Origin of the sequence: Marinomonas spartinae, from assembly GCF_016461715.1 — a bacterium.
GTDB classification, from domain to species: domain Bacteria; phylum Pseudomonadota; class Gammaproteobacteria; order Pseudomonadales; family Marinomonadaceae; genus Marinomonas; species Marinomonas spartinae_A.
The window spans coordinates 1-57,671 of record NZ_JAEMUI010000023.1 but is presented as its reverse complement, the minus strand read 5'-3'; the positions used below and the strand labels follow the sequence as shown (position 1 = coordinate 57,671).

The window sequence follows — 57,671 nt, the reverse complement described above, 5'->3', positions numbered from 1 at the left end:
ACTCTGGGAAAGTGAATGAGATTTCACACATCTGTGAGTATCGTGTTGAAATGCTGCTGCAAGAAGATGTCAAGCAGAGCGCAATTAATGCCTTGCTGTCCTCACACCCTTATGAGGAAGTGGCTTATCATATTATTCCGATACAACGTTAAATAGAATGGTATCTTCATGAAAACCATAATGGCCTTTTTTATGGTCTTCAATAAAGAAATTGAGTGTTTTGCTGACGCTGCTAAAGGCTAATTCATCCCATGGGATGTTATCTAGATCAAATAAGGCGACTTCCGAGCTTTCTTCTGTGGCATGAAAGTCGTCTTGTTCAAGTTCTGCAAGGTAAAACAAATGAATTTGGTTAATGTGCGGAATGCTAATCATGCTAAATGCTTGCTTGCAGGTCGCATTGGAGCCGCTCTCTTCAAGTGTTTCGCGCAGAGCGCCTTCTCTTGTGGTTTCCTGGTTTTCCATAAAGCCTGCGGGTAACGTCCAGTAGCCAAAACGAGGTTCTATATTGCGTTTGCACAAGAGTACTTTGCCCTTATAGAGGGGGAGAGTACCTGTGATAAGTCTTGGGTTATCATAGTCGATAAAGTCACACTGAGGACATACGGCGCGTTCTCGATTATCGCCTTCTGGTATCGTCATATTCACGGCATGACCGCAGTTTGGACAAAATCTCATGGGTACATCCTTAACGTTTTCACTTGAGCTTAGCGTTTGAGCTTGAGCTTGGCGAATTTAACAACCTTATCTTCTATTTCTTGAATTTCAATCTGGTAGTGACCTACCCATAAACTAATAGGGTGTTCAGGAATAAATTCTAGGGTCTCAATAATCAGGCCATTCAGTGTTTTTGGACCATCGGTCGGTAAATGCCATTCTAGGGTTTTATTGATGTCTCGAATGTGTGTCGAGCCCTCAATTCTAAAGGAGCCGTCTTCAAGAGGTTGGATCTCTTCTTCTTCGTCTTGTGTAGGAGGGGTGAATTCCCCGACAATTTCTTCTAACACATCTTCTAATGCGGCGATACCTTGAACATCACCGTATTCGTCCACCACGATACCCATTTGTTGGTGATCTTTTTGAAAGTTCAATAAGACTGTATTAAGAGAAGTGCTCTCTGGAATAAAGTAGGGCTCAACGGTGGCTTTTAATAACGCCGCTTTCGACGGATTTGGGTCTTGTAGGAAAGTAGCTGCACGACGGGAATGAAGAATACCGATGACTTTATTAAGCTCGCCATTATAAACAGGCATGCGGGTATGGCGGCTGTTACAGACTTGCTCAATGATTTCTTCAATGCTGTCTTCAATGTCAATGCCTACCACGTCATTGCGAGGAATCATGATGTCTTCTACGGAGACTTTTTCAAGGTCTAAAATCGACAACAGCATTTCTTGGTGAGCGGCTGGAATCAAACCGCTTGCTTCGTTAACTACTGTGCGAAGCTCTTCAGAGTCTAACTTGTTTTGGTCATTCTGGATGGTATGTACACCAAAAATCCGTAATAAGCCGTTAGATAGGCTGTTAACAAAAACGACAATAGGGTAAAACACTTTCAGCAGTATCGACAGCAGCCAGGATGCAGCAAAAGCAACTTTTTCGGGGTGAAGTGCCGCCATGGTTTTGGGGGTCACTTCGGCGAAGATAAGGACAATCAATGTGAGCGCGGCTGTGGCAATGGCGACACCAGCATCGCCCCAAATGCGCACAGCAATAATGGTTGCGATCGCAGACGCTAAAATATTAACAAAGTTATTGCCGATCAGAATAAGGCCAAGTAGGCGATCTGGGCGCTCGAGTAATTTGCTGACTCGCATTGCCGTGCGGTTTTTGTTTTTCACCAGATGCTTCAGACGGTACTTGTTCAAGGTCAGCATGCCTGTTTCTGAGCTAGAGAAAAAGGCGGAAATTAAGATTAGACTAAAAAGTATGCCACCGAGAATACTTAAGGGAACATCGTTCAAGAAGGGACTGCCTCAATTGTTAAGATAAAAGGGATTATTAGTGCTTAAAAAGTTGCTGTCAAATGACTTTATGGTATTAGACGTTAATGCATAATAATTTGTAACGCAATTTGACTGCCAAAATAGCCTAACATAAGCAAGAAAAAGCCACTGAGTGTGAGCTTGACGGCCAACTGGCCGCGCCATCCAGCATAACGTCTGCCAATCAGCAATCCTGCAAAGACAAACCAAGAAGCGATGGTGAAGAAGGTTTTGTGAACCATATGCTGGGCAAAAATATCCTCAATGAAGTAGAAACCGGTAGCGATGGCTGCCGTTAAGAAAATAAAAGCCGCCCAGATGAATTCAAACATTAAGCGTTCCAGCACCTGCAGTGGCGGTACTCTAAGAAGTTGTTTTAACTTATGATTTTTGAGTTGGTATTCTTGGATGGATAATAAAATTCCCACACCACAGGCGGCGGTAAATAAACTGTAGGCGACACACGCAATTAATATATGGATGCTGGTGCCCCAAGAATTACTATGCAATTCATGTAGGTTCCAAGGCTGAATCGCATTCAAGGCAATAATAATGGCCGTCAGCGGAAACGAAATTGCCATAAGAAGAGATAAATCTTTATCTCGGCTACTAAACCACAATAGCGCATTGCCAATCACGGCAATTAACAATCCGATGGTTAAAAAAGTAAAACCATTTCTATCAAGCAGTGTGAGGGATAACGCATAGGCATGTAGCGCGATGGCAAGTGCACCAATAAGCTGTGTAGGGCGCGCTTTAGGGCAAAAGTAGTAGGTGATGCCAGAGGTAAAACATGCAATACAGGCAAGCCAAAGCGATAATTGAGTCATGAAACTGATAGATCCATTAGTAAAGGTATAGGGTGACAATCATTTATCCGTTATAATAGGGTGAATTTCACCTTGGTTAAACCGTGAATGAAGGTTTTTTCCATAATAGAGCAAATTTTGAGGGCAACATGTTCGACAATTTATCGAATCGCTTAACCTCCTCGCTTGATCGTATTCGAGGTCGTGCCAAATTAACAGAAGACAATATCAAAGACGTACTGCGTGAAGTGCGTATGGCGCTTCTTGAAGCCGATGTTGCTCTGCCTGTTGTTAAAGATTTTATTGCGGCGGTCAAAGAGCGCGCCGTGGGTACCGAAGTCACAAAAAGTTTAAGTCCAGGCCAAGTCTTTCTTAAGATTGTTAAGCAAGAGTTGGAAAACGTCATGGGCCAAGCCAATGACGAACTGAATCTCCGAGCTGCCCGTCCTGCAGTGATCTTGATGGCAGGTTTGCAAGGGGCGGGTAAAACCACCTCGGTTGCAAAATTGGCTAAGTATCTAAAGGAGCGTCACAAAAAATCGGTATCAGTGGTCAGTGCTGACGTTTATCGCCCTGCTGCAATCAAACAGCTTGAAACCCTTGCCAGTGAGGTTGGGGCGGATTTTATTCCCAGTGATTTGACACAAAAACCGATTGATATTGCGAACAATGCCATCGATTACGCCAAAAAAGCCCATAAAGATGTATTGATTGTCGATACTGCAGGTCGTTTGGCTATTGATGACGATATGATGGCGGAGATTAAAGCGTTACACGATGCCATTAATCCAATTGAGACGCTTTTTGTTGTCGATGCCATGACGGGGCAGGATGCGGCAAATACCGCGAAGGCGTTTGGGGATGTGTTACCCCTGACAGGGGTGATTTTAACCAAGACCGACGGTGATGCCCGTGGTGGTGCAGCGTTGTCGGTTCGCCATATTACTGGTAAACCCATTAAATTCTTAGGTGTAGGGGAGAAAACGAGCGCGTTAGAACCTTTCCACCCTGATCGTTTGGCATCCCGTATTCTGGGGATGGGCGATATGCTTTCCTTAATAGAGGAAGCAGAGCAAAAGATTGATAAAGAAAAAGCAGAAAAGCTTGCTGGGAAACTGAAAAAAGGTAAAGGCTTTGATTTAGAAGACTTTAAAGAGCAGCTTCAGCAAATGAAAAATATGGGGGGCATGAGCTCCATGTTGGATAAGCTCCCAGGTATGGGGCAGCTTGGTAATATTCAAGACAAAGTGAACGATAAAATGTTCGTTCAAATGGAAGCTTTGATTAACTCCATGACCCCTGGAGAACGTCGTAATCCGGATGTTATTAATGGCTCCCGTAAAAAACGTATCTCAACGGGTGCGGGATTGCAGATCCAAGATTTAAATCGTCTTTTAAAACAGCATAAGCAAATGCAAAAGATGATGAAGAAGATGTCCGCAAAAGGTGGTATGAAGAAAATGATGCGTGGCTTGGGTGGAATGATGCCTGGCGGCGGAAATTTCCCTAAATTTTAGATATGTTCCCTAAATTTTTAATGTATCTTCTTGTTTTTATTAACGGCAGTTAAAAAACTGCCGTTTTTACTGTCTGGGCGAGCAATTCGCCCTTTTGTTTTTCTGGTTAATCGACTAGAATATGCCGCCTTCTTGTAGTATGAGTCAAAAATCGACTCGGCAAGGGGTGTTTCGTTAAGCAATAAGGAACCAATCATATGGTAACTATTCGTCTTTCTCGTGGTGGCTCTAAAAAGCGCCCATTCTATCATTTGAACGTGGCTGATAGCCGTCGTGCTCGTGATGGTCGTTATATCGAACGTTTGGGTTTCTTTAACCCTATCGCTCGTGGTCAAGAAGAACGTCTACGCATCGATCTAGATCGCGTAAACCATTGGGTTAGCCAAGGCGCTCAACTTTCTGACCGTGCTGCTCAGCTTGTTAAAGAAGCTGGCAAAAACGCTTAATACTGAGGTAGTGCTATGTCTCAATTAAAGCAAGCGGCCGCTCCTGAGCAAGCCCTTGTGGTTGGACGCATTACATCAGTTTATGGTGTTAAAGGGTGGGTGAAGTTATATTCACACACTGACCCAATGCGAGGAATTTTCGATTACAAGCATTGGTGGTTGAAAACTCCTAGTGGGTGGAAGACCGTTGAACTAAACCAAGGGCGTCTGCAAGGTCGCGGCTTGGTGGCATCGGTAAAAGGTTATAGCGACAGAGATCAAGTAAAAGAACTCTGTGGGTTAGACATCTACATTGATGCCAAAGAGCTCCCAGCATTAGAGGAAGGTGATTATTACTGGAGTCAGCTGGAAGGTCTTAGGGTTACAACCAAAGAGGGTGTCCTCTTAGGGAAGGTTTCTCAACTGATGGAAACCGGTGCAAACGATGTTCTTGTTATCCGTGCGTGTGAAGGCAGTTTTGATCGTGAAGAACGCCTGATTCCTTATGCACCAGGTACTTATGTTTTAGAGATTAATCTAGAACAGCAGGAAATGGTGGTCGATTGGGATCCGGAATTTTAACTGACAAACTGAGGTCGCTACGTGAAGGTTAGCGTGATATCGCTTTTTCCGGAAATGTTTCAAGCCATTACCCAATATGGTGTGACGGGCAGAGCCATTAAGTCTGGTTTAGTCGAGATGGATTTTATAAATCCCCGAGACTTTACCCATGACAGACATAAAACAGTAGATGATCGGCCTTATGGTGGTGGTCCAGGGATGCTGATGAAAGTTCAGCCTCTCAAAGATGCGATTGCAAGTGCTAAATTATTGGTACCCAACGCAAAAGTTATTTATCTGTCCCCTCAAGGGCGTACGCTAACGCAAGAAGGCGTGCAACAGCTTGCTAAACAAGCAGAATTTATTCTGGTAGCAGGCCGTTATGAAGGCGTTGATGAGCGTTTGATTCAATCTGAGATTGATGAAGAATGGTCGATTGGCGACTTTGTCCTAAGTGGCGGTGAATTGCCGGCAATGGTGCTCATGGATGCTGTATTTCGTATGGTACCCGGAGTGCTTGGAAAGCAGGCCTCGGCGGACGAAGATTCGTTTGCTGATGGGTTGTTGGACTGTCCGCATTACACTCGCCCAGAAGTTTTGGATGGTCAACCTGTCCCTTCTGTACTACTTAGTGGCAACCACGAGGAGATCAGACGCTGGCGATTAAAGCAAAAGCTCGGAAGAACTTGGCAACGCCGGCCAGACCTTTTGCAAGACCTTGAGTTGGACAAGGAACAGCAAAAGTTGTTAGAAGAGTTTATTCGCGAAACTGAAGATTCAACCTCGGCAGAGTAGGAATTGCGAGCTTATCAGACAGAAGAACCTTCATGCTGATAAGAAACCATATCATTAGGAGTCACATCCATGAGTAATAAAACTAAACTGATTCAGCAGCTTGAAGCTGAACAGATGACAAAAGATGTCCCAGCCTTCGGCCCTGGTGACACGGTTGTTGTCCAAGTTAAAGTAAAAGAAGGTTCACGCGAGCGTCTACAGGCCTATGAAGGCGTTGTAATTGCTAAGCGTAACCGCGGTCTTAACTCTGCATTTACCGTTCGTAAAATCTCTAGCGGTATCGGTGTAGAGCGTGCTTTCCAAGTTTACAGCCCATTGGTTGAAAGCATCGAAGTGAAACGTCGCGGTGACGTGCGTCAGGCTAAGATCTACTACCTACGCGAGCGTTCTGGTAAATCAGCACGTATTAAAGAAAAATTGGCGAAACGTTAATTTTTCTGCATTAAAAAAAGGCGACGAAAGTCGCCTTTTTTTATGGAACCAATATGCTCTATTGTGGCCTAATAGTCTTTGTATTTTGATTATTTAAGGTGTTCATGATGAATCCTCGTTCGCTTCTATCTAGAGTATCGTTCTTTGTTACTCTTGCTTCTCTTTTTTCTTTTGTATTTTTTTCTAATGCCGCGCAAGCGGGGGCGGATGAAGTCAAAGCGGCGATTAAACGCGCTTTACCGCAATATTCGATTGATAGTATGGCGTTTCATAAGGGGATAAATCTCTATACCGTTGAACTAAAAGATGGTCCAACGTTGCATATGAGTCCTGATGGAAAATATTTCATTGTTGGAGATATGTATAAAATTGACGGCTCGCAAATCGAGAATGAAACTCAGCAAGAGAAACTGGCTAAAATTGAGTCGTTACCGGTTTCCAAAATGATTGTGTTTAAAGCAAAAAATGAAAAAGCTCATATAACCGTTTTTACGGATGTGGATTGTGCTTACTGCCGTATGCTGCACAAAGAGGTGCCGGAATTAAATAAAATGGGGATTACTGTTCGCTACCTTGCCTATCCGCGAGCCGGGATCGGCTCTCCTGCTTACAAAAAAATGGTCAGTGTATGGTGTTCTGATAACCCTCAGGAATGGTTCACGAAAGCGACAGAGGGGGAGGATATCCCTGAAAATACCTGTGCTAACCCCGTTGCTTCTGATTACAATTTAGGTAATGACGTTGGGGTTCGTGGTACACCAACGATGATTTTGAGTAATGGTAAATTTGTGCCTGGTTATTTGCCCGCGAACGTATTAGCAAAAGAACTTGGGTTATAGTGTTATTGCAAAATATTCCACCAAACATGCAGTGTCTTCAGTTGTTTCAGCGTTGGGTTTGCTGGATGGTGGCGGTATAATGATCTTAAATGGCAATTTTTGAACGAGTCTTATAAAAAACAAACTGTCTCTGTGGGGTGTAGTTTTGGAACCGGTAAAAGTCGGGATTTGTGGGCTGGGAACAGTAGGGTCTGGCAGTTTTAATATTCTTCGCAGGAATGCCGAAGAGATTACCAGGCGTGTTGGCCGCAGTATTGTGATCGAGCAAGTGGGTACCCGGCGTGATAATGATGCTTGTGATACCACGGGAATTAAGGTGACTCGTGATATTTTTGATGTTGCCAACAACCCAGATATTGATATTGTGCTGGAGTTGATCGGTGGCACATCCGTGGCGAAAGAGCTGGTATTAACGGCGATTGAGAACGGTAAACACGTTGTGACGGCGAACAAGGCTTTGATTGCGGAGCATGGCAATGAGCTGTTTGCCCGAGCTCGCGAAAAAGGCGTTATGATTGCCTTTGAAGCGGCCGTCGCTGGCGGTATTCCCATTATTAAATCTTTGCGCGAAGGCTTGTCGGCGAACCGTATTGAATGGTTGGCAGGCATCATCAATGGTACTGGTAACTTCATTCTGTCTGAAATGAGTGAAAAAGGTCGTGATTTTGATGACGTGTTGGCTGAAGCCCAAGCATTAGGGTATGCCGAAGCCGATCCGACTTTTGACATTGAAGGCATTGATGCCGCACACAAGTTGACGATTCTGGCGTCCATCGCCTTTGGCATACCGCTGCAGTTTGAGAAAACCTACACCGAAGGTATCAGTCGCATTACGGCGGAAGATGTGGCCTTTGCTGATGATTTAGGCTATGCCGTAAAACACCTAGGTATTGCGCGTCGCTCCAAAACAGGTATTGAATTGCGAGTTCATCCTACGCTGATTTCCCATAAACATTTGTTGGCCAATGTTAATGGCGTGATGAATGCCGTCATGGTCAAAGGGGATGCGGTTGGTCCAACACTGACCTATGGTGCGGGAGCGGGCGGATTACCTACCGGATCCTCTGTGGTGGCCGATGTCATCGATGTTGCCCGTACGTTAACGTCGGATCCCCATAACCGTGTGCCACATTTGGCTTTCCAAGCCGATGCGTTGTCTGATACGGACGTTTTGTCAGTAGAAGAAATTGAGTGTGGCTTCTTCTTGAATATGACCATTAAAGATCGTGCCGGGGTATTGGCAACCATTACCCAAATCTTGTCATCGAATGAGATTAGTATCGAATCCATTATCCAGCGCGAGCGTGAAGGCAGTGAACTGGTGCCTCTGGTGATCATGACGCATGATGTGAAAGAACGAAATATGAATGCCGCGATTGCTTCCATCGAAGCTTTACCGGATGTCGCAGGAACTGTACAGCGCATTCGTGTTGAAAACTTGGCATAAGAGAGAACAAGATATGAAATACATTTCTACTCGTGGTAAAGCGCCTGCCCTGTCTTTTAGTGACGTGCTGTTGGCTGGATTGGCGAACGATGGGGGTTTATACGTACCAGAAACCTTGCCTCAATATAGTAAGGAAGAGATTGCCTCTTGGGCGAACCTGAGTTACCAAGAACTAGCGTTTAACGTTATGTGGCCGTTTGTGGAGGGCGATATCCCAGCGGATGCGTTTAAGTCCATGATTCACGATGCTTATGAGAACTTTAACCATCATGCCATCGCTCCTATGGTGCAAACGGACAACAACGAATGGGTTCTCGAGTTATTCCGTGGCCCAACCCTCGCTTTTAAAGATTTTGCACTGCAATTACTTGGTCGTTTGATGGATTACGTTTTATCTGAACGTAATGAAAAATTAGTCATTATGGGCGCAACCTCGGGTGATACTGGGTCTGCTGCCATTGAAGGTTGTCGTCATTCTGATCACTTAAATATTTTTATTTTGCATCCATATCAACGTGTATCAGAAGTGCAACGTCGCCAGATGACCACAGTCATTGACGATAATGTTTTCAATATCGCGGTAAAAGGCAATTTTGACGACTGCCAAGGTATGGTGAAGGCCAGCTTTGCGGATCAGTCCTTCTTAAATGGCGCTAAATTAGGGGCGGTTAACTCGATCAACTGGGCGCGCATTATGGCGCAGATCGTTTACTACTTTTCGTCCGCTTTGTCCGTTGGAGCCCCACATCGCAAAGTGTCTTTCTCTGTACCAACCGGAAATTTCGGGGATATTTTTGCGGGCTATTTGGCGAAGAAAATGGGCTTGCCGATTGATCAATTGGTGGTTGCGACAAACCAAAACGATATTCTTCATCGTGTTATTGCGCAAAACGATATGAGTCGTCAGTCACTGAACGTGACCCTATCGCCTAGTATGGACATTATGGTGTCCAGTAATTTTGAGCGCTTGTTATTTGATGCCCATGGCCGTGATGGTGCTGCGATTGATGATTTAATGTCGCGCTTTAATAAAGGCGATGTATCGCTGAATGATCAAGCTTGGTCTTATGTGAAAGAGCACTTTGATAGTTACAAAGTCGATGATGAGAAGACTTGTGACGTGATCGCGAAAGTCTTTGCTGATACACAGTATCTGCTTGACCCTCATACGGCGATTGGCCTTGAAGCAGCCCGTCAGTGTCGCAAAGATGCATCGGTCCCAATGATTACCTTAGCAACGGCTCACCCTGTGAAGTTTCCAGAAGCGGTAGAGAAAGCGGGTTGTCAAACGCCTGTGTTGCCTGAGCACATGAAAGATTTGTTCGAGCGTGAAGAGTCTTATACGGTGCTCGACAATAGCTTGAGTGATGTTCAAGCGTTTGTTTCTAACAATATCTAACCGTTAGAGAGCCCGTTGGTTGACGCGGGCTCTTTTCATTTCCAATAAGTAAATCAACCTATGAACCTCATTGTTTTAGACCCTAAGCAATCTCTGGGGGAGGGCGTGTATGCGCTATCCGATCGCCAACAGCTGCACATTAGTCGCGTCATCAAAGCTTCGTCGGGGGATATGCTCCGTGTGGGGGTGTTGAATGGCAAGATTGGTGAAGGGGTATATCAAGCGCCAGATAAAGAGCCAAAGGGCGATCGTGTTAATGGTACAGGGACCATACATTCTCTCTCGCTTACCTTGGAGCCGCCAGCGCCCTTGCCTATAGTGGTTGTGATGGCGTTGCCTCGCCCGAATATGTTAAAGCGGACATTGCAAAACATGAGTGCGATGGGCGTGAAAGAAATCTACCTAATTCACTCGGCGAAAGTGGAAAAGAGTTATTGGCAAAGCCCTGTTGTGCAGCCTGATGTGATTGACCCGGTACTCTTAGAAGGGTTGGAGCAAGCAAAGGATACCATGATGCCTAAGTGTCAGTTGGTGCCTCGTTTCCGTCCTTTTGTTGAAGATCAATTGCCTAAGATTCTGGAAGGAAAGAGGGGGTTGTTAGCGCATCCTTATCAAGCTCAAGCTTGTCCTGTGAATCTTCATGAGCCGAGTGTATTAGCCCTTGGCCCAGAAGGCGGGTGGAACGAGTTTGAGGTAGCTAAATGGCTAGCAGCGGGAATGGAGTCAGTGCATATTGGAGAACGGATTTTACGTGTCGAAACCGTGGTTCCTGTCTTGCTGTCACGTTTATATCCCGCAGGGTTGTCTTAATAGGACGATGACGCTTGTTAGTAAATTGGTAAGGTTTTAACTGTCTTGCTTATAAAAAAATCCCCCGTCACTTTTGGTGTTGGGGGATTTTTTATTGAAGTGGCTTACTACAGGCTTAGTTCTTAACTGGCTTTGAGCCAATCAAACCATAGTAGGCAATGTACAAGTAACAAACCACTGGCATGATGAAAGAGGCTTGTAGACCAATGTGATCAGCAAGCGAACCTTGAATCACAGGCAAAATGGCACCACCCACGATGGCAAGACAAAGTAAACCCGAGCCTTGGCTTGTTTGAGGGCCTAAGTCTTTTAAGGCCAAACTGAAGATGGTTGGGAACATGATTGAGTTAAATAAACCAATCACTAACACAGACCACATAGCCACGTGACCGTCATTCATAATGGTGCTGATCAAGAGCAAAATCGCGACACAGGCATTGATCGCAAGCAGTTTGCCAGCAGACAAACGTTGCATTAATACGGCGCCAATAAAGCGACCAACCATTGCACCACCCCAGTAGTAAGCTACGTAATGGGCTGCTGTGGCTTCAGGCAAGTTGGCGATATTTTTTAAACCAAAGAAGTTAACCAATAAGCTACCAATGGACACTTCCGCGCCAACATACATAAATATGCCAACAGCGCCTAACACCAAATGACGATGTTTTAAAATACTGATAGAGGGCGCCGCAGTGTCGTCTACCTGTTCTTCTTCAGGTTTAGGCAGATGGATACGAGTAAAGATAAAGGCCAGTGCTAATAGAATAACGGCTAAGCCGATGTATGGAACGATAACACTTTCCGCTTCTTGTGCTTTACTGGCGTATTGACCGACCACGGTAAATAATAAAGCACCACCCACTAATGGGGCGACAGTAGTGCCTAACGAGTTAAAGGCTTGAGAAAGTGTTAAACGGCTAGAGGCGGTTTCTGATGGGCCCATTACGGTAACAAGTGGGTTCGCTGCAACCTGAAGAATGGTAATGCCTGCCGCTAGTACGAACAGCGCCCCTAAAAAGACAATATAAAGTTGTGCTTTGGCAGCAGCAACAAACAATAAGCAGCCAGCGGCAGCAATCATCAAACCAATGCCAATACCCCGTTGAAAACCTACTTTTTTGACTAGGTTACCGGCTGGAACGGAGATAATGAAGTACGCCCCAAAGAAGCAAAATTGGATCAGCATTGCTTGGGTATAGGAGAGATCAAAGACTCCTTTTAAATGGGGAATCAATATATCGTTGAGCGAGGTGATAAAACCCCACATGAAAAATAATGATGTTAAGGCAGTAAGCGCAAATCGGTAATTTGGCTGGCCTTTTGCCGCATCTTGGGTATAAGTTGTCATAATTTTTTCCGATAAGTGTTAAAGAGAAAGCTCAATTTTTATCTTTAGATTTTTAAACACTTTATCTTTGGGCATAGGGGGATTGAACACAGGTTCTTGCCCAAATCAAAAAAGCGGCTAATCGTAGCATTGGAATATCGACAATGTGTGTAAAAGAGGCTTGGATTATTAGATAAACCTATATCCTTCCTTTTTTATTTCATTAGTGTAAGAAAGTCTTGCGAAGTTTTACGCTATTGCAATGGAAATGGACGCGGATTTAGGTAAAAAAGACGTTAATCAATTGTGCTATGTTGATGAATAGGTCATGACTCTGTCAGCCTTAGGTTAACGCTTTGTGTTACTATCTAGCGCTGAATGAATTTTCATCTGTGGACTGTCTAGAGTTTTATGCGCATTGAACGTCGCCCTTTATTAACGAAAAAAAATCATTTTCCCAGCACCATGTCTCCGACCTTGCAGCGAGTATTGATGTCTCGGGAAGTCAGCTCTGTTGATGAGTTGGATTATCGGCTGCCGCGCTTAATGCGCCCGGAGCCTCTTTTTGGCTTAACCGATGCCGCGAACATTTTGGCGGATGCCATTGTCACGGGCCAGAAAATTCTTATTGTCGGGGATTTTGATGCGGATGGGGCCACCAGTACCAGCTTAGGCATATTGGCTTTAGAGGCAATGGGAGCCATTGCGCCGGAATATTTGGTTCCTAACCGTTTTGAGTTTGGTTATGGTCTCACGCCCGAAATTGTTGAAGTGGCAAAAGACAAACAGCCTGCTGTCCTGATCACGGTGGATAACGGTATTGCCAGTATCGATGGGGTATTCGTTGCAAAGTCCTATGGTATGAAGGTGGTGGTAACGGATCACCATTTACCGGGTGCGGCGCTGCCGCAAGCTGATGCGATAGTCAATCCCAACCATCCACAATGTGGCTTTGAAAGCAAAAATCTGGCGGGTGTTGGGGTAATTTTTTATGTCATGAGTGCGCTGCGTGCCGAACTCAAACGTCGCCATTGGTTTGAAGAACAGCATATTGCCATGCCGAATTTGGCGGAGTATTTGGATTTGGTGGCGTTAGGGACGGTTGCGGATGTGGTGCCCTTGGACAGTAATAACCGCATTTTGGTGCAGCAAGGTATTAAACGTATCCAAGCGGGCCAAGCTCGTCCTGGCATTTTGGCTCTATTAGAGGTTGGGCGTCGTGACCATACACAATTAAAGGCGTCTGACCTGGGATTTGTGGTTGGTCCGAGGCTCAATGCGGCTGGACGCCTTGACGATATGTCGGTGGGAATAGAGTGTTTGCTTGCTGTGCATTCTCATCAAGCACGCCAATTGGCTCAACAGTTAGATCAATTCAACAGAGAGCGGAAAACTATAGAAGCGGACATGAAAGAGCAAGCTGAATTGGCATTAGCCTCTCTGAAAGAGGATGCGCAAGCCATGCCTAATGGTATGTGTTTTTATGACCCAGATTGGCATCAAGGGGTGATCGGGATTTTAGCCTCACGGATGAAGGAGAAGTGTCATCGTCCGGTGATTGCTTTTGCGCGAGTTTCAGAGGATGAACTTAAAGGCTCTGCTCGTTCGATACCTGGGGTGCATATTCGTGACGCGTTGGATTTATTGGCAAAGCGTTATCCACAATTGCTGAGTAAATTTGGTGGTCATGCGATGGCCGCTGGCATGTCGATCAAAGAGTCCCATTATGACGCGTTTCGTTTGGCATTTGATGTCATTATCAGTGAATGGGTGACGCCAGAACAGCTGGAAGCCGTTGCCTGGACCGATGGGCCTCTGGCGCCTGAAGATTTCAGTTTAAGTTTTGCCGAGCAAGTGCGTTTATCTGGGCCTTGGGGGCAAGCATTTCCAGAGCCGAGTTTTGATGGGGTCTTTGATATTTTGCAGCAGCGTCTTGTGGGGGAAAAGCATTTGAAGTTGATGGTGCGAGAACCCAATAGTGGCTTACTACTGGATGCGATTCGCTTTTTTGTGGACTTGGAACAGTGGCCCAATGAGCAGTGCAAGCAAGCGCACTTGGTCTATAAACTGGATATCAATGAGTTTCGGGGCCAGCGCAATTTACAGCTATTGGTCGATCATATTGAACCAGCTTAATGTCGTTTCAGGTTTTGTCAGAGAAGAAAAAAACGCCAAGCTGCCTATCCAGCAAAAAGTTGAGGTATAATGCCTCTCCCTCAATCCACCACTTATTAATTTTGCAGGAGTTCATCCATGACTGCACAGGTTCTTGACGGCAAGCTTTGCGCCAAAGAAACCGAAACCCGTCTGCAAGCTCAAGTTGCACAGCTGAAAGAGCGCACTGGCGGCACCCCTATTTTGGCAACCATTCTTGTTGGAGCGGATCCAGCTTCGGCGACCTATGTAAAAATGAAAGGCAATGCTTGCCGTCGTGTTGGTATGGACTCGATGGCGATTGAATTACCCGAGACCACCACCACTGAGCAACTGCTTGCCAAAATTCAAGAACTGAATAACAACTCGGATGTGCACGGTATTTTGCTTCAACATCCTGTGCCAGAACAAATTAATGAACGCTTATGTTTTGATGCGATTGCCGCTCATAAAGATGTCGATGGTGTGACTTGTCTTGGTTTTGGTCGTATGGCCATGCAAGAACCCGCATATGGTGCCGCGACGCCTGCTGGAATTATGCGTTTGCTGGAAGCTTACGATATAAACTTGGAAGGTAAGCACGTTGTAGTTGTGGGTCGTAGTCCCATTTTGGGTAAGCCAATGGCGATGATGATGCTAAATGCCAATGCGACAGTTACCATTTGCCATTCTCGTACGCAAAATCTCCCCGACTTTATTAAACAAGCGGATGTGATCGTTGGAGCGGTAGGTAAGCCGGAGTTTATTAAAGCCGAATGGATCAAAGATGGCGCTATCGTTGTGGATGCGGGTTACCATCCTGGTGGTGTAGGAGACATTGAACTGGCGCCATTGGTTGACCGTGTGGCCGCTTATACGCCTGTTCCTGGTGGCGTGGGCCCGATGACCATCAACACCTTGATTTTGCAAACACTCGAGTCAGGCCTTAAGCAGCTGGCTTGAAACACTCATAATACTTCCCCATATTAGAGGGTGTCGCAAAAGGTAGCGAGCGAAGATAAGGCAAGGCAAAAATCGCTGAAAAAGCAGAGTTTATACCTATAAATGAGCATTTTGAGGCGATTTTTAATACTGAATTATCAAGCACAGTAGTTTTGCAACAGCCTCTATTATCTAAATGGATAGTATAAAATAGTGAGCCGTGCCTAAGTCGGGTACGGCTTCTTGCTTTACAGACTTTGCTCTGATTTCAAAAGCGCTACGTTTCACAAGCGATATGTTTCAAGAGTAATATGGGCTTTTCTTAAAGTGAACACAAATAGGTAGACATTCCATGTCCACAGAAATGTTAAAAGACGCGTTAGATTTTGACCTCATTGCTGACGTGTTTGTCACCGAATCCATTGCCGCTTCACCTGCTGAATTACATGGTCAATTATGTGGCTATCTGGCATCTGGTGTTGCCTTGCCATTAGAGGATTGGCTCACCATGGTAGTAGAGTTTTGTGATATCGAAGGCTGGAAAGAAGAGGCGAGCCGTTCCGCAATTGTAGAACTTTATACGGCGACGTTGACCTTGTTTCAAAACGGCGAATACGCCCTCGTACCTTGTATCAGTGACGATGATTCTCCCCTAAGCGAGCGTGGAACAACATTATCCCAATGGGCACATGGTTTCCTAGCAGGCTATGGCTTGTCGGGTCAAAAGAAAGATTTATCCGAAGAGACAAAGCAAATATTGCGCGACTTAGCCAATATTTCTGGCATGAAAGCGCAGATGGAAGCCTTAGAAGAGAATAATGACAATGAAGCGGATTTGACCGAGTTGGTTGAATACGCCCGTTTGTCGGCCATGATGCTGTATTCTGAGCACCATGAAGTGAATCCGAATGTAGATCATACTAAACAATCCTCAATACACTAATCACATATTCCCGTGCTGGCTGACGTGATGGACAGCCAATCAATATAAGAGAGAGTAGGATGAATACTGAAAGTCTGATAATAGATAAGCAAACATACCAAGCTCGTCGTCAGCGTTTGATTGAGTCACTGCCAAACAATGCGGTTGCCATTATTCGCACGGGTGAGCTTGCTACTCGTAATAATGACTGTGAATACGAGTTTCGCCCTCACAGTAGTTTCTTTTATTTAACAGGATTTCCTGAGCCCAGTGCTTATGCCTTGATCAAGGGCAATGGTGATACGCTTCTGGTGACGTTACCTAAAGACCCGGAAAGAGAGCAATGGGATGGCTTTCGTTATGGTGTAGAGGGCGCGATTAAGGAATTTGGTGTGAATGACGCCACTACCACTGATGAACTGGATAAGACTGCATTGGCATTTTTAGACGGTGCGGACCATGTCGCGTTTTTGTTTGGTGATGATCATCTTCGTCAACAGTTGATGGGCTGGCGCGATCAATTGGCTGCCCGTGCACGTGCGGGGGCGATCGCGCCGACTGGTTTGATTGATTTGACTCCCTATATTGCTGATATGCGCTTGCACAAAGACGAACAAGAAATTGTCTTATTGGAAAAAGCGGCTCAAATCAGTGTGGAAGCGCATAAGCAAGCCATGAGAACCGTTCGTCCAGGTATGAAAGAGTACGAGTTAGAAGCAGAATTAAATTATGTCTTTATGAAGTCTGGCGCGCGTCAACCTGCGTACAACAATATTGTTGCTTCTGGCAGTAATGCTTGTGTATTGCATTACATCCAAAATGACCAAACCATTAAACAAGATGATCTCGTCTTGATTGATGCGGGAGCGGAGTATGGCGGCTACGCTGGGGATATTACCCGTACGTTTCCGGCCAGTGGGAAATTCACCGAACCCCAAGCCATCTTATATCAGGTAGTACTAGATGCGTATCATGCTGGTATGAAAGAGCTTAATGTGGGGACACCTTATGAGGCGTATCACAATGCGGCGGTAAAAGTGTTGACGCAGGGCTTGGTCGAACATGGATTGCTAAAAGGGGAAGTAGATTCCCTGATCGAAAGCAAAGCCTACCGTGATTTCTATATGCACAATACGGGACATTGGTTAGGCTTGGATGTGCACGATTGTGGCGCCTATAAAATCAATGGTGAATCCCGCTTATTGGAAGAAGGCATGACCCTGACCATAGAGCCTGGTCTTTATGTTTCACCTGATAATGCATCCGTAGATGAAAAGTGGCGTGGTATCGGTATTCGCATTGAAGACGATATTTTGATCCGCAAAGAAGGGCCTTATGTACTCACCCATGGCCTGCCAAAAGAGATTGCGGAAATAGAAGCCTTTATGGCTGAAAACCGATAACAATCAATATGATAAAACTAGTCAGCCTATAAAGTTGCCAGTCAATGCAAAGGCTGCGAACCTGATTAATCACGACAAATGGAGCAGTAAAGATGGCAAAGCAATACGATGTAATAGTGGTCGGAGCCGGTATGGTTGGCGCCCTCGCTGGAATTTTGCTTGCTCAGTCATCGTTACGTGTTGCGATCATTGATAAGAACGACGGGTATTATCCGCTGTCTACACCGCCTAGTTATGATGCTCGGGTCAGTGCCATTTCTAGTCAATCTAAGGCGCTCCTTGAGTCGTCTGGGGCGTGGCAGCGTATTGATCAAAATCGTCTGGCGGCCTACAACAATATGGTTGTCTGGGATGGTTTAGGTCAAGGCTATATTGATTTTAATGCGCAAAAGGCCGCCATGCCGGAATTAGGGCACTTAGTCGAAAATAATGTCTTATGTGATGCTTTAATAGCGCAAGCTAAACAAGAGTCAAACATCGATTTGTATTTTTCAGAAACACTGGAATCCCATGAGTTAAGTGACGCGGGTGTTAAGGTGGCGTTGGCTTCTGGTCTCCCGTTAGAAGCGCAAACCCTGATTGCCGCAGATGGTGCCTTGTCTCTACTGAGAACGCAAAATGCGTTCGATACGGTAGAGTGGGATTACGGTCATCATGCGATTGTTGCGACCTTAGAAATAGACCGTTCCCATGAGAACACGGCATGGCAGTGTTTTGGTGAAGAGGGGATTTTGGCGTTTCTCCCTCTGCCGGATGTAGATAATCGCCACTTCGTCTCAATTGTTTGGTCGGTGCCGCCTAAAGAAAGTGATGTCTTGATGGCACTGGATAACAACACGTTTGCCACCCGTTTGCATTACGCCATTGGTAAGCGCTTTAAGGTATTAGGGTTAACCACGAAACGCTATGCAATTCCACTGCGTCAGCGGCATGCGAAGCAGTATGTAAAATCCGGTATTGCCTTGATTGGTGATGCTGCACACACCATTCATCCGCTAGCAGGGCAAGGAGCGAACTTAGGTTTTGGCGATGTAAAAGCGCTGGTTGCGGTGTTAACAAAAGCGCACAAGCGTGGGGAACACCTTGGGCAATCTCGAGTGTTAAGACGTTTTCAGCGTGCGCGTATGCTGGATAATATTGCAATGGCTGCTGGTATGGAAAGCTTCAAACGTTTGTTTGCATCACAAAATCCAATTATTGTGCAGCTGCGTAATATGGGAATGACAGGTTTTCATAACTCGCCAGCGTTGAAGCAAAAGCTGGTGGCAAGAGCCGCAGGTTTATCCTCTTTCTCTTAATTTTGAGGGAGCGAAATAAATATTATTGAGTCGGATTGCAAAACGCTACTTTTTTGAGATTGCAAAGTCCATACTGTTACATAGGCTGATGTTGTCTTATTGATAAAGAAGTAGAGGCAGTGCTTTATGCAAATATCAACATTATTAAAACAAACGGATAAGCTCCCCAACGTCCCCGATGTCGTTTTAGAGTTGATCGAAGCCTTGAACAACCCTGATGCTCATTACTCTGTCATCGCGGAAAAAGTGGCACATGATCAGACCATTTCTTTGAAGGTATTACGCGCGGTTAATTCTGCCTATTTTGGTCTGTCCAGAAAAGTCTATTCGATTGATGAAGCCATCGCTATTCTTGGTACGAATAAATTAAAAACCATGGTGATCGCCTCTGGTTTTGTGAACTCGGTTGATAGTGTTCAAGGGCTTGATTTAAGAGACTTTTGGCATGACTCCTTTGCGGTCGCAGAGTTAGCGCAGTGGTTGGGAAAACGCACAAGTTTAGTGGACGATGACGAGGCTTTTACGGCGGGAATTGTTCATAATATTGGACGACTATTGCTGCACCTTGCTGAACCTGAATTAGCCATTTCGATTCAGGATCAAGTCAGGCAGGGTAAAGGGAGTCGATTTAGAATCGAAATGGAAGCGCTTGGTTTTGCCACACAAGATGCGGGTAAAGCTTTATTGGATTTATGGAAGTTCCCCGTGGAATTAGGTGAAGCAGTGAAGCATCATAAGCGTCCTTTTGCTGAACAGCAGCCTCCTCAGCCCTTAGCCTGTATCTTAAATTTAGCTTGTTACCTCAATGCTTGTATTCGGAACGAGCGTGAGGTGGAGATTGTTCAAGAAGGTTTGCCATTAGCGGTTGTTAAAGCGGCGGGCATAACACCACTCACTCTAGACGATGTTGACCAAGCACTTAACTTGGATAATGAGCTTAGTCATATTATGTATTAACGGGTGACGATGCTAAGTAATAGGCATTGTCCCTTTGTTGATCTTTACATGGATGTAGATGGCTAGAAGGATGAGGTCGTCTGTGTAGAGATTAAGGTAAGCAAATATAGACACGCCTTCCGTGGCATATTGATTAAGCTGAATTCTTTAGAGTGGTTATTTGAATGGTTAACCGTCAGAGACTTATTCAGTACTGATGCCTTGTTCTCTACATACTTCGACTAGCCCTTCAAAGTCGTATTCCGTAAGGTCCAAATGTTCAAGCACAAAATGTTTATTGTTATCCCATTCGTAATCTTCTTCAGCACAACCCAAGTGTTTATAAGTGCCAGCGATATGCTCTGACATTTTCAAGATGGCCGCAAAGGTCAGATTGGTGGTGTCTCCCGGTACTCGATTGGTAAATAGGCGATCAATTCGATGATGGTAGGCGATGACGGCACAACAGCTCTTTGGTAATCCCCAAGATTTTGCGAGGTAGTAGCCAACCACGGAGTGATTGGTCTTAAACGTTTGGTTCTCAACATTGGTAAGCTCAAAGTTTTCATCCTGATAGCCTTTTATCAGAACGTCTTTATAGCCATCAAAGCGCTTCATCATTAACGGGATACCAGCATTGTGGAAAAGGCCAAGGGCATAACTTTCGTCTTGATATTTGAACCCCAATTGTTTGGCAAGACTGGCGCTAACGGCGGCCACATCCATTGCGTTGTCCCAAAAGGAATGCATGGCTTGAATGGCATCGTCTGACAATTCACTCTTAACCGCTAAGCCATTTACAATATTGGTGATAGTGGTCACGCCAAGTAACATGACAGCCTGTTGTATCGAGGTGATTTTTCTTGGTAAGCCAAAAAATGCGGAGTTGACGAATTTTAACACCGCAGCAGATAAGCCTACATCCTGTGAAATGATCTCAGCAATCCGTGTCATATCTGGCTCAGGCATGGCCTGTTCCATATGAAGATCCACCATCACTTGAGGTTGTGGTGGGATGCTAATGCCTTGAAGGACTCGTTTAAGTTGATTTTCATTTAATTCTGAGGACATAAAAAGACCGTTTCAAACAAAGACAATTAGGGTATCAATAGCGTAATACATGGCAATTGAGACTGTACGCTTTATAATAGCCCTTTTTAAATGTACTGGGTGAAAATTTTGAGCGTTATTCGACTAAAAGGGCAAGCAGATCGTCGTCTTAGAGCAGGCCATCAATGGATCTATAGTAATGAAATAGATACCAATAAGACGCCATTAAAGCAATTTACACCGGGCGATCAAGTGGTTGTCGAAACAGCACAAGGAAAACCTCTTGGTATTGCGACGGTGAATCCTAATACGTTGATTTGTGGTCGATTAGTGAGCCGAAGTGTGGATACCGTATTGAATAAATCCACTTTGGTGCATCGCATTAAAATTGCCTTGTCGTTGCGTGAAATGGTTTATTCTGGTCCTTATTATCGCTTGGTATTTGGGGATTCGGATGGATTGTCTGGGTTGGTGGTGGATCGCTTCGCCGATATCCTAGTCATACAGATTTCAACAGCGGGCATGGAGCGTTTGAAAAACGAGATTGTCGAAGCCTTACAGGAAGTCATCAAGCCGACGGCAATTTTACTAAAAAACGATGGCAAAATGCGTCAAATCGAAGGGTTAGAGACGTACGTAGAAGAAGCTTTTGGAACCGTTCCTGAGTTGGTTTTTTTGCAAGAAAATGATGTTTTGTTTCAAGCGCCTGTATGGGATGGTCAAAAAACGGGTTGGTTCTATGATCACCGAGAAAACCGTAAAACCATGCAAGGGTTTTGTGATGGTAAGCGAGTGCTGGATGTTTTTTCTTATGTGGGCGGTTGGGGCGTGCAGGCGGCGGCCGCTGGAGCAACCGACGTCACCTTTATCGATGCCTCAGAAAGTGCGTTAAGCCACGTGGATGAAAATTTAAAGCTGAACCAATACGAAGGTGATGCGAATCTCATGCACGGTGATGCGTTTGATGCCATGCAGTCTTTGATTGACGACAAAACGCGCTTTGATGTGGTTGTCATGGATCCCCCCGCGTTTATTGCCCGTCGTAAAGATATCAAAGCGGGAGAAGGGGCTTATCATCGCGCCAACCAGCTTGCGATGCGTCTGGTAGCGAAAGGAGGCGTTTTAGTGACTGGCTCTTGTTCAATGCATCTAGAGACCAACCGTTTACATGATATAGTGCGTAGTAATAGCCGCCAACTTGAGCGTTTCTCTCAGTTGATCTACCGTGGTACGCAAGCGCCAGATCATCCCGTTCATCCGGCAATTGAAGAAACGGAATACCTAAAAGCCTTGTTTTATCGTGTTCATAATAATATGGGCTTGTAATGTTCTTATGGTTATCTGTTGATCGTAAAAAAGCCCCTTTGCTTCACTGAGCAAAGGGGCTTTTTGTTTTGGTTGTCAATGGCTTAACCACGAAGGGAAAGGTGCGGCCAACCCCGTTCTTTAGCTATCTTGCTTAGAACGTCGTCTGCGTCAACTGCGATCGGGTGGTCGACTAATTCTAATAACGGCAGGTCGTTACGCGAGTCGCTATAGAAGTAGCTTCCCGCCATTGAATAACCCGTTTCTTTCAGCCAGTCGTTTAAGCGGGTTACTTTACCTTCTTGGAAGCTTGGTACGCCAACAATATTGCCTGTGTATTGTCCGTTAATGACTTCTGGAATAGGGGCGATAATATGATCCATGCCCAGAGCGGTGGCAATCGGGCCGGTGACAAACTGATTGGTGGCTGTGATCATTAATAAAAAATGACCTTGTTTTTTATGGTCTTGAATCAGGGCGTTGGCTTTTTCTTGCATCATGGGAACGACCTTTTCTGCCATAAAAGACTGATGCAATTGGGTTAACTCTGATGGGGTGAATTGGGTAAGCGGTGCTAGGCTAAAGGCTAAATATTCGTGAATATCTAAAGTGCCTGCTTGGTATTGTTGAAAAAAACGATCATTGGCTTCTTTATAGGCTTGAGTGTCGACCAGTTTTTTTTCTACTAAGAATTGCCCCCATGCATAATCACTGTCGCCACTGAGTAAGGTGCCATCTAAATCAAATATTGCGAGTGTCACTGGTTTTCCTTGGGATTATGAATTTGGAATTGTGAATGATAGAAAGTATAACCTTGAGAACTACAAATAACACGTCTGTTAATTGTGCGGCAAGGCGAATTATGGAACAATGAATCAAATTTGTATTTAAGTTAAAAGGTGATAGCTCGTGATTGATGCAGACGGATATAGACCGAATGTGGGCATCATATTGATGAACGAGCGTGGCCAACTTCTTTGGGCGAGACGAGTCGGTCAAAATGCCTGGCAGTTTCCCCAAGGCGGTATAAAACATGATGAAACACCAGAAGATGCATTATTTCGAGAATTGAAAGAAGAAATCGGTTTGGAGCCTCATCAAGTAGAAATCGTGGGGAAAACCCGAGGATGGTTGCGTTATCGGCTACCCAAACGCATGCTTCGGCATAATAGTAAGCCTTTGTGCATTGGACAAAAGCAAAAGTGGTTTTTGCTTTCTATTCGATGTGCGGATACCTGCGTGTGCGTTGATGATACTGAATGCCCTGAATTTGATGGTTGGCGATGGGTGAGTTATTGGTATCCATTAGGCCAGGTTGTCTCGTTTAAAAAAGATGTCTATCGACGAGCGTTGAAGGAGCTGATCCCCAATGCCCATCGCAAATTAGAGAAAATAGTAAAGACTAGCTAGGGGAAAACACAAACATGCTCAGCCTGCTCAGACGTATCACTCAAGAGGTGACCGCAGCACAATCATTGCCTGTTGCGTTGGACATCATTGTCCGACGTGTTCGCAGAGCGATGCGGGCAGAAGTGTGTTCTATCTATTTAGTCGATCCCAATACCAATGAGTACATTCTCATGGCAACACGCGGCTTGAACGCGGATGTTGCTGGTAGTGCCAGTTTGAAAGCCGATGAAGGCTTGGTTAGCTTGGTGGGTCGCCGTGCCGAGCCTGTTAACCTAGAAGATGCTCATATACACCCCTCATTTCACTATTTAAAAGGTACTGGAGAAGAGCGTTATCGCTCGTTCCTCGGGGTACCGATTATCCACCATCGTCAAGTACTCGGCGTGCTGGTGGTTCAGCATGAAGATAAACGTCGCTTTGATGAGGGTGAAGAAGCCTTTTTGATTACCTTATCGGCTCAGCTTGCAGGGGTAATTGCCCATGCAGAAGCCACGGGTGCGATGACGAGCTTAAGCGTTCATGCTGCACCAACAGGGTCGGATTTCCGCTATAAAGGGGTTGCTGGTAGTTCAGGGGTGGCCATTGGTCGCGGGGTGGTAGTGTATCCGCCTGCGGATTTGGATGTGATTCCAGATCGTACCGTGGATGATTGTGCCGCTGAAATCGAAGAATTTAATCAAGCGCTTGATGCGGTTCGTCAGGATATTCGTCGTGCCAGTAATCGCCTTAGCCAGCATTTGTCTAATGATGAAAAAGCGCTGTTTGATGTGTATTTAAAAATCCTCGATGACAATGCTTGGTCTAAAGATGTTGAAAGCAAGATCAAGGAGGGAAATTGGGCACAAGGAGCGCTTAGACAGGTCATCCAAACGCATATTGCGCATTTTGATCGCATGGATGATCCCTATTTACGTGAGCGTGCGTCAGACATTCGAGATTTAGGCCGTCGAATTCTCTCTCACTTACAGGCTAAGGCGCCTAATTTAGCAGAGCGCTTTGATGAACCCTCTATTATTATTGGGGAAGAATTGACGGCTTCTATGTTAGGTGAAGTGCCCCTTGATAAGATCAAAGGCCTTGTCTCCGTGATGGGATCAGGGAACTCCCACGTGGCGATTTTAGCACGTGCTATGGGAATTCCAACGGTGATGGGGGCGTTGGACTTACCCTACTCTCAGCTTGATAAAGTTGATTTGATTGTAGATGGCTACCTTGGACAAATTTTCACTTACCCCTCTGAACACCTGACACAGAATTATCAACAGATTGTTGATGAAGAGCGTCAGTTAGAAGAAGAGTACGAAACCCTTAAAGATTTACCTTGTGTGACTCTGGACGGCTACCGTTTATCGCTTTATGTGAATACTGGTTTAACCGCTGACATTGCTCGATCTCTGGATCGTGGTGCTGAGGGCATTGGTCTTTACCGAACAGAAGTGCCTTTTATGGTGCGCGATCGCTTTCCCACCGAGGCGGAACAAGAGCACATTTACCGTCAACAGTTAGCAGGTTTTGCGCCTGCGCCGGTTACGGTTCGTACTTTGGATATTGGTGGTGATAAATCGTTACCTTATTTCCCCATTAGCGAGGAAAACCCCTTCCTTGGTTGGCGTGGTATCCGTGTGACACTGGATCACTTGGAGATTTTTATGGCGCAAATTCGTGCCATGATTAAGGCCAGTGCTGGGCTACATAATCTAAAAATCATGTTACCAATGATTTCCCATGTGGCCGAAGTGGAAGAAGCGTTGGCATTGATTCGTCGAGCCTATGCGGAAATTAAAGAGGAAGGCTACGATGTTAAAATGCCCCAAGTGGGCGTGATGATCGAAATCCCCGCTGCGGTTTATCAAGTCAAAGAGCTTGCCTCGCTGGTGGATTTTATGTCTGTGGGAAGCAACGATTTAACTCAGTATCTGTTAGCAGTGGATCGTAATAATCCTCGTGTAGCGGATTTATACAATTGTTTCCATCCTTCGGTTTTGCGCGCTTTGCACTCGATTGTAAAACAAGTGAAAAACGAAGGGATAAACTTAAGTGTTTGTGGTGAAATGGCGGGCGATCCTATGGGGGCCATAATATTAATGGCTATGGGCTATGATGTGCTATCGATGAGTTCCACCAGCTTACCGAAAGTGAAAGCGGTTATCCGTAATATCTCCATGGATCAAGCGCAAAACATGTTGGATCAAGTGATTCATCTTACTCATGCTGACGCTGTGACTCAGACCATGACTCGATTAATGCGCGAAGCAAATATCGAACGCTTGGTGCGTCCAGCGAAAACCACAACGCATTAATTTAGTCGTACATTAAAAGGTTGTTCCTACCGCTATGATAGCTTATCCAGATTTTGATCCTGTCGCCATTTCCATAGGCCCACTTGCCGTACATTGGTACGGTATTATGTACTTAGTTGGCTTTGCTAGCGCGTATCTTTTAGGAAATTATCGTGCTAAGAAATCCAATGGCTTATGGACGCAAGAAATGGTCAGCGACATGATCTTTTATGGTGCATTGGGGGTCATTTTAGGGGGACGTATTGGTTATATCCTTTTTTATCAGTTCCCCGTTTTTATCAAGCATCCTTTAGTCATGTTTCAAATTTGGGATGGCGGCATGTCATTCCATGGTGGGTTAATTGGCGTCATTATTGCGATGATGATCTTTGCTCGTCGCTACAATAAACACTGGGTAGATGTTACCGATTTTGCGGCGCCTTTTGTGCCAATTGGTTTGGGGGCGGGTCGTATTGGTAACTTTATTAATGGGGAATTATGGGGTAAACCAAGTACGCTTCCTTGGGCTATGATCTTTCCAAAAGACCCTTTGCATCTTCCTCGTCAACCTTCTCAGTTGTATCAGTTTGCGATGGAAGGCGTGCTGTTGTTTTGCATTTTGTGGTTTTTCTCGAAAAAGAGTAAACCGCGTTACTGCGTGTCCGGCTTGTTTTTATTGTGTTACGGCATTTTCCGTATATTGGCGGAATTCGTGCGTGAGCCAGACCCGCAAATCGGCTATCTTGCTTGGGGATGGGTGACAGAAGGGCAGGTCTTATCTTTGCCAATGGTCATTATCGGCATTATTTTGATTGTCTTTGGTTATAAAATGAAACAATACCCCACCACGTAAATGTAAGATGATAAAACCAGCCAAGTGCTGGTTTTTTTTATTTAGAGAACTTGGCAATCAATAATCGTGAGGAAAAAAAATGAACGGCGACTTGTTGGGTTTTGGGCCAGTGACGCTAAACCATGAAAAGTATGTAGAGCCTCCTAAAACGGATAGTGAATTAGTGCCATTCCATCATTTTCTGATCGAGAATGAAAAAGGGGAAGTAGTCGGCCATATTAATTTTCGCATAGGCAATACGAGCCATGTTCAGAACTGCGCAGGGCATCTTGGTTATGCCATAAATGAAGCGTTTCGAGGCAAGCATTATTCGCTGTATGCTTGTTTGGCGATTAAGCCTTTTATACAAGACTTCTATTCGAGCATACTGATTACCGCAGAAGTTGATAATGCCCCTTCTATTAACATTATTGAAAAGTTAGGTGCCGAGTATTTAGATCAAGTTGTGGTGCCAAAAACAGACCCAGGGTATGTCCACGGTGCGCGTCAGAAAGTGCGCTATAAGTGGGCGGTAGTGTGACTAATTAACAGTAGGTTTTAAGCAGGAGCTTTGTTGTATGTTGGATTATCTGTACAAGTCATTTCGTTTTCTTCCCATTGCTCCAGGTGTCTTAAAATCTGGGTTAGAAACCTATTTGTCTGAGCAACGAGCTTGGTGTGAGAGTGCGGATTTTTCAGCTTTGTTTCCGTTTAAAGAGCTGGAGTTGCCGCAAGATTTCTTTTTGCAAAAAGTCATGCACTGCGATGGAGTGGATTATCTGACGGGGCCGCGCTTTTTGAATGGGAATATAGAGTCCCCTTATATTGAGCTTGCAGCCAGTTCCGGCCCATTGACGTCTAAGGCGGCGGAGCAAATTTTTAAATTATGGGAGCCGTTGCAAGCCAAACATATTCGCGTGCTTCGACCTGCCAAAGAAAAAGGCAAAGGCATTCGGGATCAGGGCTTTTATGCCTGTTCATTACCTGCTAAAGCAACACGTGATCACTCTTTCGAATCCTGCCCAGATAATCTGGTTCTCAAGAAGGCGGTCATGTCTGACCTTCAATGGTGTCTAAATACGCTTGACGTGTCTTATCAAGAAGCTTATCGCCGTATGCCTCAATTAAAAGACAGACTGTCACCAACGGATAAAGACTATCTGCAAGAATTGATCGAAATGGATAGTGTTATGATCATAATGCAAGGCCAGACCAAGGTGGGTCTTATGGCTTATGAAGAGAGCCTTAGAGAGTTTATTCAAGCCTACTGGATGATCGAGAAAGCCATTTTGCCTGATTATCAAGGCCAGCATTTATCGTCTAAAGCACAAATGCTCTTATGCCAACAGCTTACCCATGACACAGAAGACAGAGTATTAATAGGACACATTGATAACGATAATATTCCATCGATTAAAACCGCAGAGCAGGGCGGGCGTGAACGTATTCTGGATTATGTTTTTCTAAGCCGAGAGGATGTTGTGTAGCGGTCTCGGTACCATGCGAAATCGTGTAATAAAAAACGGTGAACCCTTTCGGATTCACCGTTTTTTTAATTTGATAGAGGTTAAACCGAAAAGGGATAAGCAATAGGTTCGTGGCACTGGTAGCCTTCCACCATAAAATCATCCAAAGTCACCCAGGTTTCAATGTCTTTTAGGGATTTGATCTCAGGATTGATTTTCAGCGTTGGCAGTGGATAGGGTTCGCGTTTTAGCTGAACATCACGCATCAGCTCTAACTGGTCTTCATAGATGTGAGCATTCACTATCTTATGGAAGGCTTGTCCAGCTTTATGTCCGGTTATCTGTGCGACAATGGCAAGCAATACATACACCTGAACCATGTTGAAGTTTAGGCCTAGAGGGACGTCACAGCTGCGCTGAGTGCTGTTTAGATAGAGAGTGTCACCCAGTAGCGAAAAATGGTGGCTGTACATACAAGGTCGCAGACACGCCATATGAAATGCCCCTGGGTGATAAAAGGTCAAAATCTCACCACGGTTATCCACACCACGGCTCAAATCGTCGATGATTTGTTGCAGTAGATCAATATGACCGCCATCCGGTTTGGGAAATGCTCGTCCAATGGCGCCATAGCATAGTCCCATATCGTCTTCACCTTTGCGATAAGGGTTGTTTAGCCAGACGTCATTTTGATTGGCGTTAGCGTCCCATGTTTTGGTGCCAAGGGCTCGAAAGTCGGCCGCATTGTCGTAACCCCGTAGATACCCCAAAATTTCCGCAATGGCAGATTTCCAGTAACTTTTACGAGTTGTCACAAGAGGGAACTCCCCTTTGCTGACATCATAGGTCAAATCCGCATTGATGACCGTCAGGCAACGTTTTCCTGTGCGTTCGTTGTTGACCCATACACCGTTATTTATGATGCGCTGGCAGAGGTCTAAATATTGTTTCATGGGCTTGCCTTGTCTGGTTGCTGGCAAAGCTAGTAACGCATGAGAAATGCATTCTTGTTTGCCATGAGTATAATGATTGCCAACGATTATATCAGAACTTCACTTTGTCTTAACCCAATGCCGTGATGCGGTGTCATTTTTAAAGGGTGTTTTTATGCTATCACTCATTGTTGCGATGTCGACGAATCGAACCATCGGAATCAATAATGCTTTGCCTTGGCATTTGCCAAACGATTTAAAGTATTTCAAACAAGCCACCATGGGTAAACCCATTGTAATGGGGCGCAAGACATTTGAGTCCATTGGTAAACCTCTGCCGGGTCGTCGCAATATTGTGATTACTCGTGATGAGGCGTTTCAGGCTGATGGCGTAGACGTTGTACACACGTTAGACGATGCTATTGCTTTAGGCGAAGACATTTGTCTTGTGAATGGGCAAGAAGAGGTCATGGTGATTGGTGGCTCGCAAATTTACCAATTGGCGTTAGAGCGTGCCGAGCGTCTTTATGTGACTCATGTGGATGCGCAGGTCGAGGGTGATGCCTTTTTTCCAGAGGTGGATTGGCCTTCATTTACACTATTAGCTGAGGAATCTTTTGCAGCAGAAGGCCCCAATCCTTACGATTATCGCTTTTCCGTTTACCAAAGAAGCAGCGCAAGCTAATGGGACTCTTTTGAGCCAAGTCATTAGCTAGTATTAATCGATGTTATAGAATAGAGGCAAACTATGTGGCAACAACGTGAAGTGACGTTACCAGCAAGCCGTCGAGGCTTTCATCTTATTACTGATTATATTGAAAGGGCACTAGATGAATTAGCGCCTGTATCAGTGGGGTTGTTGCATTTGCAGTTGTTGCACACATCAGCTTCTTTGACCATTAATGAAAACGCCGATCCTTCTGTTCGTCGCGATATGGAACAGCATTTTTCCGTTATGGTGCCGGAAAATCAGCCCTATTATGAACATATTTATGAAGGATCGGATGATATGCCCGCCCATATAAAAGCCAGTATGTTGGGATCCTCTCTCACCATACCTATCAAGAATGGCCTACTATATTTAGGCACTTGGCAAGGGGTGTATCTAGGAGAGCATCGAGATCATGCTGGGGCAAGGCGCTTGCTGATGACCTTACATGGGGAGTCTTAGGCGCTTTACTAATCAATAACTTTTTGCAGCGATAATACAAGAGGATAACTGCATGATCGCCCCAAATGATTACCATTTATGACAAAATATAGAATTAAATAGAATTTAGGTTTTTTATCTGTGATGATTGTGACTATTTTTGCCATAATCTGGTCGCTTTGCTGTTTAGTTTTTAAAACCAAGTATCGAATCTAAGAACACGCCTTCTCCAGATTGACACTCGCCATTGGTTTTTTGTTTTAAAGGCTTTTCTCACATAAGTCTGATACCCAGTTTAAATTTAAATTATCAATATGGAACCCAAATGAACGCGTGGTACTTTCTTTGTCTCTTATCCGTCGTGGCGATTTTTATCGCCTTCACCAATCAATATGTCCTCAAATTACAAACAACAATTGCGATAACAACGGGCTCCGTGGTGATTTCTTTGTTGTTAATGACACTGGCACATTTTTCCAGTAATGCGTTAACGAATGCCATCCAAACCTCAATGGAAGGCATCGACTTTAATTTATTACTGTTGAAGGGAATGCTAGGGTTTCTATTGTTTGCGGGGGCTCTGGAGATCAATCTACATTTGCTGAGGCATCAGCGCTGGGAGATTGCCATCATGGCGTTAGGGTCGACATTAGCTTCAACCTTTATCGTTGGTTTCTTAAGTTATGCGCTGTTTCATGTATTGGGCTGGTCGGTACCACTGATTTATTGCATGCTATTTGGTGCCTTGATTAGTCCGACAGATCCCATTGCGGTCTTAGCAATTATTAAGAAAATGCATGCACCGGATAAAATTTCGGTACAGGTTGAAGGCGAATCACTGTTCAACGATGGCGTTGGATTGGTGGTTTTTACGACGATTTTTGCTCTAGCATTCTCTGGTGAGTCGCCCACATTTCTAGGGGTCTCCCAATTGTTTTTGGTGGATGCTGTTGGTGGGATTTTATTTGGTGTGGTCATTGCCTTAGTGTCTCACTGGCTGATTTGTCGCAGTAATGACAGTAGTATCGAATTATTGATTACCTTGTGCATTCCAACAGCAGGCTATGCATTGGCAAACTTGTTGGATATTTCCGGTCCGCTGGCCATGGTGGTTAGCGGTATTTTCATCGGAAATGTCACCCGTACGGTAGGCTTCTCTGAACATAGTCAGCAAACCTTATCGCACTTTTGGCATACGGTTGATGCTTTCTTAAACTCCCTGTTGTTTATCTTAATTGGCCTGTTGTTAGTGGTGTTACCTGTGACTTGGGCTGAGGCTGGGCTTGGTATCTTAATGATTCCATTGGTTTTGCTGGCTCGCTTTATTAGTGTGGCCATACCCTATAAGGTATTTCGCCGTTACCGAACTTATGATGCCCACGCCATTAAGATTTTGACATGGGGTGGACTCCGTGGAGGGTTGGCATTGGCAATGGCTGCTTCGATTCCACGTAACAGCCTCATCATTAATGGCTGTGACTATCATACTTTGATAGTTATGATTACCTATGTGGTGGTGATTTTTTCGATTATTGTTCAAGGGTCGACCATATCACCGATTATCAAACGCAGTATTGAAGAAGGGAAAAGCCAATAAGCGATCTTGTTCGCTAAAGATGGCCGTTAGGGATAGCGTAATAAATCCCCCAAGACCAGTCGGTTTTGGGGGATTTTATCTTCTTCAAGGAGTAGGTTATTGCGCTTGACTAGATGCTTTGATGTGTTCTAATCGGCTTGTTTCTAAAGCATCGTTAGCACTTTGTGCTAGCTCTTCGATATCTTCGCCATCTTCTGGAAAAGCAGCAATGCCGAAACAGTAATCTAGTGGGTCCGCTTTGCCTTCTAGTAATAACGCTTTTTCTTTGTCGGTAGGATGAATAATGTGATTCAGCAACTGCATCGCATCCTTGATACTGGTATTTGGTAAAAGCAGCAGGAGCTTGTCGGGTTCGACCCTTGCCAATACATCGGCTTCACGAATTTTTTTATAAATGTGGCGGGCGAGTGTTTGAATTCTCAGGTTGCGAACTTCCATGGGTAAATCGGCTAGACGATTATGGGCATCTAAGTGAATTTTTGCCATGGTTAATGGGGTGTATTGACGTTTGGCAAGGCCAAGTTGCTTTCTGAAATGGGTCGCTGCGGCGCCTCGATTGAGTAGCCCAGTTAGCTCATCAAAGGTGGCTTGAGTGCGTAAGTGTGCTTCAAGGGCTTTTTGTGGGCTGATGTCTTCCACAAAGCCAATAATTTTTTTAATGCTGCCATCAGGTCGCTTTGTATAAGTGCGTCCCCTTTCTTTTACCCAAATGTATTCGCCGTCGGCCTTGCGGATACGATACTCACATTCGTAATAACTTTGATGGTGAATAACATGTTCATTGACCGTATTATTCAATCTTTCTACATCGTCTGGGTGCACCATATGGTGCCATTCGCGAGTCGATTTAGGGGTTTGCTCTCGTGAGCAGCCGAGTAGTAATGCGATGGAAGCAGAGCAGGAAATGAGATCGGAGTCGGTTTCCCAAATCCATAAGCCAGCAGAGGATTCTGTTAACGCAAATTTTAGCAGGGTGTTTTCGGCATCGGCTAAATCCATGTGATCGGTGTCATAGACACATGCCAACACATACTCGCCCATATGGTGAAATTCGAGCTGAGTATTGATCTGTTTAGTGCCGATGTTCAGTAAGCTTTCGCAACGATCAATGTCACCACGTTGAATTTGCTCGCAAAGATTGAGCCAGTCTTCAACGGACTTTGCTTCTTCGCTTAGCTCTATCCAAGAGTCACCAGGAGCCGCGTTAAAGTTTTCAAACAACATCGCGAAGCTGTGGTTGACAGCGTTTAGCTTGCCCGTTTTGCTTTCTATAATGAAAGCGGGGGTTGGCATATTGATAAAAGCCAACTCAAAAGGGTTATTCACGGTGCTCATTAGCTCTGCTCCTCTTAAAACAAGTTACTCTGGTGTGATCCAGCGAACTTGATAATTTGATTGGCCATCTTCGGCTAACAATTTGGTCAGCACAGGTAAGAAGTCTTTTGCCTCTTTTTCCAATGTCCAAGGTGGATTGACTATAATCATACCACTTCCAGCCATGCCGCGTTCCTGTTCCGTATCACGGATGCATATTTCAAGTAGTAATACATTGCGTATCTTGGTGTTTTCGACGTCTTTTAGCAAATTGTTTGCTTGTTTTCGACTGAGTACAGGATACCAAATGGCGAAGGTTCCCGTTGCAAAACGTTTGTAGCCATCTTGTAACGCAGTGACAACATGCTGGTAGTCTTTTTTGACTTCGTAAGGGGGATCCATGAGCACAAAACCACGTTTTTGCGGTGGTGGAAGCATGGCACGAACAGCATCAAAGCCGTTATCTTTGACTACATTGGCGCGACGTTTATTGGGAAAAAGGGCCGCCAATATAGGATAGTCATTTGGGTGTAACTCACACAGGTGCATCTTGTCTTTTGGGCGAGTGTAGTAATCAACGACTTTGGGACTACCGGGATACATCGTCAAGGTGTCACTAGGATTCATTTCTCGAACAATGTCGAGGAAGTGATCAACGGCTTCTGGTAAGTTGTTTTCACCAAGAAGGCGAGCAATGCCCGTTTGGAATTCTTTGTTTTTCTGTGCTTGTTCAGAGTCAAGTAAGTACTGACCAATGCCTGCATGAGTATCGAGATAGAAGAAAGGCGTGTCTTTCTTTGTCAGATGACGACAAATTTCACTGATTGTAATGTGTTTCAAAATGTCGGCGTGATTACCTGCATGGTAAATGTGACGATAGCTGAGCATGGTGTTCCCGTAATGAGTGAAGGAGTGGAGAAGATTCCGTTGTGCTCAATGATAATATGGCAACATAGGAATATAAAGAAAAAGGCTGCTCTGTCACGAGGATCAAAGGCAGCCTTTGTGTCTTAGGTGTTTTTACTGAGATCTTATTGAATTTGATCTAAATCGCGAACAGCACCTTTGTCTGCGCTGGTTGCGAAGTGTGCATAAACTTTAAGTGCAGGCGATACTTTACGAGCGCGCGCTTCGGCTGGCTTCCAAGCATCAGCGCCCTTGGCATTCATTGCATCACGGCGTGCTTGTAATTCCTCATCAGTGAGCAGAACATTGATACTGCGGTTTGGAATATCAATGCGGATGATATCTCCAGTTTCTACTAAACCAATGGCACCGCCTGCGGCGGCTTCTGGTGATACGTGGCCAATCGATAAACCCGATGTTCCACCTGAGAAGCGTCCGTCTGTCAGCAAAGCGCAGGCTTTTCCTAACCCTTTTGATTTGATGTAAGAAGTAGGGTAGAGCATTTCCTGCATGCCTGGGCCGCCTTTTGGTCCTTCGTAACGTACGATCACAACCTCACCCGCTTTTACTTTGTCATCTAGGATGTTTTTAACCGCTTCATCTTGAGATTCTGTAATGTGAGCAGGCCCCTCAAATACCAAGCAAGACTCATCTACACCAGCACTTTTTACCACGCAGCCATCTAACGCAATGTTGCCATAAAGAACGGCCAAACCGCCTTCCATTGAGTAAGCGTTTTCGATGGAGCGAATACAGCCTTCAGCGCGATCACCGTCTAGAGAGGGCCAGCGTGTTGACTGGCTGAATGCGGTTTGTGTTGGAATTCCAGCAGGACCCGCTTTGTAAAGTTCCATTACTTCTGCTGTGGGAGCGCGCATAATATCCCATGTTTCCAGTGCTTCTAGCATGGTATTTGAGTGAACTGTATGACATTGATTATGTAAAATGCCTGCACGATCCAATTCGCCGAGTAGGCCAAAAATACCACCTGCACGGTGTACATCTTCAATGTGATATTTGGGAGAGTTTGGTGCGACCTTACAAAGTTGAGGTACACGACGAGAGAGTTGGTCGATGTTTTCCATGGTGAAATCCACATCCGCTTCGCGAGCAATGGCGAGCAAATGCAAGATGGTATTGGTGGAACCACCCATGGCAATATCGAGCGTCATGGCATTTTCGAAGGCTTCGAATGTGGCGATGGCTCTTGGTGCCCATTGAGGTTCATCGTTATCGTAGAAACGTTTGGTGATGTCGACGATGCGACGACCTGCTTCAACGAATAAACGGTGACGATCTGAGTGGGTGGCTAAGACGGTGCCATTGCCGGGTAAACTTAAGCCAAGAGCCTCTGTCAAACAGTTCATTGAGTTGGCGGTAAACATACCTGAACATGAGCCACACGTAGGGCAAGCAGAGCGTTCGTATTCAGCGACTTTTTCATCAGAAGCCGTTGGATCTGCCGCAATGACCATGGCATCAACTAGGTCCAGATTGTGTTCAGACAGTTTGGTTTTACCCGCCTCCATTGGTCCACCGGAAACAAAAATAACGGGGATATTAAGGCGCATGGCAGCCATTAGCATGCCAGGGGTGATTTTGTCACAGTTCGAAATGCATACGAGCGCGTCGGCGCAGTGGGCATTGACCATGTACTCGACTGAGTCCGCAATCAGGTCTCGAGACGGTAAGCTGTATAGCATACCATCGTGTCCCATTGCGATACCGTCATCGACGGCAATGGTATTAAATTCTTTGGCAACACCGCCGGCAGCTTCAATCTCACGACACACAAGTTGTCCTAGGTCTTTTAAATGAACATGGCCTGGTACAAATTGAGTAAACGAGTTGGCTACCGCTATAATGGGTTTATGAAAGTCATCATCTTTCATACCTGTTGCACGCCATAGAGCGCGAGCGCCTGCCATATTGCGGCCGGATGTAGTCGTTTTAGAACGATATGCTGGCATTGGTTTCCCCACAGTTTTTTTTGCTTTATATAGACGCACATGTTAACAAGTTTATTCACTATTCCCAATGATGTTTTTTAGGCAATATTAAGACATTGGCAATAGTGAAGTTTTTACATTAAGGCGAGAGCGAATAACTATGTCGAATAATTCGATCCTAAATTACGCACCGGTCTCATTGGCACGTCAACCAATTGTCGACAATAATCTTGCGATTATGGGCTATGAATTGCTTTATCGTAAAAGTGAGTATTCTCTCGTCGCTGAGGTGGTGGATGATATCGGGGCAACCGCACAAGTGATTACCGCGAGCCTGCTGGAAATAGGCATGGATAATCTAGTGGGCTCCAATAAGGCGTTTGTCAACTTTCCCCGTAGCTATTTGCTGAGTCCAAGCAGTGTACCGCTTGATCCTAATAAAGTGGTGGTGGAGGTTTTAGAAGGATCTGGTTTCGATGCTGTTCTCTTAGCTTCATTACGTCGTTGGGTGAAAAAAGGCTTTAAGATTGCCTTAGACGATTTTGTGTTTGAACCCAAACTGACGCCTTTTGTCGAGCTGGCTGATTACGTTAAGCTGGATATTTTGGCACTGGGGCAAGATGAGTTTCATCGACAAGTTGAAGCACTCCGCGGCTTTGACGTGAAGATCATTGCCGAAAAGATTGAAACTTGGGATGAATACCATTTTTGCCGCTTGCTGGAAGTGGATTTATTTCAAGGGTATTTCTTTGAGAGGCCGGAGACTATTTCTAGCAAAGGGTCAAAAGTCAATAGCATGACGTTACTGCAATTGATGGCGGAGATGCTAAAAAGTGATGATTTAAGTATTAATGAATTGGAGCGCATTGTGAGTCAGGATGTGGGGCTGGTTCATAAATTATTGCGCTATCTTAATTCTCCTTATACTGGTTTGGTGGCTTCAGTGGACTCGGTGCGTTTGGCAATCTCGCTGATTGGCATCAATCAACTGAAAGCGTTAACGAATTTATTACTGATGTCTGAGATGACAGGTGATCGTCCAGTGCTCTTAGAGCAAATCATGGTACGCGCCAAGCACGCAGAATTGTTTGCCAAAAAACGTGGCTATGGTAATCACGATAAATACTTTCTAGCTGGCATGTTGTCCATGATTGACGTGTGTACTGGCATGAGCCTTGGCGATGTTTTGAAAGAGTTACCCCTTCCTAACGAATTTATTAATGCCATCATTAACAGAGCGGGTCGTGTCGGTCAGACGTTAGACTTAATTGAGTATTATGACAATGGACGCCAAGTGAAGCTTGAGAGTGATATTGCTGATCTTAGAGACACATATCTTGAAGCGATCCAGTGGACGGATCAATTTGTTGCAACGTTTTAATGGTTATTTTGTAGGTTATTTCTGACAATCCTGTAGGCCAATACATTTTGTTATGTCGGCTATTTGTCTTTTTATGATGTTTTGTTTTTATTTCATTGTTTTTAATAGGGTTTTTATTTTTTTAGTGTTTTTCTTCTTACTTGTATCTAAAGCAAATTCTGTTAAATTTACCTTGTCGAACGGGAACAACATGGATGTATACAAGGGATTGACAGCATTGCATGAGGCAATGATGACAGTGGATAGGCAGGATGACTATTTTTCAGGACGCTCAACGGATGAGAATAAATCGCTCGGATAGCGATTGTTAACACTAGGATGGTGCTAGTACTAGGATGGTAAAAAGTCAGGATGATGTGCTCAATGGATGAGTTACCGATAGGATGACGGTGAAAATAAGGCGGCTTAGGCTGCCTTTTTTTATTTCCATGATTTATCCTAAATAACACCATCACTTTTCACTTTTCACTTTTCACTTTTCACTTTTCACTTTTCACTTTTCACTTTTCACTTTTCACTTTTCACTTTTCACTTTTCACTTTTCACTTTTCACTTTTCACTTTTCACTTTTCAGGGCGCTTTATTATGGGCGTCTTTGTGTGCAGATTAACTTTACCTTCTGATGATCGAATACTGCCCGTTTTTTTAACTGCCAGTATCGTTTTTTTAGTGTCATTTTGAGTTTGAATGATATGGCGTAAAAGGATCTGTAGGCTATTTCTGACATATCTGTAGGATGTGTCTATAAATAGCGTCATATGAAAGGATAATAACATTCGGATTTTATCTAGTTGACTGTTTTATAAGGATTTATTCTGATATTTTGGGTTTTCACTCTGTTTGCTTCTTTTTTGTGAAGTGGTAAAGTTAATTCATCCACAGGGAACGGTGGAGGAACACAAAGGATGTGGTGCATAACAGGATGTTATGTTACTTAAATGGATTGGACTAGGATGTCTTTATTTCAGGGTTGAAACGGCAGGATGTCGAACTCAAAGGACGAGAAGCTGATAGGATGTCGGCGACAATAGGGTGGCTTTAGCCACCCTTTTTTTTTGTCTATTGCTTTGTTTTTTTCTTGGCTGGTTAATTTATACAAGCTTTCCCTTTCATCCAGTCTTACAAGCTTGTGAGTGTTGTTTGATGTGTCATGCAAAAAAAAGCGACCGAAGCCGCTTTTTTTCTTAACTTTATCGCTACCTTACCCTGTTACTCTCCTACGTTGTCATTGCTTGCGTTGGTAAGGGTAAAGAGTTAAGTATTAACGCTCTAAATGTTCTAATTTGTCTTCAACACCGTCCCATTCTGCGGCATCGGGCAAAGCTTCTTTTTTCTCTGTGATATTAGGCCAGATTTGTGACAAGTCTTGGTTTAGTTCAACAAACACTTCTTGATTTTCTGGCAATTCATCTTCAGAGAAAATGGCGTTAGCAGGGCATTCTGGCTCACATAGGGCACAGTCGATACATTCGTCTGGGTTGATCACCAAAAAGTTAGGACCTTCATAGAAACAGTCAACAGGGCAAACTTCTACACAGTCAGTATATTTGCAGCGAATGCAGTTATCGGTAACGATGAAAGCCATCCGACCTCTCCTTACAAGCTTATAAAATTTGATTGCGCATATTTTAGAGGTATAAACCGCCAGCGGGCAAGCAACAATCGTCTTAGTAATAAATTTATCTGGTATTAGCTTATGCGTCTTATGACGCATGTTGCCTATTTTTATGCATTTTAGTTTTAACGTTAAAGGTTGTTTTTTAACTCATGTAAAGCATTTATAGCTTGGAGTGGTGTCATATTGTCTAGATCTAATGCTTCTAAGGCCTCTTTCAATGCATTGTGATCTGCCAGTTCGAACAAGTCCGGTTGTTGTGGTACGTAAGAGGCATGTTTTTGCTTCTTTTTCCCCGCTATTGGGTCAGGCGTTGGTTTTTTGGCGGCTTTTAACGTGACAGGGTCGTCAAGTTCAATGCCAGTCACCACTTCTAATTCCGCCAGTTTATGTTTGGCATGGCTAATAACATTACGCGGAACGCCAGCCAACTGTGCGACTTGCAAGCCATAAGACTGACTAGCGGGCCCAGGATGGACTTTATGCAAGAAGACGATTTCGTCGTCGTATTCGGTGGCAGTCAAATGCACGTTGGCGGCATTGTCTAATTGATCTGCTAATGTGGTGAGTTCGAAATAATGGGTGGCAAATAAAACATAGCACTTAAGATGATTGGCAAGATAGTCCACAGCAGCCCAAGCAAGAGACAAGCCGTCAAAGGTACTTGTCCCACGTCCGACTTCGTCCATTAAGACCAAGCTTTGTTGGGTGGCGTTGTTCAAAATATTGGCCGTTTCTGTCATTTCCACCATGAAGGTAGAGCGTCCACCGGCTAGGTCATCGGAGGAGCCCATGCGTGTAAATATACGATCGACCACCGAAATAGAGGCAGCTTCAGCGGGAACGAAACAGCCCGTATGGGCTAGCAGAGCGATGAGCGCAATTTGTCGCATATAGGTCGATTTACCCCCCATATTGGGGCCTGTGATCATCAACAAAGAGCGCTTGTCGTGCATGTCTAAATCGTTCGGAATGAAGGGGTCGGAAATCACCGACTCGACCACAGGGTGACGTCCTCCTTGGATTTGAATGCCGCCACGGTTGTGTAGTTCTGGTCGCGTGAACATCAGCGCATCGGCCCGTTCTGCGAACGTATTAAGGACGTCGAGTTGTGCTACCGCTTGGCTGGTGGTTTGTAATTCTCTCAGAAGCTGGTTTAGTCGATCCAGTAATAATTCATACAGCTCTTTCTCTCGAGCAAGGGCTTTGGATTTAGCGCTTAACGCTTTGTCTTCAAATGCTTTGAGTTCCGGCGTAATAAAGCGCTCAGCATTTTTAAGGGTTTGTCGACGAACATATTCTGCTGGTGCTTGATCAGAATGCAAACGGCTAATTTCGATATAATATCCATGAACGCGATTAAAGCCGACTTTAAGTGAGCTAATCCCAGTGCGTTCTTTCTCACTGCGTTCCATCTCCGCCAAATAATCGGTGGCATTTGTGGACAGAGACAGTAATTCATCCAGTTCAGTGTCATAGCCTTTCGCAAAGATGCCACCATCGCGAACAACCGATGGTGGATTTTCCACCAAGGCGGTGGCTAATGTTTCTGTTAACTCCGGTTGAGCAATCATGCGCCCATTCAAATCTTGTAGGCGAGATGTTTGCGTGGTGGCTAATATTTGATTGATCTCAGGGATGGCCTCCAAGGCAAAACGAAGGCGCAATAAATCGCGAGGTCTGGCTGAACGAAGTGCCACGCGAGACAAGATACGTTCTAAATCACCGACTTTTTTCAATGGGGTGTCTAATATATCATAGAGGCGTTCGTCTTTTAGCTCTGCTACAACATCTTGACGGGCTTGGATTTCGTTAATATCGCGAATGGGGGTATGTAACCAACGTTTTAACAGACGACTGCCCATTGGTGTGGCGCAAGTATCCAAAACACTGACAAGTGTATTGCTGGTGCTACCCGATAAATTCACATCAATTTCTAGGTTGCGTCGTGTTGCTCCATCAATTAACACCGAGTCATCTTTATGTTCGACGGTAATGGATTGAATATGAGGGAGCGCACTGCGCTGCGTGTCTTTGGCGTATTGAAGTAAAGCACCTGCTGACGCAATGGCAGCAGTGAGGGATTCACAACCAAATCCTGAGAGGTCTTTGGTATTAAACTGTTGGATTAATTGGCGGTAGCTGGATTCATAATCAAAGTGCCAAGGGCCTAACTCAGATACCCCTTTTTCTAAGGTGACTCGATCCCGTGCAGGGAAGTCTTCAGAAATTAGAATCTCTCTGGGAGTAAGACGTTGCAACTCACTGCTAAGGGCATCCATTCCATCGACTTCAAACACACAAAAGCGGCCACTGGCCATATCGAGGTAGGAAAAGCCAAATACATCCAAGCCTTTTCGAGACTGATAAGCGAGAGATAACAGTAAATTTTCGCGCTTTTCTTCTAAATAGGCTTCGTCACTAATTGTGCCAGGGGTCACGATGCGAGCAATCTGACGCTCAACGGGGCCTTTACTGGTCGCTGGATCACCGACTTGCTCGGCGACAACGACAGATTCTCCCATGCGGACCAAGCGTGCAATGTAGTTCTCAGCCGCGTGAAATGGAATGCCTGCCATAGGAATCGGTTGACCACCAGAGTGTCCTCGTGCCGTTAGAGTAATATCGAGCAATTGAGCGGCACGTTTGGCGTCGTCGTAAAAAAGTTCGTAAAAATCGCCCATACGATAAAACAGCAATTGATGCGGATGCTGGGACTTTAAGCCAAAATATTGGCGCATCATGGGGGTGTGGTTGTCTATAGACGTTTTACTCATGCGACTGACTCGATTGTGATCCATAAATTAGAGCGCTATTCTACGGGAAATTTCAGCAGTATTTAAGGTGAGAAGGCAATGAGTTTTAAACGGGAAATGACGCTGGCCGCTGAGAGTGTTTCTCAGTTATTACTAAAGAAAAAATGGCAGTTAGTCACGGCTGAGTCGTGTACGGGAGGCTTAATTGGTGCCGTATGTACCGACTTATCTGGCAGCTCTGCTTGGTTTTTTGGTGGGGTGATTAGTTACGCAAACGAAGCCAAAGAACGTGGTTTGGGCGTCTCCCCCGATACACTTAAAAGCCATGGCGCGGTTTCTGAGCAGACCGTTGAGCAAATGTGCTCTGGTGCGTTACGCCTGGGTGGGGATGTTGCCATTGCCGTCAGTGGGGTCGCAGGTCCTAGCGGAGGGACCCAAGACAAACCGGTGGGATGTGTCTATATTGGTTGGCAGGTGAAAGGGAAATCGCCACAAGTGCAGCGCTTTCAATTTGCAGGTGACCGAGAAGCCATTCGTGAAGCCACGGTATTAGCCGCATTTGATGGGCTTATTGAGCAGCTGACTGCGGTTGAAAAATAATACTGTTTTTATATACAGTATTTCTTGAGATTGGTGATAAAACACGATAAAGTTACTCCCAACGAAAACATTCACAAGGGTTTTACTATGTCATCTACGGTAGACAACAAGAAAAAAGCACTCGACGCAGCACTGTCGCAAATTGAACGCCAGTTTGGTAAAGGCGCCATCATGAAAATGGGGGAAGGTGCGAAACTGGACATTGATACGGTTTCAACAGGCTCTTTGGGTCTAGACATTGCATTGGGCGCGGGTGGTTTACCGTATGGTCGTATTTGTGAAATCTATGGACCTGAATCTTCAGGTAAAACAACTCTGACGCTAAGTGTCATCGCAGAAGCGCAAAAGCAAGGTAAAACCTGTGCTTTCGTGGACGCGGAGCACGCACTTGATCCTCAATACGCTGAGAAATTGGGCGTCGATATTGCAGAGTTGTTGGTATCGCAACCGGATACTGGTGAACAGGCTCTGGAAATTGTAGACATGTTGGTTCGTTCAAACAGTGTAGATGTCATCATTGTTGACTCGGTTGCCGCGTTGGTACCTAAGTCTGAAATCGAAGGAGAAATGGGCGACTCTTCTGTTGGTGTGCAAGCGCGTTTGTTGTCTCAAGCAATGCGTAAACTCACCGGTTCTATTAAGCACGCCAACTGTTTGGTGATTTTTATTAACCAAATTCGTATGAAAATCGGTGTGATGTTCGGTTCACCTGAAACCACAACCGGCGGTAATGCGCTGAAATTCTACTCTTCTGTACGTTTGGATATTCGTCGCATAGGTTCGGTTAAGCAGGGGGATGAAGTTATTGGTAACGAAACCCGTGTGAAAGTCGTGAAAAATAAAGTAGCGCCTCCGTTTAAACAAGCAGAATTCCAAATTCACTACGGTGCAGGAATTTACCGCATGGGCGAGATTATTGATCTAGGCGTCAAACAGAACATTGTTGATAAGTCTGGTGCTTGGTACGCCTACAATGGCAACAAAATTGGACAGGGTAAGGCGAATGCCGCGCAGTTCTTAGCAGATAATCCTGAAATTGCCCAAGAGATCGAAGCGAAAGTGCGTGAAGATCTATTACCAAGTAAAGAAAAAATTGAAGCAGCAAAGGCGGCCAAGGCTGCTGAAAAAGCTGATAAGTCAGATAAACCTGAAGACCAAGCAACTGACGAGTTGGCTTTTTGATTTAGCTATGCAGTGACCCGATACTTTCGGGCAAATAGATGTTTTCGAAAAAAGCAGACCTTAGGTCTGCTTTTTTCGTTTTAAAGATCTGATGCTTAGGTGCTTTGTGAAGAATGGGGCTTTGAGAAGAATAAGGTTTAGTGCTTAGTAGGCGTCTAAACGTGTTGACCGCCATTAACCTGTACTTCTGTACCATTAATGTAGGAGGCACCATTAGAACAAAGGAAGTAGATCAAAGAGGCAACCTCTTCTGGTTTACCAAGGCGTTTCATGGGCACTTCGTTCTCGACTAATACATCCGTGCCCGGAGACAGTATCGAGGTGGCGATTTCCCCTGGTGCAATGGAATTGACTCGAATACCATGCGGTCCAAACTCTGCAGCAAGTTCTCTAGTCAGTGCCGATAGTGCTGCTTTAGAGCAGGCGTATGCGGCGCCAGCAAATGGATGAACTCGCGTGCCAACAATAGACGTTACATTGAGAATGCAGCCTTGAGATTGGCGAAGTTCTTCAAATAGTCCTTTAGCGAGTAAGGCGGTGGAGAAAAGGTTCACATTAAAAACATTGAGCCAAGTGGCGTAATCGGTATCCAATACACCAATACGACTACCATCTGGTCCTTTTGGTGAAATCGCCGCATTATTGACTAATGCATGAAGTTTTCCATTTGGCAGTTTGGCTCTAATGGCCGTGATGGCCTGTTCAATGCCGTTTATATCCGATAAATCCAGATCGATATGATTGTCTTCGCCTTCAGACCAAGGGCATTCCCCATCATTGCTCCATTCTTGGCGAGAGGCTGTGATAACACGCCATCCTGCGGCATTAAAGTGTTTGACTGTCGCATGGCCTATGCCGCGACTCGCTCCGGTTAGCAACAATGTTTTGATTTCTTTCATCTTATGCTCATTAGAACCTTAGTAGGAATTCATCATAGGGGATCAAAATATTTTCAGTCAATGCTTTTTGATTGTGTTTTGAGTGGCTGGTTATTAAGCCAATATGGCGTTTCCTGAACCACTCTTTTGTCAGCGTGAGTCGGGCTCTAAGGCATACTTAATCTGGTCAAATTCAAACCCTCGATACTGTAAATAACGGGTTTGTTTGGCCTTCTCTTTAAAATCTCGTGTGCCTTCAGAGCCAAACTTTCTAACTTTAAGTTCTTTGGCTAATGCAAACCAGTCCGCATCACTTTCTTCGAAGGTTCGTTCGATCACCTCATCGGTGATGCCTTTTTGTTTTAATTCTTGTCTGATGCGCTGTGGTCCTAATGGCTTATTGATTCGGCTTCTCACATAGGATTCTGCAAAGCGCTGATCATTTAGGTAATTCATTTCTAAAAGCGAAGCGATAGTTTGCGCGACCTGCTCGCCCTCATGGCCTTTAACTTTCAATTTGTGAGCCATTTCTTTGGTGGAATGGTCGCGACTTGCCAAAATCGTTAAGGCATGATCCATGGTGGATAGGCTAGGTTTCATCATAAGGCATCTCTACTACGGACTTTCTTCATCATAGCATTTTTAGGTTGATAGAAATATGGAACATTGGTTGAAGTCACCTTAAAGACCGTTTTAAAAACGGGTTAGATGAAGCTCAAAAGCAATACGATAATTTTCATATGGAATAAACTTTAAATATGGTTTTTTAAGGAATAAATAACTATATTTTATTAAAAAATAAGATGATAAAACTGCTTTTGCTGTGTGAGAATGGGCAAAATAACTTTATGTATTTCTAGGTGGTGTCTATGCGTGTTTGTGTATTAGGTGCGGGTGTTGTTGGTTTAACGTCGGCGTATTATTTGGCGAAAAAAGGCTTTGAAGTGACGGTGGTTGATCGTCAGGAAGGGGTTGCCTTAGAAACCAGCTTTGCCAACGCTGGGCAAATCTCGCCTGGTTACTCTGCGCCGTGGGCAGCACCAGGTATTCCGCTCAAAGCGATTAAATGGTTGATGCAAAAACATGCGCCATTAAAAGTCAGTGCTGAACCAGAACTAAAAAAAGTCGTCTGGATGGGTAAGATGCTTGCCAATTGTACTGAAAAAGCTTACGACGTGAACAAGTCTCGTATGGTGGCGTTGGCGGAATACAGCCGAGACCAGTTTATTGCGATGCGTAAAGAAATCGGTATTCAGTACGATGATGGCCAAGGTGGTTTGACTCAACTATTCCGTAAGGATGAGCAAGTTGAAGCGTCTGCAAAAGACATCAAAGTACTTAAAGCACTGAATGTACCGCATCAAGTATTAACACCGAAGCAAATCTTAGAAGTAGAGCCAGGATTGGCACCAGTCATTGATAAATTTAAAGGCGGATTACGTCTTGTTGGTGATGAAACAGGTGACTGCTTTATTTTTTGTCAGGAATTGAAAAAACATTGTGATGAATTGGGGGTAACCTTTAAATTCAACACAGGCATTGAGCGTTTGGTAGTAGAAGGTGGTAAAATTCGCGCGGTTAAAACCAGTCAAGGTGATCTTGAAGTAGATAATGTCTTGGTTTGCATGGGAAGTTTCTCTAAAGAACTGCTGCAAGCGATTGATATTTCCATTCCTGTGTATCCAGTAAAAGGCTATTCCTTAACGGTGCCCATTACTGATGCTCAGTTTGCACCAACATCAACAGTGATGGATGAAACCTATAAAGTGGCAGTGACGCGCTTAGGGGGGCGTATTCGCGCCGCTGGGACAGCAGAGCTTAATGGGTATAATTTAGATTTGCCAAAAGTGCGCACCGAAACCATTACGCACGTCGTAAAAGATTTGTTTAATCAAGGTTGCGACTTATCGCAAGCAGATTATTGGACGGGGCTTCGTCCAATGACACCAGATGGTACGCCAGTGGTTGGGCGCAGTGGCGTCGATGGACTGTATTTGAACACAGGTCACGGTACCCTTGGTTGGACGATGAGTTGTGGTTCCGCTGCCGTTATTGCTGACATTATGTCGGGTGATCGAACTGAGATCGACTCTCAAGACCTTTCTGTTCAACGTTATCAGTAATAAGGGGTAAACATGGCCAGGCCGCTCACCGCAACGATTGATTTAGAGGCCATTCTCTATAATTATCGTTATGCGAAAAAGTTACAGCCGACTTGTAAGGCGTTTGCTGTGGTAAAAAGCAATGCCTATGGGCATGGCGCAATTGAAGTGTCTCGATACTTAGATGATGAGGTGGATGCCTTTGCTGTCGCGGCCATTGAAGAAGCGATGGCATTACGACAAGCAGGGATCAAATCGCCTATATTGTTGTTAGAAGGGGTATTTGAAGGGGATGAATGGCATCTCTGTGAAAAGCATGGTTTTTGGTCTGCTCTAGAAAATACTCAGCAACTAGAAGCATTGACTCATAGCAAAGCCAGTATAGAAAAAGTGTTCTTAAAACTGGACTCAGGCATGCATCGTCTTGGAGTGAACAAAGACACGGCTCCGTCTTTTGTGGCGGCATTAAAAGACAGTGGTCAAGTGGGCGAAGTCGTATTGATGACACACTTTGCTTGTGCCGACGATTTGGCCGATTCCGCCACTCTGGATCAGCTGACCTACTTTGAGCAAACTCGTCAGATTTTAGGTGAACCGATAGAGGCCAGTGTTGCCAACTCGGCGGCCATAATGAAGTGGCAAGTGCCTGAAGGGGGGTGGATCCGTCCTGGAATCATGCTGTACGGTATTTCGCCGTTTGCTGAGGTTAGTGGTCGCTCGATTGGGTTGCGCCCTGCCATGACCTTATCTTCCAAAGTTATTTCAACCCGATCTTTACAAAAAGGGGATCGTGTTGGTTATGGGCTAGGATATGTTGCGCCGGAAGATCATGTTTTGGCTACTGTCGCCGCTGGTTATGGTGATGGTTATCCACGCCATGCTGAAAATGGCACCCCTTTACAGGTCGATGGTCGCTCGGCTTGTTTGGCTGGTCGGGTGTCTATGGACATGATTACCGTGCGTGTCGAGGGAGGTGGTGTGCCGCAAATGGGGGATGAGGTCGTTCTCTGGGGAGGCGAGGTTCCTGTGGAAGACGTTGCCCGTTATGCTGGTACCATCGGCTATGAATTAGTCACACGTATGACAGCAAGGCCTCATTATCGCTACCGCTTTGGTGAGGAAAATACCTAATATTCCTCGAAAAATAATAGGCAAAAGTCGGTTTCCTAAGAGAAATCGTACTTTTGCTTAAGTTTTGTGCAAAATAAGCTTAAAATCCCCTCGGTTTCTTTTGAAAATACCTGTCCTTTGCGTGTACTATTTTGTGCTTTTCATTGCACAGAATTGGCATCTTTATAAGCCATTCGCGCAGTTCAATTCGCCAAACTAATTAAGAGATAGAGACTCATCCAATTATGAAGAGTTCTGAGTTACGCCAGTCATTTTTATCCTTCTTCGAAAGTAAGCAGCATCAGATTGTTGAATCCAGCTCTTTGGTTCCTGGAAACGACCCTACTTTGCTGTTTACTAATGCCGGTATGGTTCAATTTAAAGACGTCTTTCTTGGGGACGATATTCGTCCTTATAAGCGAGCGACAACCTCACAACGCTGTGTTCGTGCGGGTGGCAAGCACAATGACTTGGAGAACGTAGGCTATACAGCTCGTCACCATACCTTCTTCGAAATGCTTGGTAACTTTAGTTTTGGTGATTATTTCAAAAAAGAAGCCATTGCCTATGCATGGGAGTTTCTGACAGAGGTTTTGAAGCTGCCAAAAGACAAGTTGCTGGTCACTGTTTATGCAGAGGACGATGAAGCTTTCGATATTTGGCATAAAAATATCGGTTTACCAGCCGAGAAAATCATTCGTATTGGCGACAATAAAGGCGGTCGTTATCAGTCCGATAATTTCTGGGCGATGGGTGACACTGGACCTTGTGGACCTTGTACAGAGGTTTTCTATGATCACGGTGAGCATATTTGGGGTGGGCCTCCAGGCTCTCCAGAAGAAGACGGTGACCGTTTCATCGAAATCTGGAACGTGGTTTTCATGCAATTTAATCGCTCTGCAGACGGGGTAATGGCACCGTTGCCAAAACCTTCTGTTGATACGGGGATGGGGTTGGAGCGTATCGCGGCGATTCTTCAAGGTGTCCACAGTAACTACGAAATCGATTTGTTCCAAAACTTAATCGCCGCGTCTGCTAAAGCGGTGGGAACGAGCGATTTATCCTCTCAGTCGCTGCGCGTGATTGCTGACCATATTCGTTCTTGTTCGTTCATGATCGTTGATGGTGTGGTACCTTCTAACGAAGGTCGTGGCTATGTTTTGCGTCGTATCATTCGTCGTGCCGTTCGCCATGGTAATAAGCTGGGGCAAAAAGGCGCATTCTTCTATACCTTGGTTGATGCATTAGACATTGAAATGGGTGAGGCTTATCCAGAGCTTCGCAAGTTGAAAGATCGTGTCGCGTCTATTTTATTGAAAGAAGAAGAGCAGTTTGCAAAAACCCTAGATCAAGGGATGAAAATTCTTGAAGAAGCGATTGCCAACCTAGGTGATCAAACGGTGATTCCTGGCGACATTATCTTCAAACTGTATGACACCTTTGGCTTTCCATACGACTTAACTCAAGATGTTGCCCGAGAAAGCGGCCTTGAGATGGATGTGGCGGGTTTTGATGAAGCCATGGAAGCCCAACGTACGCGCGCGCGATCAGCCAGCAACTTTGCGATGGATATGTCGGGTGGTGTGCGCCTTGAGTCAGTGACCAACTTTACTGGATACGATTACCTAGAAGGGGCGTGTGAAGTTGAGATGATTCTTGTTGATGGTAACGCTGTCGAAGCAATCGAAGCAGGTCAATCGGCCGTAGTGGTATTGAAATCGACACCTTTCTATGGCGAATCCGGCGGTCAGGTAGGCGATCAAGGTTGGTTGCGTGGTGCGGGTGCCTTTAAAGTCACTAACACGACCAAACAAGGCAAGGCCCATTTGCACCATGGTGAACTAAAAGAAGGTCGTCTGGCTGTAGGGGATGAGGTTTCTGGCCAGGTAGATCGGTCTCTGCGTATGGCAACCACATTGAATCACTCAGCTACGCACTTAATGCACGAAGCATTAAGACGCGTGCTAGGCGACCATGTCATGCAAAAAGGCTCTTTGGTTGATTCTGAGCGTTTACGTTTTGACTTCTCTCATTTTGAAGGCGTGACAGCTGCAGAGATTGAGCAAATTGAAGACATGGTGAATGAACAAATTCGTTTGAACCGACCTGTTGAAACAGAGATCATGGATATCGAAGCGGCGAAAGCGAAAGGTGCCATGGCGTTGTTTGGTGAAAAATACGATAGCCAAGTACGTGTATTGACAATGGGGGCGGATTATTCCATTGAACTTTGTGGTGGTACGCATGTTAAACGTACTGGTGATATCGGTTTGTTCAAGATTCTTTTTGAAAACGGTATTGCGGCAGGAGTTCGTCGTATTGAAGCGGTAACGGGTAAGGCTGCGATTGATGCTACACGCCAAACGGAAGCTGCCCTTAATAGCATTGCCAGCTTGGTAAAAGGGAATAAAGACTCTGCGCTGGATAAAGTCGTGGCACTAAATGATCATGCGCGTGCCTTACAAAAAGAGTTGGATGTGCTGAAAGGGAAAATGGCGGCGTTGGCTGGAGCGGATTTGGCTTCTCAGGCCGTTGATATTAATGGTGGTAAGTTGCTGGTGGCTCAAGTGGAAGTAAGTGACCCTAAAGCGTTACGTGATTTACTAGATGAGCTAAAAAGTAAACTTGAATCAGCGGTTGTCTTATTGGCAGCGGTGAATGATGGCAAGGTCAGTTTGATCGCAGGTGTGACGAAAGAACTAACCAAACAAATAAAAGCTGGGGATTTGATTAAAATGGTCGCGCCTTTTGTGGATGGTAAAGGCGGTGGTCGTCCCGATATGGCACAAGCTGGCGGTAACAACCCAGCTGGGTTGGTAGAAGCATTGGCGGCGGTACCCGATTGGGTTGCTGAACGCGTTTAAATCGATTCGCTCATCTTTGAGCATTTTTTGTGAGTAGAAGAAAGCTATGGCGTTGTTAGTTCAAAAATACGGCGGTACGTCGGTGGGTACGGTTGAACGTATCGAAGCCGTTGCAGACCGAGTGCTTAAGCACAAGCGACAGGGGGATGATATCGTGGTTGTGGTTTCCGCCATGAGTGGTGAAACTAATCGATTGATTGAATTGGCAAAAAATATTCAATCGGCCCCCGATACTCGTGAAATGGATGTCTTGTTGTCCACTGGTGAGCAGGTAACCATTGCGTTGTTATCGATGGCACTATTGAAGCGTGGTTTGGACGCTCGATCATATACTGGCGCTCAGGTGCGTATTACAACTGACAGCGCCCATGGCAAAGCGCGTATTCAAAAAATTGATACCGACGCAATGAGAGCTGATTTAGAGGCTGGACGTGTCATTGTGGTGGCGGGTTTTCAAGGGGCTGATGAACTAGGCAATATTACAACGCTTGGGCGTGGCGGTTCTGACACCACTGGTGTTGCGTTAGCGGCGGCTCTGAAGGCGGATGAGTGCCAAATTTATACCGACGTCGATGGTGTTTACACAACCGATCCTCGTGTTGTAGACAGTGCCCGTCGTATGGATAAAATCACATTTGAAGAAATGTTGGAAATGGCGAGCTTGGGCTCAAAGGTGTTGCAAATCCGCGCCGTTGAGTTCGCAGGTAAATACCAAGTCCCGTTAAGGGTTCTATCAAGTTTTGTAGAAGGTGAAGGTACGTTGATTACGACAGAGGAGAATGAAAACATGGAACAGCCAGCTGTTTCAGGCATTGCGTTTAATCGTAATGAGGCCAAACTAACCCTCAAAGGGGTGCCAGATACACCAGGTATTGCAGCACGTATTCTCGGTCCTATCAGTGATGCAAACATTGAAGTGGATATGATTGTTCAAAACGTCTCTGCTGATGGCACAACGGATTTTACCTTTACGGTAGATCGTAATGATCACGATAAAGCTTTGTCTATTCTCAAGGGAATCGAAGGTGAACTAGGGGCTCGCATGGTGATGTCTGATGCGAAAATCGCCAAGGTATCTATTGTGGGCGTCGGTATGCGTTCTCATGCAGGGGTTGCCAGCAGCATGTTTAGAGCCCTTGCTAAAGAGTCTATTAATATTCAGCTCATTTCGACATCTGAGATCAAGGTTTCTGTCATCATTGATGAGAAGTACATGGAGTTGGCTGTACGAGCTTTGCATTCGGCCTTTAAATTGAGTGACAGTGCTGCTGGTGTGAGTGAGGAGTAACACCTTCTCACACAATGGACACAAAAAAGTGACATCTTGGTCACAATATAACCACAAAAATGAGTTGGCTAATTATTTCTCTTAGCGTTACAATTCTCTTTGTAGGAATTGCCCTACAACAACTGTAGGGCAATTCGCGATTATTGAATAAAGGAATTCTAGGGAGAAATATTATGCTTATTCTTACTCGTCGTGTTGGTGAAGCGTTGATGGTTGGTGACGAAGTATCTGTAACCGTATTAGGTGTTAAAGGTAATCAGGTGCGTATTGGTATTAATGCGCCAAAGGATGTATCTGTTCACCGTGAAGAGATTTATCTTCGCATTCAAAAAGAGCAGAATGACGAAAAAACTGAAGAGTAATTTTTTTTAAAAAAAGGGTTTACAAGACAGGTGTGTCGTATATAATGCGCACCACTTGTTACGGAGAGTTGGCCGAGTGGCTGAAGGCGCGCCCCTGCTAAGGGTGTATGGGTTAACACTCATCGAGGGTTCGAATCCCTCACTCTCCGCCATTCAAGTTCACTATTTAGGTCAATCCTTGGTTACCTAAAGTGTGATTGAAAAGTTTGAAGATTTTGCATCCGTAGCTCAGCTGGATAGAGTACTCGGCTACGAACCGAGCGGTCAGAGGTTCGAATCCTCTCGGATGCACCATTTCAAATAGTATCTTTTAGAGACTATCCTCTCTTTTTGTAAAAGATATTAAGTGATCGAAAGATCATTGGATTATTGTTGTGCATCCGTAGCTCAGCTGGATAGAGTACTCGGCTACGAACCGAGCGGTCAGAGGTTCGAATCCTCTCGGATGCACCATTCCAAATATCTCTTTTAGAGACTACCCTCTCATCTTTTTTAAAGATAACAGTGTCGTAAGGCAATCAGTTATTGTTGTGCATCCGTAGCTCAGCTGGATAGAGTACTCGGCTACGAACCGAGCGGTCAGAGGTTCGAATCCTCTCGGATGCACCATTACTGAGGGTATCTTATTTCTCTTCTAGTTCTCTTTCTCGGTCTGTTTTTAATCAAACCTATTCATTCTTATGACATCCTTGTCATTATTTTCTTAACTGCTTATTGTTGCACTGCACGTATTTACTTAAAGAATGGTATTCAGCTTAAGCGAGAGGTGATGCTTTCTCTTGTGCGATGCTATTAAAGGTCTGTATTAGCTCGTCTATTGTTTGACAGCGGCGAAGTGGCTGCAAATTATCTCTTATATCCGTAAAGCCAAAGCGGAGATGACCGCACCATTGTTTTAATCGACCCAAAGTTGCTACATTGTCATAATGCTGTTGTAGCGCTTTAGCATAATCATGAAATATTGTGGAGAGAGAGCTGAGATTGGTTTGGGGTGTCTTGCCATTAATCTGATCTCGTATTATCTGAAAGGTGAAGGGGTTATTAAGTGCTCCTCGGCCAATCATAAAGTGATGGCAGCCAGTGATGGATTGGCAGCGCAGTAGGGATTCTGTGTCGATAATGTCACCGTTCGCGACCACGATCATGTTCGTTTTATCTTGTATCTTGCCAATTTTTTCCCAGCGTGCAGGTGGTTTGTAGCCATCTTTTTTGGTGCGCCCATGAATTGTTAGAGTTCCCACTCCAGCGGCCTCAATGGCGGCAACGTTATCGAAGAGTAATGCTTCATCATTAAATCCCAAACGAATTTTTGCGGATAAAGGTGTCTGCTCCGGGAGGGCTAGGCGGATGGCATTCATAATGTCATAAAGCATAGACGGATCTTGCAGTAATACGGACCCACCACCATGACCATTGACCCGTTTCGCAGGGCAACCAAAATTCACATCAATATGCGATGCGCCAGCATTCACCGCATTAAGGGCGCTTTCTGCCATTAATTCGGCATGGCTTCCTAAAAGCTGGGTATGGACAGGGTGGTGGAAAAAAGTTTGTGAATTATTCGCGTTTTCAGGTATCAGCCGCTTAAATGAAGAAGTAGGAATGGGGTATTGAGTGACACGTACAAACTCAGATACTAAATAATCCATGCCGCCAATTTTTGACAACAAATGACGCATTGTATGATCCATGACACCTTCCATGGGGGCAACGGCAAGTATTATGTCTTGAGTTTGTCTTTTTATTTCAAAAAATAAGGACGATTTTTTAATATTGTTCACAAAATATGTCAAACTGTTGTGTTTAAAAAATATAAAACTGTTCTGACTTGTGTTAAAAATAACCAATTTGATCAAAAGCAGCCGAGAAAGGTGCATATGATCACAATCAATGAAGACACACAAGACACTTATGTTAAGGGCTCTGATGCTATGAATGGATTACTTGAGGATGGCTTGGGATTAATGGTGTTGGGAATGGGATTTGTCTTCCTATTTCTAGTTGTATTGATTTATGCAACAGGCTTTATGTCAACGATTATTCATCGCTTTTTTCCCGAATTACCAGAAAAGATCGAGTCGCCAGCTATTAAACAAGCTGACTCCAAGCAGGTTGCGGGTTCTCATTCGACCATGGATTCAAAAGTGGTGGCAGCGATTACCGCCGCCATTCATCAACATAGAAACAAATAACTCACCTTTTATTAATGATTATTGTCAGAGGCTGAAATATGACAGCAGTAAAACACCCCCTCGGGATTACCGATGTTGTTCTGCGTGATGCCCATCAATCCCTATTTGCTACGCGTATGCGCATTGACGATATGCTGCCCATTGCTGAGGCGTTAGATCAAGTTGGTTTTTGGTCGCTAGAATCTTGGGGTGGGGCAACATTTGATGCATGTATTCGTTATCTTGGTGAGGACCCTTGGGACCGAATCCGCGAGTTAAAAAAGGCTATGCCAAAAACGCCACAGCAAATGCTGCTGCGAGGTCAGAATCTATTAGGTTATCGACATTATGCTGATGATGTGGTTACAAAGTTTGTTGAGCGTGCTGCGACCAATGGGGTGGATGTTTTTCGTATTTTTGATGCGATGAATGACCCTCGTAACCTAGCAACTACCATTAAAGCGGTTAAACAGCAGAACAAGCACGCACAAGGTACTATTTCATACACCAAAAGCCCAGTGCACTCCACTCAAAATTGGGTGGATTATGCGAAAACCTTGGAAGACATGGGGGCGGATTCCATCGCAATCAAAGACATGTCTGGTATTTTGACGCCCTACGATGCTTTTGAATTAGTGAGCTTGTTGAAAGATCAAACGGATTTAGAAGTACAGCTTCATGCTCATGCAACCTCTGGCTTATCAGATATGACCATTCTAAAGGCTATCGAGGCGGGTATAGATCGTGTTGATACAGCTATTTCTTCTATGTCAATGACATATGGACACACTTCAACTGAGGCGGTTGTCGCCGCATTGCAAGGAACCGAGCGTGACACAGGGTTAGATCTGGCGCGTTTAGAGGAAATCGCGACCTATTTTAGAGGCGTTCGTAAAAAATATGCGGCGTTTGAAGGGTCTCTACGAGGCACTGATTCTCGTATTCTGATAGCACAAGTACCAGGTGGTATGCTCACCAATATGGAGAGTCAGCTTAAAGAGCAGGGTGCATCCGATAAATTTGACGACGTGTTGGCTGAAATCCCTAGAGTGCGTGAAGACTTAGGCTTCATTCCATTGGTAACGCCAACATCGCAAATAGTCGGCACTCAAGCAGTGTTGAATGTGCTAACAGGTGAGCGTTATAAGTCCATCTCTAAAGAAACCGCAGGGGTGTTAAAGGGGGAGTATGGCGCTGCTCCCGCGTCGTTTAATAAAGCTCTGCAAGAAAAAGTGCTAAATGGTGCGGAGCCGATTACCTGTCGTCCTGCTGATTTGCTTTCTCCTGAAATAGACAAATTAACAGAGGAATTAGTGGTTTTGTCAAGGGAGAAGGGTTTTCAATTGTCGGATGAGCGAATTGATGATGTGTTGACTTATGCCTTGTTTCCTCAGGTGGGCTTGAAGTTTTTGGAAAATCGTCTTAATCCAAGTGCCTTTGAACCTGCTTCGACCGCTTCTAAGGGAGAAGAAACATCGAATGTCAGCACTCAAGTCCAAGCCAGTGCCACCCCATCGGGAGAAAGTGTCTATACCGTCACGGTATCAGGTGAGCAATTTGTTGTTCAAGTATCCGAAGGCGGGGAAATTGGTGCTATCCAACCTAAACCACACTCTCAACCTGTAGAGACAGCAAAAGCGTCTGCTACGGCCTCGGGTGAGCCTGTTCCTTCTCCTTTATCGGGCAATATTTTTAAAATTTTAGTGTCGGTAGGTCAACAAGTTGAAGAAGGTGACGTCATTATGATTCTGGAAGCCATGAAAATGGAAACGGAAATATCTGCTCCGCAATCTGGAGTCGTGGCGTCTATTCATGTCAAAGAGGGTGACTCCGTTCAAGTGGGTCAAACTCTCTTAGCTCTATAGTATTCACCTTATTCAGAAGGTTATTGATGGCGATGGAAGATAAATTACTGACTCTTTACCGTGATACAGGTATTTACCAATTAGAACCTGGTCAATTTGTCATGATCTGCATTGGATTGCTGCTAGTGTACTTGGCCATAAAAAAAGGCTTTGAGCCTTTATTGCTGTTACCCATCGGCATTGGGGCGGTATTAGTCAATATTCCGGGAGCGGGATTTATGGCCGCACCTGTTTATGATGCACAAGGCCATATGACAACCCCAGGCGGATTGCAATACTATATTTATCATGGGGGGATCGAAACAGGATTATTTCCTTTGATTATTTTTATGGGAGTCGGGGCCATGACAGACTTTGGTCCTATGCTTGCTAACCCTAAAACCTTATTGCTTGGCGCGGCGGCTCAGTTTGGGATTTTTGCGACAGTTATTGGTGCTGTTTTGTTGGGGACGTCTGGTTTAATGGACTTTTCTTTAGCCGATGCTGCCGCGATTGGTATTATAGGTGGTGCTGATGGGCCGACTGCGATATTTGTGGCGAGTCGCTTAGCGCCAGAATTGCTTGGGGCTATTGCCGTGGCAGCTTATTCTTATATGGCATTAGTGCCTCTGATCCAGCCTCCTATTATGCGGGCGCTGACCAGTAAAGAAGAACGTTCTATTAAAATGGAGCAACTACGGCCTGTTTCGAAAAAAGAAAAAATTATTTTTCCAATTGTCGTCACTTTGCTGGTGGCCATGTTTTTGCCTTCGGCCGCTCCCTTGTTGGGTATGTTCTGCTTCGGTAACTTGATGCGAGAGTGTGGGGTTGTAGAAAGATTGAGTGATACCGCACAAAATGCATTGATCAATATTGTTACCATCTTCCTTGGTTTGGGGGTTGGTTCAAAGCTGAGTTCAGAAGCCTTCTTGAATATTGAAACCTTAGGGATTTTAAGTCTAGGTCTGATTGCTTTTTCCATTGGGACGGCGTCGGGGGTATTGATGGCGAAGTTAATGAATAAAATGTCTTCTCATCCTATTAATCCACTAATTGGCGCAGCGGGAGTATCCGCTGTACCAATGGCGGCTCGTGTAGCTAATAAAGTCGGCTTAGAAGCAAACAAACATAACTTTCTATTAATGCATGCCATGGGGCCAAACGTGGCAGGGGTGATTGGTTCTGCTGTTGCCGCAGGGGTGATGCTGAGTTATGTTGGTAGCTAGATGTATTAGGGGAAAAATATAAGAGAAAATGCAAAGGCGCTTCGGCGTCTTTTTTGTTTGATAAATAGCCAATTCTGGAGTTTTTTTCTCTATCAAAAAGTTAGTTTGATGACAAAACACAA

General features: G+C 44.9%; 51 protein-coding genes and 4 tRNA genes (1 of these 55 running past the window's edge). 40 read left to right on the top strand and 15 right to left on the bottom strand.

Features of this window, described 5'->3' with window-relative positions:
* On the top strand, positions 1 to 152 hold the end of the coding sequence (locus tag JHD45_RS18340) for an NGG1p interacting factor NIF3 (RefSeq protein ID WP_199477944.1). It extends 157 nt beyond the left edge of the window; the window shows 152 of its 309 coding nt (coding positions 158–309); its start codon lies off the left edge, out of view; it ends in the stop codon at positions 150 to 152.
* On the opposite strand, the gene JHD45_RS18335 is transcribed toward JHD45_RS18340, so the two are convergent.
* The 3 genes from JHD45_RS18335 to JHD45_RS18325 all read right to left on the bottom strand — a co-directional run bounded on the left by JHD45_RS18335 (position 133) and on the right by JHD45_RS18325 (position 2,815).
* Positions 133 to 678 (bottom strand): NUDIX hydrolase, encoded by a 546-nt coding sequence (locus tag JHD45_RS18335; protein ID WP_199477943.1) that lies wholly within the window; start codon positions 676 to 678, stop codon positions 133 to 135. The genes JHD45_RS18340 and JHD45_RS18335 overlap by 20 nt on opposite strands.
* Positions 679 to 707: 29 nt before the next feature.
* Positions 708 to 1,964 (bottom strand): HlyC/CorC family transporter, encoded by a 1,257-nt coding sequence (locus tag JHD45_RS18330; protein ID WP_199477942.1) that lies wholly within the window; start codon positions 1,962 to 1,964, stop codon positions 708 to 710.
* 83 nt (positions 1,965 to 2,047) lie between these two features.
* The gene (locus tag JHD45_RS18325) at positions 2,048 to 2,815 is read right to left on the bottom strand and encodes a cytochrome C assembly family protein (RefSeq protein ID WP_199477941.1); all 768 of its coding nucleotides are present in this window, start codon (positions 2,813 to 2,815) and stop codon (positions 2,048 to 2,050) included.
* A gap of 128 nt (positions 2,816 to 2,943) precedes the next feature.
* On the opposite strand from JHD45_RS18325, the gene ffh reads away from it, so the two are divergent.
* From ffh to JHD45_RS18280, 9 genes are all read left to right on the top strand, one after another.
* Positions 2,944 to 4,311: a signal recognition particle protein gene (gene ffh, locus JHD45_RS18320; protein ID WP_199477940.1), complete on the top strand. Its 1,368-nt coding sequence runs from the start codon at positions 2,944 to 2,946 to the stop codon at positions 4,309 to 4,311.
* 197 nt (positions 4,312 to 4,508) lie between these two features.
* The gene (gene rpsP / locus JHD45_RS18315) at positions 4,509 to 4,757 is read left to right on the top strand and encodes a 30S ribosomal protein S16 (protein WP_067019399.1); all 249 of its coding nucleotides are present in this window, start codon (positions 4,509 to 4,511) and stop codon (positions 4,755 to 4,757) included.
* Positions 4,758 to 4,772: 15 nt separating this feature from the next.
* Positions 4,773 to 5,318, top strand: coding sequence for a ribosome maturation factor RimM (rimM, locus tag JHD45_RS18310; protein ID WP_199477939.1), 546 nt, complete (start codon positions 4,773 to 4,775; stop codon positions 5,316 to 5,318).
* Between the two features lie 21 nt (positions 5,319 to 5,339).
* Positions 5,340 to 6,092, top strand: a complete 753-nt coding sequence (trmD, locus tag JHD45_RS18305) for a tRNA (guanosine(37)-N1)-methyltransferase TrmD (protein WP_199477938.1) — start codon at positions 5,340 to 5,342, stop codon at positions 6,090 to 6,092.
* A gap of 69 nt (positions 6,093 to 6,161) precedes the next feature.
* Positions 6,162 to 6,524, top strand: a complete 363-nt coding sequence (gene rplS / locus JHD45_RS18300) for a 50S ribosomal protein L19 (RefSeq protein WP_199477937.1) — start codon at positions 6,162 to 6,164, stop codon at positions 6,522 to 6,524.
* A 104-nt stretch (positions 6,525 to 6,628) separates the two neighbouring features.
* Entirely contained in the window at positions 6,629 to 7,363 is a 735-nt protein-coding gene (locus JHD45_RS18295; RefSeq protein ID WP_233407926.1) for a thioredoxin fold domain-containing protein, read from the top strand.
* A 145-nt stretch (positions 7,364 to 7,508) separates the two neighbouring features.
* Positions 7,509 to 8,810: a homoserine dehydrogenase gene (locus tag JHD45_RS18290; protein ID WP_199477936.1), complete on the top strand. Its 1,302-nt coding sequence runs from the start codon at positions 7,509 to 7,511 to the stop codon at positions 8,808 to 8,810.
* Between the two features lie 13 nt (positions 8,811 to 8,823).
* Complete coding sequence (gene thrC, locus JHD45_RS18285; RefSeq protein ID WP_199477935.1) at positions 8,824 to 10,209, top strand: threonine synthase; 1,386 nt, start codon at positions 8,824 to 8,826, stop codon at positions 10,207 to 10,209.
* Positions 10,210 to 10,269: 60 nt separating this feature from the next.
* Positions 10,270 to 11,019: a 16S rRNA (uracil(1498)-N(3))-methyltransferase gene (locus tag JHD45_RS18280; protein WP_199477934.1), complete on the top strand. Its 750-nt coding sequence runs from the start codon at positions 10,270 to 10,272 to the stop codon at positions 11,017 to 11,019.
* Positions 11,020 to 11,134: 115 nt separating this feature from the next.
* Here the strand turns inward: JHD45_RS18280 and JHD45_RS18275 are convergent, their stop codons facing one another.
* A complete protein-coding gene (locus tag JHD45_RS18275; RefSeq protein ID WP_199477933.1) occupies positions 11,135 to 12,367 on the bottom strand; it encodes a sugar MFS transporter in 1,233 nt (410 codons plus the stop codon).
* Between the two features lie 390 nt (positions 12,368 to 12,757).
* On the opposite strand from JHD45_RS18275, the gene recJ reads away from it, so the two are divergent.
* From recJ to JHD45_RS18245, 6 genes are all read left to right on the top strand, one after another.
* Positions 12,758 to 14,482 carry a single-stranded-DNA-specific exonuclease RecJ gene (recJ, locus tag JHD45_RS18270; RefSeq protein ID WP_199477932.1) on the top strand — a complete coding sequence of 575 codons (1,725 nt, stop codon included), beginning with the start codon at positions 12,758 to 12,760 and terminating at the stop codon, positions 14,480 to 14,482.
* A gap of 117 nt (positions 14,483 to 14,599) precedes the next feature.
* Positions 14,600 to 15,442, top strand: coding sequence for a bifunctional methylenetetrahydrofolate dehydrogenase/methenyltetrahydrofolate cyclohydrolase FolD (gene folD / locus JHD45_RS18265; RefSeq protein WP_199477931.1), 843 nt, complete (start codon positions 14,600 to 14,602; stop codon positions 15,440 to 15,442).
* A 331-nt stretch (positions 15,443 to 15,773) separates the two neighbouring features.
* Positions 15,774 to 16,364, top strand: a complete 591-nt coding sequence (locus JHD45_RS18260) for a UPF0149 family protein (RefSeq protein ID WP_199477930.1) — start codon at positions 15,774 to 15,776, stop codon at positions 16,362 to 16,364.
* A 59-nt stretch (positions 16,365 to 16,423) separates the two neighbouring features.
* Positions 16,424 to 17,746 (top strand): aminopeptidase P N-terminal domain-containing protein, encoded by a 1,323-nt coding sequence (locus tag JHD45_RS18255; protein WP_233407925.1) that lies wholly within the window; start codon positions 16,424 to 16,426, stop codon positions 17,744 to 17,746.
* A 92-nt stretch (positions 17,747 to 17,838) separates the two neighbouring features.
* Positions 17,839 to 19,044 carry a UbiH/UbiF/VisC/COQ6 family ubiquinone biosynthesis hydroxylase gene (locus tag JHD45_RS18250; RefSeq protein ID WP_199477929.1) on the top strand — a complete coding sequence of 402 codons (1,206 nt, stop codon included), beginning with the start codon at positions 17,839 to 17,841 and terminating at the stop codon, positions 19,042 to 19,044.
* A gap of 126 nt (positions 19,045 to 19,170) precedes the next feature.
* Complete coding sequence (locus JHD45_RS18245) at positions 19,171 to 20,001, top strand: HDOD domain-containing protein (RefSeq protein WP_199477928.1); 831 nt, start codon at positions 19,171 to 19,173, stop codon at positions 19,999 to 20,001.
* 183 nt (positions 20,002 to 20,184) lie between these two features.
* Here JHD45_RS18245 and JHD45_RS18240 read toward each other — a convergent pair whose 3' ends face one another.
* Positions 20,185 to 21,051 (bottom strand): HDOD domain-containing protein, encoded by an 867-nt coding sequence (locus JHD45_RS18240; protein ID WP_199477927.1) that lies wholly within the window; start codon positions 21,049 to 21,051, stop codon positions 20,185 to 20,187.
* A gap of 108 nt (positions 21,052 to 21,159) precedes the next feature.
* On the opposite strand from JHD45_RS18240, the gene JHD45_RS18235 reads away from it, so the two are divergent.
* Positions 21,160 to 22,356, top strand: coding sequence for a class I SAM-dependent rRNA methyltransferase (locus JHD45_RS18235; protein ID WP_199477926.1), 1,197 nt, complete (start codon positions 21,160 to 21,162; stop codon positions 22,354 to 22,356).
* Between the two features lie 83 nt (positions 22,357 to 22,439).
* On the opposite strand, the gene JHD45_RS18230 is transcribed toward JHD45_RS18235, so the two are convergent.
* Positions 22,440 to 23,096, bottom strand: a complete 657-nt coding sequence (locus tag JHD45_RS18230) for an HAD family hydrolase (RefSeq protein ID WP_199477925.1) — start codon at positions 23,094 to 23,096, stop codon at positions 22,440 to 22,442.
* 148 nt (positions 23,097 to 23,244) lie between these two features.
* Here JHD45_RS18230 and JHD45_RS18225 point away from each other — a divergent pair, with 148 nt between their 5' ends.
* The 5 genes from JHD45_RS18225 (at position 23,245) to JHD45_RS18205 (ending at position 28,343) form a co-directional block, all read left to right on the top strand.
* Entirely contained in the window at positions 23,245 to 23,745 is a 501-nt protein-coding gene (locus JHD45_RS18225) for an RNA pyrophosphohydrolase (RefSeq protein WP_067019447.1), read from the top strand.
* A 14-nt stretch (positions 23,746 to 23,759) separates the two neighbouring features.
* Positions 23,760 to 26,045: a phosphoenolpyruvate--protein phosphotransferase gene (gene ptsP, locus JHD45_RS18220; RefSeq protein ID WP_199477924.1), complete on the top strand. Its 2,286-nt coding sequence runs from the start codon at positions 23,760 to 23,762 to the stop codon at positions 26,043 to 26,045.
* Between the two features lie 34 nt (positions 26,046 to 26,079).
* A complete protein-coding gene (gene lgt, locus JHD45_RS18215) occupies positions 26,080 to 26,877 on the top strand; it encodes a prolipoprotein diacylglyceryl transferase (RefSeq protein ID WP_199477923.1) in 798 nt (265 codons plus the stop codon).
* Between the two features lie 79 nt (positions 26,878 to 26,956).
* Positions 26,957 to 27,397: a GNAT family N-acetyltransferase gene (locus tag JHD45_RS18210; protein WP_199477922.1), complete on the top strand. Its 441-nt coding sequence runs from the start codon at positions 26,957 to 26,959 to the stop codon at positions 27,395 to 27,397.
* Positions 27,398 to 27,434: 37 nt separating this feature from the next.
* Entirely contained in the window at positions 27,435 to 28,343 is a 909-nt protein-coding gene (locus JHD45_RS18205) for a hypothetical protein (RefSeq protein ID WP_199477921.1), read from the top strand.
* Between the two features lie 80 nt (positions 28,344 to 28,423).
* Here the strand turns inward: JHD45_RS18205 and JHD45_RS18200 are convergent, their stop codons facing one another.
* Positions 28,424 to 29,275, bottom strand: a complete 852-nt coding sequence (locus JHD45_RS18200) for a thymidylate synthase (RefSeq protein ID WP_199477920.1) — start codon at positions 29,273 to 29,275, stop codon at positions 28,424 to 28,426.
* Between the two features lie 154 nt (positions 29,276 to 29,429).
* Between JHD45_RS18200 and folA the strand changes: the two genes are divergently transcribed.
* From folA to JHD45_RS18185, 3 genes are all read left to right on the top strand, one after another.
* Positions 29,430 to 29,939 carry a type 3 dihydrofolate reductase gene (folA, locus tag JHD45_RS18195; RefSeq protein WP_067019460.1) on the top strand — a complete coding sequence of 170 codons (510 nt, stop codon included), beginning with the start codon at positions 29,430 to 29,432 and terminating at the stop codon, positions 29,937 to 29,939.
* 63 nt (positions 29,940 to 30,002) lie between these two features.
* Entirely contained in the window at positions 30,003 to 30,425 is a 423-nt protein-coding gene (locus JHD45_RS18190) for a secondary thiamine-phosphate synthase enzyme YjbQ (protein WP_199477919.1), read from the top strand.
* 304 nt (positions 30,426 to 30,729) lie between these two features.
* Positions 30,730 to 32,001 carry a cation:proton antiporter gene (locus tag JHD45_RS18185; protein ID WP_199477918.1) on the top strand — a complete coding sequence of 424 codons (1,272 nt, stop codon included), beginning with the start codon at positions 30,730 to 30,732 and terminating at the stop codon, positions 31,999 to 32,001.
* 96 nt (positions 32,002 to 32,097) lie between these two features.
* Here the strand turns inward: JHD45_RS18185 and JHD45_RS18180 are convergent, their stop codons facing one another.
* The 3 genes from JHD45_RS18180 to ilvD form a co-directional block, all read right to left on the bottom strand.
* Entirely contained in the window at positions 32,098 to 33,336 is a 1,239-nt protein-coding gene (locus JHD45_RS18180; protein ID WP_233407924.1) for a sensor domain-containing diguanylate cyclase, read from the bottom strand.
* Between the two features lie 24 nt (positions 33,337 to 33,360).
* The gene (locus JHD45_RS18175) at positions 33,361 to 34,203 is read right to left on the bottom strand and encodes a 23S rRNA (adenine(2030)-N(6))-methyltransferase RlmJ (RefSeq protein WP_199477917.1); all 843 of its coding nucleotides are present in this window, start codon (positions 34,201 to 34,203) and stop codon (positions 33,361 to 33,363) included.
* A 143-nt stretch (positions 34,204 to 34,346) separates the two neighbouring features.
* On the bottom strand, positions 34,347 to 36,191 hold the full coding sequence (gene ilvD / locus JHD45_RS18170) for a dihydroxy-acid dehydratase (RefSeq protein ID WP_199477916.1): 1,845 nt from the start codon (positions 36,189 to 36,191) through the stop codon (positions 34,347 to 34,349).
* 139 nt (positions 36,192 to 36,330) lie between these two features.
* Here ilvD and JHD45_RS18165 point away from each other — a divergent pair, with 139 nt between their 5' ends.
* Positions 36,331 to 37,551, top strand: a complete 1,221-nt coding sequence (locus JHD45_RS18165) for an EAL and HDOD domain-containing protein (protein WP_199477915.1) — start codon at positions 36,331 to 36,333, stop codon at positions 37,549 to 37,551.
* A 1,261-nt stretch (positions 37,552 to 38,812) separates the two neighbouring features.
* Here the strand turns inward: JHD45_RS18165 and fdxA are convergent.
* Together fdxA and mutS are read right to left on the bottom strand one after the other, a co-directional pair.
* Positions 38,813 to 39,136, bottom strand: a complete 324-nt coding sequence (fdxA, locus tag JHD45_RS18160) for a ferredoxin FdxA (RefSeq protein WP_199477914.1) — start codon at positions 39,134 to 39,136, stop codon at positions 38,813 to 38,815.
* Between the two features lie 161 nt (positions 39,137 to 39,297).
* Positions 39,298 to 41,943 carry a DNA mismatch repair protein MutS gene (gene mutS, locus JHD45_RS18155; protein ID WP_199477913.1) on the bottom strand — a complete coding sequence of 882 codons (2,646 nt, stop codon included), beginning with the start codon at positions 41,941 to 41,943 and terminating at the stop codon, positions 39,298 to 39,300.
* Positions 41,944 to 42,021: 78 nt separating this feature from the next.
* On the opposite strand from mutS, the gene JHD45_RS18150 reads away from it, so the two are divergent.
* Together JHD45_RS18150 and recA are read left to right on the top strand one after the other, a co-directional pair.
* Entirely contained in the window at positions 42,022 to 42,522 is a 501-nt protein-coding gene (locus JHD45_RS18150) for a CinA family protein (RefSeq protein ID WP_199477912.1), read from the top strand.
* Positions 42,523 to 42,609: 87 nt separating this feature from the next.
* Entirely contained in the window at positions 42,610 to 43,704 is a 1,095-nt protein-coding gene (recA, locus tag JHD45_RS18145) for a recombinase RecA (protein ID WP_199477911.1), read from the top strand.
* A gap of 155 nt (positions 43,705 to 43,859) precedes the next feature.
* On the opposite strand, the gene JHD45_RS18140 is transcribed toward recA, so the two are convergent.
* On the bottom strand, positions 43,860 to 44,603 hold the full coding sequence (locus tag JHD45_RS18140; protein ID WP_199477910.1) for an SDR family NAD(P)-dependent oxidoreductase: 744 nt from the start codon (positions 44,601 to 44,603) through the stop codon (positions 43,860 to 43,862).
* A 129-nt stretch (positions 44,604 to 44,732) separates the two neighbouring features.
* The gene (gene recX / locus JHD45_RS18135; protein ID WP_199477909.1) at positions 44,733 to 45,185 is read right to left on the bottom strand and encodes a recombination regulator RecX; all 453 of its coding nucleotides are present in this window, start codon (positions 45,183 to 45,185) and stop codon (positions 44,733 to 44,735) included.
* A 266-nt stretch (positions 45,186 to 45,451) separates the two neighbouring features.
* Here recX and JHD45_RS18130 point away from each other — a divergent pair, with 266 nt between their 5' ends.
* From JHD45_RS18130 to JHD45_RS18090, 9 genes are all read left to right on the top strand, one after another.
* The gene (locus JHD45_RS18130; RefSeq protein WP_199477908.1) at positions 45,452 to 46,705 is read left to right on the top strand and encodes a D-amino acid dehydrogenase; all 1,254 of its coding nucleotides are present in this window, start codon (positions 45,452 to 45,454) and stop codon (positions 46,703 to 46,705) included.
* Positions 46,706 to 46,717: 12 nt separating this feature from the next.
* Positions 46,718 to 47,815: an alanine racemase gene (gene alr, locus JHD45_RS18125; protein ID WP_199477907.1), complete on the top strand. Its 1,098-nt coding sequence runs from the start codon at positions 46,718 to 46,720 to the stop codon at positions 47,813 to 47,815.
* 224 nt (positions 47,816 to 48,039) lie between these two features.
* Complete coding sequence (gene alaS / locus JHD45_RS18120) at positions 48,040 to 50,658, top strand: alanine--tRNA ligase (RefSeq protein ID WP_233407923.1); 2,619 nt, start codon at positions 48,040 to 48,042, stop codon at positions 50,656 to 50,658.
* A 46-nt stretch (positions 50,659 to 50,704) separates the two neighbouring features.
* Entirely contained in the window at positions 50,705 to 51,946 is a 1,242-nt protein-coding gene (locus JHD45_RS18115) for an aspartate kinase (protein ID WP_199477906.1), read from the top strand.
* 173 nt (positions 51,947 to 52,119) lie between these two features.
* A complete protein-coding gene (gene csrA, locus JHD45_RS18110) occupies positions 52,120 to 52,308 on the top strand; it encodes a carbon storage regulator CsrA (RefSeq protein WP_199477905.1) in 189 nt (62 codons plus the stop codon).
* 62 nt (positions 52,309 to 52,370) lie between these two features.
* Positions 52,371 to 52,460, top strand: a tRNA-Ser gene (locus JHD45_RS18105).
* Between the two features lie 65 nt (positions 52,461 to 52,525).
* Positions 52,526 to 52,602, top strand: a tRNA-Arg gene (locus JHD45_RS18100).
* Between the two features lie 82 nt (positions 52,603 to 52,684).
* Positions 52,685 to 52,761: transfer RNA gene (locus tag JHD45_RS18095), tRNA-Arg, on the top strand.
* 79 nt (positions 52,762 to 52,840) lie between these two features.
* Positions 52,841 to 52,917, top strand: a tRNA-Arg gene (locus JHD45_RS18090).
* Positions 52,918 to 53,063: 146 nt separating this feature from the next.
* Here the strand turns inward: JHD45_RS18090 and JHD45_RS18085 are convergent.
* Entirely contained in the window at positions 53,064 to 53,999 is a 936-nt protein-coding gene (locus tag JHD45_RS18085; protein WP_233407922.1) for a tRNA dihydrouridine synthase, read from the bottom strand.
* A gap of 186 nt (positions 54,000 to 54,185) precedes the next feature.
* Here JHD45_RS18085 and JHD45_RS18080 point away from each other — a divergent pair, with 186 nt between their 5' ends.
* Genes JHD45_RS18080 through JHD45_RS18070 form a run of 3 tightly spaced genes read left to right on the top strand, consistent with a single transcriptional unit; the run spans position 54,186 to position 57,549 of the window.
* A complete protein-coding gene (locus JHD45_RS18080) occupies positions 54,186 to 54,500 on the top strand; it encodes an OadG family protein (protein WP_233407921.1) in 315 nt (104 codons plus the stop codon).
* A 38-nt stretch (positions 54,501 to 54,538) separates the two neighbouring features.
* Positions 54,539 to 56,344: a sodium-extruding oxaloacetate decarboxylase subunit alpha gene (gene oadA, locus JHD45_RS18075; RefSeq protein ID WP_199477903.1), complete on the top strand. Its 1,806-nt coding sequence runs from the start codon at positions 54,539 to 54,541 to the stop codon at positions 56,342 to 56,344.
* Between the two features lie 32 nt (positions 56,345 to 56,376).
* On the top strand, positions 56,377 to 57,549 hold the full coding sequence (locus tag JHD45_RS18070; protein ID WP_199477902.1) for a sodium ion-translocating decarboxylase subunit beta: 1,173 nt from the start codon (positions 56,377 to 56,379) through the stop codon (positions 57,547 to 57,549).
* Positions 57,550 to 57,671 lie beyond the last annotated feature (122 nt).

Coding starts and splice junctions, on each gene's coding strand:
- JHD45_RS18205 (WP_199477921.1), top strand. CDS start 27,435: ATGTTGGATTATCTGTACAAGTCATTTCGTTTTCTTCCCATTGCTCCA.
- JHD45_RS18080 (WP_233407921.1), top strand. CDS start 54,186: ATGATCACAATCAATGAAGACACACAAGACACTTATGTTAAGGGCTCT.
- rimM (WP_199477939.1), top strand. CDS start 4,773: ATGTCTCAATTAAAGCAAGCGGCCGCTCCTGAGCAAGCCCTTGTGGTT.
- alr (WP_199477907.1), top strand. CDS start 46,718: ATGGCCAGGCCGCTCACCGCAACGATTGATTTAGAGGCCATTCTCTAT.
- JHD45_RS18115 (WP_199477906.1), top strand. CDS start 50,705: ATGGCGTTGTTAGTTCAAAAATACGGCGGTACGTCGGTGGGTACGGTT.
- fdxA (WP_199477914.1), bottom strand. CDS start 39,136: ATGGCTTTCATCGTTACCGATAACTGCATTCGCTGCAAATATACTGAC.
- JHD45_RS18175 (WP_199477917.1), bottom strand. CDS start 34,203: ATGCTCAGCTATCGTCACATTTACCATGCAGGTAATCACGCCGACATT.
- csrA (WP_199477905.1), top strand. CDS start 52,120: ATGCTTATTCTTACTCGTCGTGTTGGTGAAGCGTTGATGGTTGGTGAC.
- rplS (WP_199477937.1), top strand. CDS start 6,162: ATGAGTAATAAAACTAAACTGATTCAGCAGCTTGAAGCTGAACAGATG.
- JHD45_RS18240 (WP_199477927.1), bottom strand. CDS start 21,051: ATGTCCTCAGAATTAAATGAAAATCAACTTAAACGAGTCCTTCAAGGC.
- JHD45_RS18165 (WP_199477915.1), top strand. CDS start 36,331: ATGTCGAATAATTCGATCCTAAATTACGCACCGGTCTCATTGGCACGT.
- ilvD (WP_199477916.1), bottom strand. CDS start 36,191: ATGCCAGCATATCGTTCTAAAACGACTACATCCGGCCGCAATATGGCA.
- JHD45_RS18070 (WP_199477902.1), top strand. CDS start 56,377: ATGGAAGATAAATTACTGACTCTTTACCGTGATACAGGTATTTACCAA.
- JHD45_RS18280 (WP_199477934.1), top strand. CDS start 10,270: ATGAACCTCATTGTTTTAGACCCTAAGCAATCTCTGGGGGAGGGCGTG.
- rpsP (WP_067019399.1), top strand. CDS start 4,509: ATGGTAACTATTCGTCTTTCTCGTGGTGGCTCTAAAAAGCGCCCATTC.
- recJ (WP_199477932.1), top strand. CDS start 12,758: ATGCGCATTGAACGTCGCCCTTTATTAACGAAAAAAAATCATTTTCCC.
- JHD45_RS18250 (WP_199477929.1), top strand. CDS start 17,839: ATGGCAAAGCAATACGATGTAATAGTGGTCGGAGCCGGTATGGTTGGC.
- JHD45_RS18245 (WP_199477928.1), top strand. CDS start 19,171: ATGCAAATATCAACATTATTAAAACAAACGGATAAGCTCCCCAACGTC.
- lgt (WP_199477923.1), top strand. CDS start 26,080: ATGATAGCTTATCCAGATTTTGATCCTGTCGCCATTTCCATAGGCCCA.
- JHD45_RS18150 (WP_199477912.1), top strand. CDS start 42,022: ATGAGTTTTAAACGGGAAATGACGCTGGCCGCTGAGAGTGTTTCTCAG.
- folD (WP_199477931.1), top strand. CDS start 14,600: ATGACTGCACAGGTTCTTGACGGCAAGCTTTGCGCCAAAGAAACCGAA.
- mutS (WP_199477913.1), bottom strand. CDS start 41,943: ATGAGTAAAACGTCTATAGACAACCACACCCCCATGATGCGCCAATAT.
- folA (WP_067019460.1), top strand. CDS start 29,430: ATGCTATCACTCATTGTTGCGATGTCGACGAATCGAACCATCGGAATC.
- JHD45_RS18260 (WP_199477930.1), top strand. CDS start 15,774: ATGTCCACAGAAATGTTAAAAGACGCGTTAGATTTTGACCTCATTGCT.
- ffh (WP_199477940.1), top strand. CDS start 2,944: ATGTTCGACAATTTATCGAATCGCTTAACCTCCTCGCTTGATCGTATT.
- ptsP (WP_199477924.1), top strand. CDS start 23,760: ATGCTCAGCCTGCTCAGACGTATCACTCAAGAGGTGACCGCAGCACAA.
- JHD45_RS18130 (WP_199477908.1), top strand. CDS start 45,452: ATGCGTGTTTGTGTATTAGGTGCGGGTGTTGTTGGTTTAACGTCGGCG.
- JHD45_RS18180 (WP_233407924.1), bottom strand. CDS start 33,336: ATGAGCACCGTGAATAACCCTTTTGAGTTGGCTTTTATCAATATGCCA.
- JHD45_RS18335 (WP_199477943.1), bottom strand. CDS start 678: ATGAGATTTTGTCCAAACTGCGGTCATGCCGTGAATATGACGATACCA.
- JHD45_RS18275 (WP_199477933.1), bottom strand. CDS start 12,367: ATGACAACTTATACCCAAGATGCGGCAAAAGGCCAGCCAAATTACCGA.
- JHD45_RS18295 (WP_233407926.1), top strand. CDS start 6,629: ATGATGAATCCTCGTTCGCTTCTATCTAGAGTATCGTTCTTTGTTACT.
- JHD45_RS18210 (WP_199477922.1), top strand. CDS start 26,957: ATGAACGGCGACTTGTTGGGTTTTGGGCCAGTGACGCTAAACCATGAA.
- JHD45_RS18325 (WP_199477941.1), bottom strand. CDS start 2,815: ATGACTCAATTATCGCTTTGGCTTGCCTGTATTGCATGTTTTACCTCT.
- recX (WP_199477909.1), bottom strand. CDS start 45,185: ATGATGAAACCTAGCCTATCCACCATGGATCATGCCTTAACGATTTTG.
- JHD45_RS18185 (WP_199477918.1), top strand. CDS start 30,730: ATGAACGCGTGGTACTTTCTTTGTCTCTTATCCGTCGTGGCGATTTTT.
- JHD45_RS18085 (WP_233407922.1), bottom strand. CDS start 53,999: ATGGATCATACAATGCGTCATTTGTTGTCAAAAATTGGCGGCATGGAT.
- recA (WP_199477911.1), top strand. CDS start 42,610: ATGTCATCTACGGTAGACAACAAGAAAAAAGCACTCGACGCAGCACTG.
- JHD45_RS18200 (WP_199477920.1), bottom strand. CDS start 29,275: ATGAAACAATATTTAGACCTCTGCCAGCGCATCATAAATAACGGTGTA.
- alaS (WP_233407923.1), top strand. CDS start 48,040: ATGAAGAGTTCTGAGTTACGCCAGTCATTTTTATCCTTCTTCGAAAGT.
- JHD45_RS18255 (WP_233407925.1), top strand. CDS start 16,424: ATGAATACTGAAAGTCTGATAATAGATAAGCAAACATACCAAGCTCGT.
- JHD45_RS18190 (WP_199477919.1), top strand. CDS start 30,003: ATGTGGCAACAACGTGAAGTGACGTTACCAGCAAGCCGTCGAGGCTTT.
- oadA (WP_199477903.1), top strand. CDS start 54,539: ATGACAGCAGTAAAACACCCCCTCGGGATTACCGATGTTGTTCTGCGT.
- thrC (WP_199477935.1), top strand. CDS start 8,824: ATGAAATACATTTCTACTCGTGGTAAAGCGCCTGCCCTGTCTTTTAGT.
- JHD45_RS18140 (WP_199477910.1), bottom strand. CDS start 44,603: ATGAAAGAAATCAAAACATTGTTGCTAACCGGAGCGAGTCGCGGCATA.